Origin of the sequence: Flavobacterium sp. PL11, from assembly GCF_035985025.1 — a bacterium.
Classification (GTDB): domain Bacteria; phylum Bacteroidota; class Bacteroidia; order Flavobacteriales; family Flavobacteriaceae; genus Flavobacterium.
Window position 1 is genome coordinate 346030 of sequence record NZ_JAXCIA010000001.1, and the last position, 53321, is coordinate 399350.

Here is a 53321-nt window from a genome sequence, read left to right on the forward strand (position 1 = left end):
TGGTCCAAGTGTTGCTCCTGTTGCAAACTGCTGAAAATGCAACTGCTCGCCAAGAGCTTCGTCTTTTACAACAAGTGCACCAGCAATAACATCAGAATGTCCTCCAAGATATTTTGTTGCCGAGTGCATTACAATATCAGCTCCTAAATCTAGTGGTTTTTGCAAATATGGAGTTGCAAACGTATTGTCTACCGCAAAAAGGATTTTTTTCGCTTTTGTGATTTTAGCAATTTCCTGAATATCGGCCAATTTCATCAAAGGATTTGTTGGCGTTTCTACCCAAACTAATTTGGTGTTTTCATTGATTAACGATTTAAATTTTTCTAAATCATTCATATCAACAAAATGAAATTTTATGCCTGAATCTTTGTAGATACGTGTGAACATTCTATAAGTTCCACCGTATAAATCATCCATGGCAATAATTTCATCGCCTGCTTTGAAAGAACGCAACACGCAGTCAGTTGCTGCTAAACCTGATGAAAAAGCTAAACCACGAGTTCCATTCTCTATACTTGCTAATGCATTTTCAAGAGCAGTTCGAGTAGGATTTGCAGCTCTACTGTATTCGTAATCTGGATTTAAAGGCTGCCCAGGACTTGTTTGTATAAATGTTGATGTTTGATAAACAGGTGGCATAACAGCACCTGTGCTTGGGTCGTGATGTTGCCCACCGTGAATAACTTTAGTATTGAATTTCATATATTTAAAATTTATTTTTTAACGTCGTAACTACTTTTGAATAGTTTGTGATTTATTTACCCACTCAAATTTTTAATTGCATTCTCACAAACAATACTTTTATAAGTGATATAAACAATTATTATGGCATATAACTGTCGTCGCTTAATTACTTATATGCTTTTAATTTGAAAAAACACAATTACCATTTAATAGAATGCTTTCTCTAGATGATTAAAGATTATATTTATAGCTAATATGACTTATATGTTAAAATAAACGGCATTTATTTTCTTCTAGTTGCTTACTTGATATCTTTTGCAAATTTACTTTTTATTTTCTGTAAGCAAGAAACAACTAAGTACCTTTGTTTTTAATTAACATTTTTTTAATGAAATACGCTGTAATGCTTAGTTTGCTTCTTTTTTCAGTAGCACAATGTTCCAATGAATTGGTTTTTGAAGAACAATACTATCAAAAAAAATCAAATCTAAACTGTACTGATAATTGCCCTTCAATAACGGTCAAAATTCCTATTGCTAATGGAATTCCTATTGTAGCAGATAGTATCAATAAGAAAGTGTTTTTAGTTTTAAAGCAGATCATTTACTTTGGCGAAAAGCCATATACCTCAAAAGATTACACTAGTTTATTATCCTCTTTTATTGATTCTTATGAAAAACTAAAAAAGAATTCCCAAACGATAAATTTGGTTGGGAAGGAGAGATAAAAGGTAGTGTTACGTATCAATCAGCGAATATTATGAATATAAAAATTGATCATTATACATTTACCGGTGGTGCTCATGGTTATCAAGGGCAGCGTTCTTTACTATTTAATACTAACACAGGAAAATCAATTTCTAATAATGAGTTATTTGTAGATCAAGATGTTTTTAAGGCTTTTGCGAAAAAAAATTTAGAGCTCAATATAATATTCCTGCTCATAAAGAGATTAATTCAGGCGGTTTAATGTTTGAGAACGAAAGATTCCAACTGCCACAAAATATTTTCTTCACTGACACTGGTTTACTTCTGTACTACAATATTTACGAAATTGCCTCTTATGCCGATGGCGCAACGGAAATGCTATTTCCTTACACTGAAGTGAATGAATTTTTGAATTTGAAATAATTTATATCAGTTTTCTAAATCCTAACAAATAGTGAAACCGTCGGATTAATTTTATCAAGCGACACAGGGGGAATCTCTATAATGAGAGCAACTAACACAGATTCCCCAAGCTCCAGCTGCGCGAAGTGTTCTTTAAAATAAAAGTTCTTAAAAGTCTAGGCTGCTGTGCGAATGTCTCCGACTTCGCACCCATTCCAATATGCAACAAACGCAAGCAGTTAATTATAATAAAAAAAACGATTATATTTGATAAAAAAGCGAGTTTCTGTAGGAGTGACTGAAGGCTAAAACAACTCCCAGCTCTCCGAAGTGTTCCTTAGAAAATTAAAAGTTCTTAAAAGTCTAGCCTGCTGTGCGAATGTCTCTGACTTCGCACCCATTCCAAATAGCAGTATAGACAAGTACTTATTTGAAATAAAAAAAAACGGATATATTTGATAAAAAAGCGATGTCAGATGGCTTCAAAATAAGAGATCAAACTTTACCACATTTCATAACGGCAACCGTTGTAGATTGGGTTGATGTTTTATAAAAACATGCTACAGAGATTTAGTTGTAGCATACTTAAATTTCTGCATAAGAGAAAAGGCTATGGTTTTATAGGGATATGTCATTATAAGCAATCATATACACATTATTATGCAATCTGGCGATGGAGATTTATCTGGTTTGCTTCGAGATTTTAAAAAATTCACAGCTTCAAAAATTTTAGAAAAAATAAAATCAGATCCACAGAGTAGAAGAGAATGGATATTGGAGCGTGTTAAATTAGCAACCGTCGGTCATTCTAGAAACAAGAATTATCAGTTTTGGCAGTATGGCAATCATCCAGAAGAAATTTACAGCAACAAATTTATGTGGTCAAAGCTGGATTATATTCATCTCAATCCTGTCCGCGCTGGTATTGTTGAGAAAGCAGCTCATTATATTTATTCTATTGCCAGTAATTATGTTTCAGATTCTGGATTATTAAAAATTGAAAAAGCAGATATTCCTATTGTTGATGTGTTGAATTTGAATAATTTTACTAAATACAATGAATATTGAGTTTGATAAAGTTGGAATAGAATATTGGAATAGGTACGAAGTAGGAGACATTCGCACAGCAATAGTAAGAAATACTATTTTGTTATGAAGCACACTTCGCAGAGCGATGACATTCGCACAGCAATCTTGAGAATCACTGTTTTGTTATAAAGAACACTCCGCAGAGCGGGTGTTAAGGCAGGAGCTAAAGCATTTGGTGGTGCTGATTTAGGATATTCATACTCAAAAGATGGAAATACAGGACATGGATGGCATTCACTAAGCGCATCTGTAGATATTGGGTTTGAAGCAAGCCCTTTAACAGCTCTGAATGTAAAGGTAGTCTCTCAATACAATTTTTTACAAGTTCATACTGGAACTGGGAAATGGTGTACTAATGAGTAATTTAACAAATATATTTTCTAATGATTGAGCCAATTATAGGTTTTTCTATTTTTTTAACTTTAGTAGTATTGTTTATTCGTAACACTAACAATTCATTAGAAAAGGAATACGACATAATAATTGAAAGCCTAAATGATAATTTAAAATTATTCATTGAGCAAGCTAAATGCTCCAATACTACTTTAGGAATTAATAATCGTGGCTATTTATTCAAAAATTGTGATTTGTATCTTACGAATGATGCATTGATAATATTTGGTTACACAAAAGACAGCTTCTTTAAACAATTGTCAAAACCAATTATTTTGACTAAAGAAATAACTAAATACAAAAATAAATTTTCATTTGCTATAGTCAAATATTTTGAGAACATAGTTTATAATCCTAACGATAAATATATCTACATTAAATTTGGCGAAGTCGGATTAACAGAAACATTTGTCAAATTTAAAATTGAAATATGCTCTGAATCAGATAAAAATAACATAAAATTAATAACTGATAACTTTTAGTCTGCCCTGCATTCTTATGAATCTCCCAGGCTGCCGCAAGGGTCACGCTTGTGCAGACAAAGTAAAGGTTATAAAAAAACAAGCAAGTGCTTGATTTTTTTTTAATAAGTTAATAAGCCTGCTAATTAAGAATAGGCTTTTTTATTTTTAAAATCACGATTAGTCAAGTCAATAAATTTAAGAATCCTCAGCTGTCGCGAGCAGAAATAACCTGCTTCACATAGTTGTTAACCTTGATAATTTGATTTTCAGTTTTAAACTGACGCCCACTCCACAAAGTTTCCACCTTTGAGAATTTCATTTCGCTACAGGTTGATAAGTATTGAAACCGTCGGATTAATTTTATCATCCGACACTGGGGGGAATCTCTATAATGAGAGCAACTAACAAAGATTCTTCCTTCGTCAGAATGACAATATTGAGCAATAGAATTCCGATTCCGCTCCGCAAAGTTTTTAACTTTGAGGATGTGACTTTCAGTTTTTAAACTACCTTTTACATCGGTCTGAGACTGAATAGCACTTGCTTACAGTCATAGACTTTGCGGAACGGTATTTTTGCACGAAAAAAAGAGTTTTATATCTGTTTTAAGCAGTTTTGTAAAAGTTATAGATTAAAACAAAACGTCCTTCCAGTTCTATCCCCTAGCCGCGATCCTCTTGGTCAAAACCCTATTTTTTCTTGACATAAAAGAGCAACCTGAGGAAGCTCCTTTTATGACTTAGAAAAAAAGGGTTTTGGTCTAGAGATTGAAACAAATGGCGGGAAAAGCCCCTAAATAAACTTACGAATACTCATCATTATCCCGATGTGAAGTCCTTCATGAAAATAATTAAATGCCATCGCTTCATTGGCACTTTTTATTATAAATCCGGTTGATGTAGGATAATCATGAAAATCCTTGAATGTTTCAGCAATAAAATCGGTTTGGGTTTTGTCAATTGTTTCTAAAAGTAGCCTCTGCATATCATCTAACTCATCCTGCTGCACAATATGCTCTGGTTTAGTTCCTTTTTTATATTTTTCTACCATTTCGTTAGAAATCATCATTGGTAAACCGGATAGATTGTAAGTCAACATTTGCTGAACAACTATTATGTGACCAATATTCCAAATGATATTATTGTTAAATCCTTCGGGTATTTTATTTAACTGATTTAATGTATAGGACTGCAGTATTTGTGATGCAATTTTTCTGCTTGTTCTCGTGATGTCAAAAGTTGAACTCATTTTTTTGATTTTGAAATTTTTGATAAAATTAATCATTTTCAGTGTTAAATGAATTTTCTTTGCACAAAGAAATTAGTATTATAATGGATAAAATATATTACCTCGCTTCTTGCGACACTTGCCGAAAAATTATTAAAACACTACCAAAAGATCATAACTTAACGTTTCACGATATAAAACAAGATCCAATAACCGTTGAAGAATTAGAGCAAATGCAGGAACTATCCGGTAGCTATGAAGCACTTTTTAGTAAAAAAGCACAGTTGTATAAATCAATGGATTTAAAAAATAAATCTTTGACTGAAGAGGACTACAAGAAATACATTTTAGAGCATTATACGTTTTTGAGTCGGCCGGTTTTTATCATCCAAAACAAAATTTACATAGGTAATACGCAGCAAAATATGCATCAAGTAATGCTCGCTTTTGCAAATGTCTAAACGGAATCTTGCATTATTTGGAGCCACATTTGTCTCCATCATTTACGGAGTGACCTTTACGATTGCTAAAGATGTCATGCCAACATATATTGACGCCTACGGATTTATATTTTTACGCGTAGGTGGATCAGTAATTTTATTTTGGTTGGTTTGGCTTTTTATGCCGAAAGAAAAAATTGCACTAACTGATTTTCCTAGAATTATAGCTGCAGCTTTTTTTGGTGTTGCATTTAATATGCTCACATTTTTTAAAGGCTTGAGTCTGACTTCCCCTATTTCTGCGGCTGTTATTATGGTTTCGACGCCTATGATAGTGTTGACACTTTCGGCAATAATCATGAAAGAGCAAATGAAAAGCCGCATGGTTTTTGGGATTATTTTGGGTTTAATCGGGACAGGTTTTCTTATTCTTTATGGCAAATCGATTGGGAGCGCAACTGATGCTGGCCTTGGCAATTTTCTCGTTTTGCTAAATGCAGTGTCGTATGGATTTTATCTGATCACGGTCAAGAAGTTAATGGATAAATACAATGCTTTTACATTTGTTAAATGGATTTATTTATTTGGTTTTATTATGGTTGTGCCTTTTGGCTGGAGCCAATTCCAAGCTGTAAATTGGGCGATGGTTCCTGTTGCAATTAGCTGGAAAATAGCTTTTGTGGTGGTATTTTCGACTTTTTTGACCTATTTACTAAATTTACTTTCAATGAGAGAATTGAAACCTACTACTGTTGCTGTTTTTATTTATTTGCAACCAGTGTTTGCAACCATATTTGCAATTAGTTTAGGAAAAGATGATTTGAGTTTAGTAAAAATTGTTTCTGCTATTTTAATCTTTGGTGGCGTTTATTTAGTCACACAGAAAAAGAATGTTGAATAATTTATTGCTGCTTTTCACGAAAAATCGAGTATAAAAACGCTATTACTATAAAAAACATTCCAATTTAAGTTATGACTAACATATTAAGTTTCAAATAAAACCTATACACTATCACTAAAAACTGACCACTGATCACTTTTTACTATCTTTGCCCTCTTTTAGAAAATTATATGATACAATCAATGACAGGTTTTGGGAAAGCGACTTTGCAATTACCCACCAAAAAAATAACAGTAGAAGTAAAATCTTTAAATAGTAAAGGTTTAGATTTAAATGTAAGAATGCCTTCGCTGTACCGCGAAATGGAATTAGGATTACGAAACCAAATTGCCTTGAAACTAGAAAGAGGAAAAATCGATTTTTCTATTTTTATTGAAAGTACCGCAGAACAAACTTCTACAAAAGTAAATGTTCCAATTGTAAGAGCTTACATTAATCAGTTAAAGGAGGTCTATGCAGATGCTGACGAAACGGAACTGATGAAAATGGCGGTGCGAATGCCCGACACAATGAAAGTAGAACGTGATGAAATTGATGAAAACGACTGGGTACAAATTCAAACCGTTATTGAAGAAGCGTTGCAAAATATCTTGACTTTTAGAAAAGATGAGGGCATGTCCTTAGAAAAGGAATTTCAATTGCGAATAGGAAATATTCGCCAGTATATGACTGAGGCTCTAGAACTCGATCCAGAGCGCGTTCAAGCGATAAAAGATCGTTTGCAAACAGCAATTTCAGAGCTGAAAGTGAACGTTGACGAAAACCGATTCGAACAAGAATTAATTTACTATTTAGAAAAATTAGACATCACTGAAGAAAAAGTGCGCCTAACCAATCATTTAGATTATTTCATTGAAACAATAAACGGAACTGAAGCTAACGGTAGAAAATTAGGTTTTATCACGCAAGAAATGGGACGTGAAATTAACACGATGGGTTCTAAATCCAATCATGCACAAATGCAGAAGTTAGTTGTTCAAATGAAAGATGAATTAGAGAAAATAAAAGAACAAGTTTTAAATGTATTATAATATTTACTTGTAGAGACGCGATTTATCGCGTCTCTTTTTATTACGTTCGTTTCACAAGATTAAATCCTAAAAACAATTTTAATAAAAACAATGTCTAAAAGGCTTTAGAAACCTTGCAGAATATCATAAAAATTACAGATCTACAAGGTTTTAGAAACCTTACAATATATAAAATACAACCCTATAAGGTTTTGAAAACCTTGAAGGATATCATAAAAATTCAAAATAAAAGCGTTTAAAAACTTTGCAGAAAGCATAAATAATACAAGAATGAGCACAGGAGGAAAATTAATCGTTTTTTCGGCACCATCAGGATCAGGGAAAACTACTATCGTTAAGCATTTATTAGGACAAGAGGATTTGAATCTTGAATTTTCAATTTCGGCGGCGTCGCGGGAATCCAGAGGTGAAGAAATACACGGAAAGGACTATTATTTTATTTCTACAGAAGAATTTAAAAAGCACATTAAAAATGAAGACTTTCTGGAATGGGAAGAAGTGTACCGCGATAATTTTTATGGAACACTGAAGAGCGAAGTAGAACGCATTTGGGCTCTGGGTAAAAACGTAATTTTTGATATTGATGTAGCAGGAGGATTGCGTATTAAAAGTAAATTCCCTAATGAAACTTTAGCTGTTTTTGTAAAACCTCCAAGCATCGATGAACTAAAGATTAGATTAAAAAAACGTTCCACTGAAAGTGACGATAAAATCAACATGCGTATTGCAAAAGCTTCTGTTGAGCTAGCCACCGCGCCACAATTTGACGTTGTTATTAAAAATTATGATTTAGAAGTTGCTTTGGAAGAAGCGCATCAGTTGGTGAAGGATTTTGTGTCTAATTAGAGAATAGTTTTTAGTCCTTAGTTTTTAGTATTTAGATTTTAGCTTTTTAGTGAGATGTTTCTAGGATCGGTTTTATAAAAAGTATTACTTTTAAATACTATTATATTACTCTAAAAACAAATTAATTATGAGCGGAGTTAAATCGTATAAGGAATTACTAATTTGGCAAAAAGGGATAAAAATTGTCATTTTGTTTATAAATTAACAAGAGGTTTTCCAAAAGAAGAAATATATGCTCTAACTAGTCAAGTAAAAAGAGCTAGCGTAAGTATTCCTTCAAACATAGCAGAAGAATTTGGACGACAAACTGACAAATCGTTTAATTATTTTCTAAATATTATAAGGGGATCACTAAATAAAATTGAAACTCAATTAATTATTGCTAAAGAATTGAAATTTATATCTGATGAAAATCTTTTAAATGAGATTTTTTATTTAATTGAGAAAGAGGGTAAAATGATAAACGCTTTTTCAAAAAATTTAAAGTAGTCCTTGGTTTACTAGTCCTTAGTGCTTAGTCAATAAGTTGAGGCTTCTTTACTACGGACTAAGTGCAAAGAACTCTCGACTAGGGACTAAGAACTAAAAACCATGAAAATAGGTCTGTATTTCGGAACATTTAATCCCATTCACATTGGGCATCTCATTATTGCCAATCACATGGCTGAATATTCTGATTTAGACCAGATCTGGATGGTTGTTACTCCACATAATCCGCTTAAAAAGAAAAGTACTTTGCTCGATGATTACCATCGTTTACAAATGGTACATCTTGCAACCGAGGATTTCCCTAAAATAAAACCTTCTGATATTGAATTTAAATTATTGCAGCCTAATTATACGGTAAATACCTTAGCTCATTTACAGGAGAAATATCCACATTGTGTGTTCTCTTTAATAATGGGTGAGGACAATTTAAAGTCATTTCATAAATGGAAAAACTATGAAGTTATTTTGGTTCATCACGAAATTTATGTTTATCCAAGATTATCCAGTGAAGAGGATCTTTTAAAATTAAAAAATCATCCTAAAATTCATTTTGTTGATGCGCCAATTGTAGAAATATCATCAACTTTTATTAGAGATAATATTAAAAATGGCAAAAACGTCAAACCATTATTATCTTCTAATGTTTGGGAATATATAGATCATAATAATTTTTATAAGAAATAATCACTTCAATATATCTTTCAATTTAAGCTCTATTTTTTCAAAAATAACGGTTAGATTTTCCTTTTTATTAGATAGTAAAAAAACTTCAGTACTTGGCATTAATTTACTGTTCCATAGTAATTGAATTTTATTTTCTACGATCAAATTCTTAGCATTTAGATCCCAAACAACTGCAACTCCCGTGTTTTTAGAAATAATTTCTAACATTTCATATTCTGATGGAATAATATAATTAGGAATCATCGAAGGTCTTTTTTTATTAAAAACATGCAGCCAAAATAACTTTATATGTGGAATTTGAGCATTATGACTGAACCATTTTTGCTCGTTTAACCAATTTTCAGCCGCCACAAAATTTTTGTTTTTAATACTATCCTTTAATAAAGTTGCATCAATAGTATTAGAACCAACGATTATTTGCTTTATTTCTCCGAGCTTTTTCTGAATGGTATCAAACGTATCGTACCTTTTAGTTACAACTGCAAAATCAAGCTTTTTAGAATCGACTAATTCAAAAAGTACATCATTTTCATAGAAACTAAAATCAATAAAATCAAACTCTGTTACTAATGCACTTGCTAAACTACTCATCAAATGTTTTGAAATACCAACAGATATCAATCGATTCGCATCAAATGCTTTAGCTCTAAAACCTTTCTCTACATTTTCTAACCGCTCAAGCGCCTCGATAATTAGATTATTGAGTAACTTAGCATAATCTGTTGGCTCTACCCCTTTAGACTTTCGATTAAATAGTTTATAACCTACATGTGCCTCTAACATCGATATTTGCTGACTAACAGCAGGTTGACTAATAAATAATTCTTTTGCAGCCAAAGAAAAATTTCCGTTTTTATAAACAGATTTAAACGTGCGGTACCATTCAAGATTTGTCATGATATAAAATTTTTTATCACAAACATAACTTAAATTATTTTTACTGATAGCATATTAGCCGTAAATTTGGGTTCAATAAAATAGTTATGAGGAAAATTACACTAATAACAATTATAGTATTAACACTAAGTTGCATTACTGCAACTGCACAGAAACATAATAAAAAAGTTATGAAAAAAGTATTATTTGTTTTAACTAGTCATTCAGAATTAGGAAACACAGGAGAAAAAACAGGATTTTGGGTTGAAGAATTTGCAGCACCTTATTATGAATTAGCGGATAAGGGAGTCCAAATCGATATTGCTACGCCATTAGGAGGTCAGCCACCAATCGATCCAAAAAGTGATGATCCATCTGCAGCAACTGAAGACACTAAGAGATTAGATAATGACACAGCTGTTCTAGACAAATTAAAACACACCCATAAATTAGCTGACGTAAACCAAGCCGATTACGATGCTGTATTTTATCCTGGAGGTCACGGACCACTTTGGGACTTAGCCGAGGATAAAAACTCAATTGCATTGATTGAAGCTTTTTATAGCAATGACAAACCAGTAGCATTTGTATGTCATTCTCCAGCAGCTTTAAAAAATGTGAAAGTAAATGGTGAGTTTTTAGTTAAAGGTAAAAAATTAACCGGATTTTCAAATAGTGAGGAGGAAGCGGTAGGTTTAACTAAAGTTGTTCCTTTCTTATTGGAAGATGCGTTACAAGCAAATGGTGCTACATATTCAAAGATTGGTGATTGGCAACCGTATGCAATTGAAGACGGATTATTGATTACGGGTCAAAATCCAGCTTCTTCTAAACTAGTTGCTGAAAAATTATTGAATCAATTAAATTTAAAAAATTAATACTATGTTGAATTTCGAATTATATAACCCTACCAATTTAATTTTTGGGAAAGGTCAAATGGCAAAATTAGCATCGTTAGTACCAAAAGGAGCAAAAATCCTATTGGCTTATGGTGGTGGAAGCATTTTCAAAAATGGTATTTACGACGAGGTAATTAAAAATTTAAAAGATTTTGAAATTATCGAATTTGGTGGAATTGAGGCAAACCCACATTTTGAAACTTTGATGAAAGCAGTTGCTATTATTAAAGAGCAAAATATTGATTTTATACTTGCTGTAGGTGGTGGATCAGTAATTGATGGAGTCAAATTTATGTCGGCTGCTGCACATTTTGATGGAAATCCAATGGAAATTCTGCAAAAGAAACTGTTGATAAAAGATTTATCGAAAGTAGTGCCTTTTGGAACGATATTGACATTACCAGCCACAGGTAGTGAGATGAATTCTGGCGCAGTTGTTACCATTCAATCTACTCAAGAAAAACTAGCTTTTGGCGGTTCAGCCTTATTTCCAAAGTTTTCAATTTGTGATCCAACAGTGATTGAGTCATTACCAAAAAGACAATTACAAAACGGAGTTATCGATGCCTATACTCATGTCTTAGAACAATATTTAACGTATCCGCATGATGGATATTTGCAAGATAGAATCGCTGAAAGTATTATACAAACTTTGATTCAAATTGGACCTGGAGTTGTGGAAAACCCAAAAGATTATGCATTAGCGTCTAGTTTTATGTGGAGTTGCACGATGGCCTTAAATGGTTTAATCCAAAAAGGTGTACCATCAGATTGGGCAACACACATGATAGGTCATGAATTAACAGCTTTATATGGTATTGATCATGCCAGAACATTAGCTGTTGTTGCTCCAAATCTATATCGCGTGATGTTTGAAACTAAAAAAGGAAAATTAGCGCAATATGGAAAACGTATTTTTAATTTGACAGGAACAGAAGAAGAAATTGCAAACGAAGCGATTAAAAAAACGGTAGATTTTTTCCACACGATGGGAATGGATACTAAATTGTCTGACTATACAAAGGATTATGATAAAACAGCTGATTTTATTGTAGATCGCTTCAAGGAAAGAGGTTGGTTAGGGTTAGGAGAAAAACAAAATATTACTTTGGATAAAGTTAAAGAAATTGTTGAAATGAGCTTCTAGAATATATGTGCCATTATAAATAAAAAGGCGTCTCTTACACAGTAGGAGACGCCTTTTACAATTCAAAAATATACTAACTAACTAATTCAATTCTTACTTAAATGTTAAAATTTCAAACATTATATTATTCTAACGATTAAGTTTTAATAATATTGTGCTACTATTTAATTATTTATCAAAAATCATTAAATAATTATGATTTTTATGTTTAAGCCTTATAAATGTTCAGCTAATCGAATTAATAAAATTTGCTAAGTTGGTATAATTTTAAGTACTTTTGAATAAATCGAATAAAAAAATGGCTGATAAAATAAAATTTGCAGTAATAGGTGGTGGAAGTTGGGCAACCGCAATTGCTAAAATGCTTTGCGTAAACTTAACTGAAATTTCGTGGTATATGCGTAATGAAGCTGCCATTGAGCACATAAGAAATCATAAACACAATCCAAATTATTTAAGTTCAGTCGAATTTGACATTAAAAAATTAAAATTAACAAGTGATATTAATGAAGCAGTAGCTTATGCTGATTATATCATATTTGCTATTCCATCAGCTTTCTTAAATGGAGAATTAGAGAAACTAACAGTTTCACTTGAAAATAAAATTGTTTTTTCGGCTATAAAAGGAATTGTGCCCGAAACAAGTTTGATTGTAGGGGAACATTTTCATGTTAAATATGATATTCCATATTACAATATCGGCGTTATTACTGGCCCATGTCATGCTGAGGAAGTGGCTCTGGAACGATTATCTTATCTTACCATTGCATGTGGTGATCCTGATAAAGCTAAAGTTGTAGCTGATAATCTATCTGGAAATTTTATCAAGGCAAAGATCACTGATGACATTATAGGAACAGAGTACGCAGCTATGCTTAAAAACATATATGCTATTGCTGCAGGAATTGCTCATGGTTTAGGATATGGCGATAATTTTCAATCAGTATTAATGAGTAATGGCATTCGTGAGATGAAAAAATTCATCAAAAAAGTACATAAAATGAAACGAAACATCAATGATTCGGCTTATTTAGGCGACTTATTGGTTACAGGATATTCTATTTTTTCTCGAAATAGAATGTTTGGTAATATGATTGGTAAAGGATATACCGTAAAATCAGCTATGATGGAAATGAGTATGGTTGCCGAAGGTTATTACGCAACTAACAGTGCTTATAAATTAAATCAAGCGTATGGTGCAAGCACGCCGATTATTGATGCCGTTTACAGTATTTTGTATGAAGGGGAAAATGCTAAAACTGTATTTAAAAAATTGACAGATCAATTAGATTAAATGTAAAAGATAGTTTAATGAGCGAAAGATGGAAATATCAGATTAAGACTGGCGGTCTCTGGGGATTAATAATCGCAGTGATCATTCCCACATTGGATTTATTTCAGCTCTCTTTTGAACATGCTTTCTTGTCTAGACAAAACTTAGTTAGAACAGCATACTTTATAATTGTCGGAGTATTTTTAATTGGATACTTACGTTGGAGAAAAAAAGTAAAAAGTGGTATTGGTATTAATTTACCTCACAATAACTCCATCAACAAATAAAATAGGAACTTCCTCCACATTCTTTTCGTCAATAGAATTAGCCTTGAAAACAAACTTTTTATCGTAGAGTTTATTATCCATAAAAAAGGTTAACATAAATTCATTGTCAAGTGTCAAAACACTTTTATCTATCATCTCAATTTTGACCACGGAAACAGCGGGAACAGCAATAAAAGCATGACGCAGTAATGATGTTTTTTTCAATTCGCCATCAATAGTTCCAAAAGCTTTTGAAACTACCATGACACTTTCAATTAAAAAATCACTGTCATTTACTAAATACGCGTACCAGACTTTCTCCATAAAATCGTCGCTCCATTCTTGAACAACAGCAAGGAAAACATTTTCTACTTTGGGGATTACGATGTCTTTTTTCATGCAGGCAAAAGTATTATTAAAACAGTTGAATAATTTGATTCGTTGCGAGTATCAGTTATTTAGAAATTAAATTGTCTCAGATCGAAATGCCCTAGCCCAGATAGAAATGAAAATCCTTTTATGAGGTTTTTACCGAATAAAAGATTGTAATGGATAGCTGGAAATAGCTGCTAAAAAATCTACAATTATTAAATCAAAAATGTATTGTGCAATTGCCTCGCTGTTAGCAATGACTAAATACTGGATCTAAACTGCTCTAAAAATCGAACGTCGTTTTCGTAGAACATCCGGATATCGCCAATTTGATATAGTAACATTGCAATTCTTTCGATTCCCATTCCAAAAGCAAAACCGTTGTATTCATCAGGATTAATACCACAGTTTTTTAAAACATTAGGATCAACCATTCCGCAACCCATGATTTCTAACCAACCTGTTCCCTTAGTAATTCTGTAATCAGTTTCCGTTTTTAAACCCCAATAAATGTCAACTTCGGCACTGGGTTCTGTAAAAGGAAAATAAGAAGGACGGAGACGTATTTTTGATTTTCCAAACATTTCTTTAGTAAAATATAAAAGTGTCTGTTTTAAATCAGCAAAGGAAACGTCCTTATCAATATATAATCCTTCTACTTGGTGAAAAATACAATGAGAGCGGGATGAAACGGCTTCATTACGGAAAACTCTTCCCGGAGAAATGGTTCTAATAGGTGGTTCGTTATTTTCCATATAACGCACTTGCACGGATGAAGTGTGTGTGCGCAACAAAATATCTGGATTTGTTTGTATGAAAAAAGTATCCTGCATATCACGCGCCGGATGATATTCTGGCAAATTTAATGCGGTGAAATTATGCCAGTCGTCCTCAATTTCTGGACCTTCAGAAACATTAAAACCAATGTTTGAAAAGATATCTACAATTTGGTTTTTTACCAATGAAATTGGGTGACGAGAACCAATAATTGTAGGTTCAGCAGAGCGCGTTAAATCACCATAAAACCCTTTACTTTCTTCTTTACTTTCTAAAGATTCTTGTATAGATTTTACTTTTTCTTCAGCAGAAGTTTTAAGCAAATTGATTACTAAACCAAATTCCTTTTTTTGGTCGTTAGGAACATTTTTAAATTCCGCAAAAAGTTCTTTTAAAAGCCCTTTGCTTCCAAGAAATTTAATTCGGAATGTTTCTAATTCTGCTGCGTTTTGGGTTGAAAAAGCTTGTGCTTCGCCAATATATTCTTTTATTTTATATATCATTTTCATTCAGTGCTTGGACTGCAAATTTAGTTTTTTTAGTAATTAGAGAAAAGTAATTGTTGATTTGTTTTTATTAGTATTTAGTCCTTGGTCCGCGGTGCTGAGTCCTTAGAACTTAATTTTTACCGGAGGGAGTAATTCTTTTTAGTAACTACTAGAATTTATCATGAATTGTAATGTTTTAAAAACTATTAAGACTTAGTAATTATCGGTGTTACAACGAATAAGATAAAACAAATTAACAACTAAGTATTAAATGCTATTTACTCTGAACTACGGACTAAAAACTAAGGATCAAAACTCAAAATTATTAACTAAGGACTATTGACTAAGGACTAAAAACTAAACCCTACTCTATAACTTCTCTTTCAAGAAAGTAATTTACAATTGCTTCTTTCATCAATACAGATTGCTCGCCCGCTTTCAATGCCGGTAGTTCTTCTTTTACTTTATAATGTGGCCAACCTTCATCATCAAAAAACTCAAATTCATAGAAACCGTAAGGCTCTAGTAATCGGCAAATTGCAATGTGCATTAGGTTTAATTTTTCATCTTTTTTAAATTCTCTGTGTACTTTACCTAGTTCTTGTACTCCTATTAAATATATAATAGCATCTAGATCTAAATCCTCACCTTGTGAAAATTGATTGGAAAGTATATTAACAAGCTGTTCCCAGCGTTCCTTGAGTTGTGTGTCTCTTGACATATTGATTTCTGATTGAAGATTAACGATTTCTGAATTTAGATTTCAAAAATTATAGCATATTTAGGCAAATATAAGAACTTGAAATTTGGGAATTGATATGGAACAATTCTTTTATATTTGTGCTCGCAATTTAGATACAAATACAATGGGATTTCTTGATATTATTTTATGTGCTTTACTAGTTTTTGCTTTCTATAAAGGTTTGATAAATGGTCTTTTTACAGAGCTAGCTTCTCTTATTTCGCTGATTTTGGGAATTTATTTTGCAATAAAATTTTCTTCTTTTGTAAAAGATATTTTAATGGGAATTGTAAAATGGAATCCGAATACTATTCAAGTCTTTGCCTTTGCTTTAACATTTATTATTGTAGTTATTGCTATAAATATATTGGGTAAATTCCTGACTGGCATTGCTAATTTTGCTTTTTTAGGTTGGATAAACAAAATAGGAGGCGGATTTTTTCGTGTATTAAAAACAATTCTTATTGTGAGTATCGTGTTTTCAATATTTGAAAAAATAAATTATAATAATTTTCTAGCTAAAAAAGAAACGCTTGATAATTCCATTTTCTATAATCCCATTCAGAAAATAGCTGCTTATGTTTTTCCATCGATTAAAAAAGGGTATGAGGAGATGAAGAATAAAGGGTAAGGAATAAATTTTTCAGATAAAGGTTTAGTGTTTATAAATACTAAAGCTTCCAGCCCTTGAAAGGCTGGAAGCTTTGATAAACAGGTATCTTACGATTATTATTTCACTTCTCTAATTGCACTACTTTCAATCCAACCTTCAACTCCATCTGTTAATTGAACTTTTTTCCATTTCCCTATCATTTCCTTTACATAAACTTTTGTTCCTTCATGTAATACTAAAACGGGCTTTCCGCCATCTCGAGGCTCACTTTTAAGGTTAGTCATTTCGTCGAAAATTATTGCGGGTTTTTCGGTATCATAATATTTTTTTTCAAAAATTGCTGATGAACCTGTGATCACCATAATAATTACGGCGCTAAACATACCCACAAAGAAAATTTGTTTCCAAACTGTAATTTGCGCAAAGTAATAGCCAATGAATAATAATAAAAACAATGATGCTAATCCAACAGTAATCCAGCCCCAAATATTATAATTATAAATTCCTGTAAAATCACGAACCAATTTAGCAAAACCAACTTTTGGAATTACTTTAATCTCATCTATAGTTTTTTTATGGGCAAATTTTAAATTGTTTTGACTCGCTTGATCCTTAGGATTAAGCACTAATGCTTTTTCATAATTATAAATTGACGGTGCTACTTTGTTAAGCTTATAATAAGCATTTCCCAAATTAAAGTATAACTCTGCCGAGTGCTGATTGTTTTGTAAAACACTTTCATACGCATCCACTGCTTCAGAGTAATTCCCTTTTGCGTAAAGCGCATTCCCTTTTTCAAAGCCTTTTTGGGCAAAGAAAATTTGAGAAGAAAGTAAAAGTATAAATAGAATAGTTTTCATTTTATGTTTTCATTTTGCGGTTAAGGCAATAATTTTATGAGTTTTATACTGCTCAGCAAGACAAGAATTTTAAAATCTTTTCCTTTAAACGCCTCGACCACTATTTTCTAGATCTGTTTTTCTAATTCAGAAATTATAAATACCGCTTTATCAAAATCTTGTTGTATAGTAACGCTAGATGAAGGCGCGTAACGCGCTATTTCACAATTTTCTGTCAACACAATAAACTCATTTACTATTCCCTGATTGGCATTTCTTGACAATAAAAGCTCTTGAATATTGTCCTTACTCATTTCTGAGGTTTCAATATTTAATTTAGCTTTTAAGAAATTGTGCATTGCTTTTTCAAGTGCAATATAAAACAGTTCTTTATTTTTGATTTGCTTTTTAGCCTCCGAAAGATATTTTTTGGCCAGTTTATTATTCATTTTAATTCTGTTTCCAGTAATATCGCCTGCCACCTTTTCTCTTTGATTTTTGAATAAAATGATCAGAGGCAGCAATAAAAATGGGGCAAATAGCAATACATAAAATAAATTAGAACCAAAAAAATCATCTTTTTCAATCGAAGTAATTTCCGTCTTCAACTTTATAGGTTTAAATTTTTCAATATCCGCAATTTTACTCTTATTTTTGTCAGAGGCTGTGGAATCTACCGGTGTTGCACCTTCAAGCACATTAACGATAATCTCAGGCGAGCTTATTGTTTTATATGTTTTTGTTTCTAAATCAAAATAAGAAAATTGTAATGGTTTTATTGGATAATTCCCCTTGTATTGTGGAACTATCGTATAGCTATCTGATGATTTTCCTACCATCCCAGATAGCGGAGTTGTAATATCCTCACTATGAACTGCGTCATACATTTCTAAAGCATTTGGCACAACTGGTTTAGGTAAACTAAATAGTTTCAAATTCCCTTTTCCAGTTACACTGACAATTAAATCAAGCGTTTCTCCATTTTTTAAATTGTTTTTTGACGGTGTCACTTTAAAGTCAAAATTCCCCACTGCCCCTGAAAAGTTATCTGGTTTTCCAGTTTCTGGAAGTGGTTTAACATTTATAGTTTTGCTACCTGCAGAAACTCGCTTGCTTGTCTCGTTTAATATCATTCTACCAAAAACGTCTCGCTGATTAGTTGGCAATTGTACATCTATTTCTAATGCTAAAGGTTCTAATTTTAGTTTTCCTGATTTTTGAGGATATAAAACTACTTTTTTAAGCACTATGTAGCGATAATTTTGACCCTTGAATAATCCTTCTTCGGCTACTAATTGTTTGATTTCAATGTTTTGACTCCAGAAATCATTGTATTTTGGTTTACCTAAATCTCTAAAATTTGAAATTCCGATATTGGCAAAATACAATTTGTAAACCACTGTTGTAGGTTCATTAACATATATATTATCCTTAGAAACATCAGCAACTAAATAAAGATTTTCATCGGCTGCTATTTGATTGTCATTTGGATCTCTAGGTTGTTCTTGGGCCGCAGTTACATTGATTCTGATAGGAGCAGTTTTATATATTTGACCATTATATTCAATAGTTGCCGCCTTGATTACAAAAGTTCCTTTTTGATTTGGTGTAAGAAAATAAGAGTACGCTTTTTCAAATGAACTTCTACCATTGACCCACGACTGACTAATTTGTTGACTTGGACCAGCGATTATTCTAAAACCTTCAAAATTGGGTTGAACAAAGTTATCTCCATCAACATTCATCATAAAGTCTATGCGCAATCTTTCATTTAATGCTAGTGTCGTTTTACTTACACGGGCTTCAAACTGAACTTGTGCACTAATAGAGCCGCACACTAAAAAGATAATTGCTACTAAATATTTTTTCATTTTCAAAATTTGGAATTGCACTACCAATCCTTTTCTGTTTTAACGGGTTTTCCTTTTACTTTTTGAGCATTTACCTTATCTTGAACTTTCTTTTCTTCTTTATTTACTGCGTCTAATAAGTTTTCTAAACGTTCTTTAGAAAGTCCACCTGGCGTTGGTTTTGGCTCTCCCTTATCATCTTCTTTTGGATCTTTTTTCTGCTTGTCTTGATCGCCTTTATCGTCCTTATTATCTTTTTCCTTATCTTTTTTATCTTTTTCGCCGTCCTTTTTGTCGTCTTTTTTGTCTTTATCTTTCTTATCGTCTTTTTTCTTATCATCCTTTGGAGGATTGTCTTTTAGCATTTTTTTTGCTAAGGCATAATTATAACGTGATTCTTCGTCTGTAGGATCATTTCTCAATGCATTCTTATATGCTTCAACGGCTTGGGTGTAATCCTTTTCATTCATAAATACATTACCAAGATTGTGAAAAGCGCGATGTTTTTCAGCACGCGATTTTGAATTCTTTAAAGCGGTAACGTACGCATACTTAGCCTCAGACGATTGCTTTTGTCTATAAATTGAATTCCCTAAATTATAAGGTGCGGTTGCTTTGTTTGGAAATTTTGAAATTGAAATTCTATAATCAGCTTCTGCTTCCGCAAACTTGTTATCGGCATATTCTTTATTCGCTCGAGGCAATATTCTGTCTTTCTTTTGCGCAAAGCTCACCAACCCCCAAAAGAGAAACAAAATAAACCATATTCTATAAATTATTTTCATTGTATATGTTTACTATTTAAATTACCACAACTTAATGAAATTAAGAGGCTTCGTTAAATAAATCTAATTTTTTAACCCACTTTGTTTTTTTATCTAATAGAAATATATCAAGAAATAAAAGTAAAAAAGCAAATCCTAAAAACCACTGAAATTGAGATTGATAATCGGCCATCTCAGTTGATTCAAATTCTGTTTTTTGAATTTTATCTAATATATTTTTAATATATTCTAATACTTCTTTTGTATTATTTCCACTGATATAACCTCCTTTGGTAGCTTTTGCAATAGCTTCCAGACTGGCTCTATTTAGTTTTGTAATTACTACTTCGTTATTATTATCTCTTTGAAAACTTTCAACAACACCATTCCTCTTTAATGGAATAGTTGCCCCTTTTTCAGTTCCAACACCTATTGTAATAATTTTCATTCCTGCTTTGTTGGCTTCTTCTGCCATACTTTCAGCACCATCGGAATGATCTTCACCATCAGAAATTAAAATGAGTAATTTGCTTGTTTTACTTTTATCATCAAAATAAGTTAGTGATAATTTTATGGCCTCATCAAGCGATGTTCCCTGCGAAGAAACCATTTCAGTATTCATACTTTGCAGGAACATTTTAGCAACACTATAATCAGTTGTGATAGGTAAAACGGGGAAAGCGCTTCCGGCATAAGCCACAATTCCTATTCTGTCGTTTCCTAATTGATTAATAATTTGCGATAACAGCTGCTTACTTTTATCTAAACGGTTAGGCGCTACATCTTCTGCAAGCATACTTTTAGAAACGTCCATTGCAAAAACAATGTCTATTCCTTCACGCTTGACCGTCTCCATTTTAGTTCCTATTTTTGGATTTACCAAAGCAATAACAAGCCCTAGAAAAGCTAAGAGCAATACTACCAATTTCAAAACAGGTTTAAAAATCGAGCTTTCGGGACTCAATTTTTTTACCATTTCTAAATCACCAAACTCCCGTTGTTTTTTTCTCTTCCAATATAAATTAGCAAAAAAAACTAACACCATAAGCGGCAGAATAATGAGCAGATATAAATATTTTTTTTCGTCTAATTCCATAAATTTTTTAAATTCCAAATCCCAAATTTCAAATTCCTTACCGCAGGGATTTAAATAAAACTTCTAAAAACGGTATTTCTTAAACCTAGTTCTGCCAGTAATAAAAAGCCTGCAAGCCATATCAATGGTCTAAATTTCTCATCATAATCATAGAATTTTAACTCTTCGATTTCTGTTGTTTCTAGTTTATTGATAGATGCGTAAATCTCTGCTAATTTGCTATTGCTTGTTGCTCTAAAGTATTTTCCATCGGTTTTCATGGCAATACTTTTCATTAATTGCTCATCAATTTCCACCTTCATCATTTGGAACATTAATTTTCCTTGAGGTGAAATTGCATAAGGAGACATCGCCATTCCATTTGAGCCAAGACCTATAGTGTAAACCCTGATTCCATACTGCTTTGCAATATTAGCTGCTGTTTCGGGCTCTATAAATCCCGCATTATTAACTCCATCAGTCAATAAAATAATAACTTTACTTTTTGCTTTACTGTCTTTTAATCGGTTCACGGCTGTGGCTAATCCCATTCCTATTCCAGTTCCATCTTGTAGAACATTATCGTATTTTATACCTTTAATCGCTTCAAGAATAATGGGTTTGTCACTGGTTACTGGTGTTTTAGTATACGCTTCAGATGCATAAACAACTAAACCTATTCGATCATTTGGTCTTTCTTCAACAAAGTCAGCAGCTACTTGTTTTAGCGCTTCCATTCTATTTGGTTTCAAATCTTTAGCAAGCATACTTCCGGAGACGTCTATTGCCATTACAATATCAATTCCTTTTGTGGTTTTAGTTCTATTGCTCACATCAACAGTTCGTGGTCGCGCCATTGCAACAATTATTGAACATAATGCCAGAATTCGAAACACATTTAAAATCGGTTTTAATTTAGTTAAAAAAGATTCAGTTCCTTTAAAACCGCTTAACGAACTCATTTTTAAAGTTGCCGATTGCTGATTTTTTTTCCAAAATAACCATAAAATTGCAATTGGAATCAATAGCAATAACCAAAAAAATTCTGGGTTTAAAAAAGTTATTTTATCCATTATTGAGTTACTTTTTTTAATTCGACAGAGTTTAAAACTCTTTCTGATACTTCATTACCATATTTATCACCTTCCTCATGTAACAATAAAAGTTGTTGTAATCCGCCTTCTTGACTGAATAATAGCGCTTCATAATATATCTTTGAACTTGATTTTGTTACAGGATTTATTTGAGAAAAAGTTCCATAGGCTTTGACTCCTTTTACACCCTCTTTCGTTTCAAATTCTTCTTGTTTTACGATCATATTTTGAGCACCTTGCACTTCTAAAGACTGCAAAACACCATCCATAGATTTTGTTAAATCAATTTCTGTTTCTTGTTTAAATTTCAATGTAGAAATCATTATATAAAACTGATCTAAGACGCTTCCATAAGCAAATGATTGCATTTCTTTGATTAACGCCATGCCCTCTTTTGGTAACGTTTTAGTTAAGTCTACTCTTTTGAGCACTTTTGGCGTTTCTATAATGATACTTGGATTTCCATATTCACTTTTTATCCATTCACCTTCTAGTAATTCCTTTGTTGGATGACCAAGTACATTATCTTTAACATAATCAAAACCTTTTGTAACGATGAAAAAAGTGGTTACTGCAAATAATAGGAAAACTACTGAAGCTACCGCTGTAACAATTCGTTTTTTTCTTTGTTTTTTTAATTGAATTTGAATCTGCTTTTGCTTCTGTGCTTCATTCAATAGAGTATCTTCCTCGACTTCCACTTCAACAGGAATAGAATTGTCTAAAGTTAAAATGACCTTCTGAATTTTATTTCTGTCTTCGGTAATCTCAAAATCTAAAGGTTTAGACTTTGCAAACTTTACAAGATCGGCTTGTTTTAAAACGCGCTCTAAATTTTCTATTATTTCCTGTGAAAGCGTCATTTTCTTTTTTACCGATGCCGCTTTAAGCGCTTGTATCAATTCAGATGTTGTACTTTCCATTGCTGGAATTTCAATAGCTTCTTCGATATAATTTCTAGCAATGTCAGTCAATTCACTGTAATATGCTTTTACTTCTCCTTTTTGCCATAATTCTTTTTTCTCCAAAGTATCTAGCAAAGTAGTGGCTTTTTCTATAGGAGTTTTTAATATTCCAGCTTGCAGTTTTTTCTGTTGTCGTTTTTTAATAAACCAATATATAAACGCACCAATTCCAATAATAAGAGCAAAAATTAGAAGATATTTCCACCAGTTTCCAATAGAATCTTCAACAGCGGTAATATCCTTAATATCATACATTTTTTGTTTTAATGTATCCACTTGAACATTAGCAACCTCAACCAATAATGAATCTGTAGCAAACGGTTTACTATTAATAAAAATCTTGATACTAGGAACAACATACCGACCCGAATCAAACTGAGTTAGTCCGTATTTTTTAATTAATTCATATTTACTATCTAACTTTACGGTATCAATTGGATAAGACTGAATAACTTCTAGAGCTCCTATGTTTTTTAAATTTGGAAAAATAACTTTAGCCGAAGTATCAACTGTTGTTTTAATCGAAAGTTTAAATTCGGCGCCAATTTTATTTTTAAGCGTGTCAATACTTGTAATCACTTGCTTTTGTTGTCCAAAAACAGCGGTGGAAAACAGTAGAATTAGTAGGTATAAATGTTTTTTCATGTTGTATTATTGCATGCTTTTGATTTATGAATGCAGATTAACGATTTTTGCTTTCAGATTTTTTTTGAATCTTTTAATAATCATATTTTTCTATTTCAAATTTGTTTTAGCTGTTTTAATACTCGAAACGAAAATAGAAATTAACTCATTTGCTTCCGCTTTTGCTATTAACAAATTACTCATATCCGATATTAAATTTGATTTTTCAATAATTTTCAAACGAACAAAAGTTTCTCTTAATTCTTTTAAACATATTCCCATTTTATGGATGAAATCTTTTGTACTCTCAGCACTTTGAGCTTCACCATAATTTAAAGCAGGAGAAGTTCCTGATCTTATAATTTGTCCTGCTAAATAATTTCCAGCTTAATTCTTTTCAAATTTATTTGCCAAAATTATTATTGTAGCTGCAAAATCGATCAATCTATTTTCTAATTCTTGTTTGTTCATACATTGCTTTTTCCTCGCTCTTCATTCTAGTTAAATCTCAAATCATTATTTATTCCAAATCCATCTGAAATCAAAAATCGTTGATCAAAAATCTAAAATCCCTACCTCGATTTAAAATAACTTAGTAATTTAGAAACATAGCTTTCATCAACTCTTGTATTTACCACACCTGAACCTGATTTACTAAATGTGTCTTTGAAATAATTTAACTTTTCGTGATATAACTTTTCATAATTCATTCGCACTAGTTTTGAACCGGTATTTACTAATTGTATTTCCCCAGTTTCAGCATCAAGCATAGAAACCATTCCTATGTCTGGCATTTTTTCTTCTCGAATGTCGTAAACCCTAATTCCCGTTATATCATGTTTCTTAGCCGCAATTTTCAAAGTATGTTCATAATTCTCAGCCATAAAATCTGAAATTACAAATACAATTGCCTTCTTTTTTTGTGTTCCTGATAAAAATTTTAAAGCTTGTGCAATATCAGTCTTACGACTTTTAGGTTGGAATTCAATTAATTCCCTAATGATTCGCAATACGTGAGATCTTCCTTTTTTTGGTGGAATATATAACTCAATTTCATCTGAAAACAAGATCAAACCTATTTTATCATTATTTTGAGTTGCTGAAAATGCCATAGTTGCAGCAATTTCAGTTACAATATCTTTTTTTAATTGGTTCTTCGACCCAAAACTTTCAGATCCGGAAATATCAACCATCAACATCATAGTCAACTCTCGCTCCTCCTCAAAGACTTTGACATGAGCTTCATTATATCTTGCGGTGACATTCCAGTCGATAGCACGAATATCATCACCAAATTGGTATTGACGAACTTCACTAAACGTCATTCCACGTCCTTTAAACGAAGTGTGATATTCGCCTGAAAAGATATGATCGCTCAATCTTCGGGTTTTGATTTCTATTTTTCGTACTTTTTTTAAAAGCTCTTTTGTATCCATTTTTTGGTCTTTAGTCCTTAGTTTTTTTAGTCCTTAGTCATTAGCTTATAGCAAAAACTAAGGACTAGGTACTAAGTACTTTTACGGAACTTCTACTTCGTTTACGATTTTATTAATGATATCGACTGAAGTTATGTTTTCAGCTTCTGCTTCGTAAGTAACACCGATTCTGTGACGTAATACATCATGTACCACAGCACGAACGTCTTCGGGAATTACATATCCACGACGTTTGATAAAAGCATAACATTTTGCGGCTGTAGCCAAGTTGATACTTCCACGTGGCGATGCGCCAAAACTAATTAATGGCTTTAGTTCAGCGAGTTTATATTGCTCTGGAAAACGAGTTGCAAAAATGATATCTAAGATGTATTTTTCGATTTTTTCATCCATGTATACTTCACGTACCGCTTCTTGAGCGCGCAAAATTTGTTCTACAGAAACCACAGGATTAACTCTTTCATAACTTCCTTTCAAATTCTGACGAATTACTAAACGTTCGTCTTCCATTTTTGGATAATCAATCACCGTTTTCAACATAAAACGATCGACTTGTGCTTCTGGAAGTTGATAAGTTCCTTCTTGCTCAATTGGGTTTTGTGTTGCAAGAACTAAAAAAGGTCTATCTAATTTAAAAGTAGTATCGCCAATTGTTACTTGTTTTTCCTGCATTGCCTCCAATAAGGCCGATTGCACTTTAGCAGGTGCACGATTGATCTCATCCGCAAGTACAAAATTGGCAAATATCGGTCCTTTTTTAATCGAAAATTCATTGGATTTTATGTTGTAAATCATGGTTCCCACAACATCTGCTGGAAGTAAATCTGGCGTAAATTGTATTCTACTAAACGAACCCTGGATAGCTTGTGAAAGTGTATTTATCGCTAATGTCTTTGCAAGTCCCGGAACTCCTTCTAATAAAATATGCCCTTGACCTAAAAGTCCGATTAACAAACGTTCTACCATGTGCTTTTGACCAACAATAACCTTATTCATTTCCATTGTGAGAAGATCTATAAAAGCACTTTCTCTCTCTATTTTTTCATTAATTGCTCTAATGTCTAAAGTAGCTGTATTTTGTTCCATTTTATGATTTTTAAAACCTTGTATTTAATGCCGTAGATTTGAAGGTGCAAATTGAATTTTTTTTTACACGTAAGATGTTAATAAATGGTTAAAACTTTCAATAACAATTCAATTTTAAGGATGAATTGTGATACAATTTTTATATTTTTAAGAACTTTAAAAATTATACTTTGAAACAGTAAATCTTAGTATTGAATAAAAAATTAAATCTATGAGCAAAACAAATTTATCACCTGTAATTGCAGGTGTAATGAACTGGGGAATTTGGGATAAAAAACTAAGCACCAAAGAAATGGAAAACATGATTAATGTGTGCTTAGAAAATAAAATTAGCACTTTTGACCATGCTGACATTTACGGAGATTACACTACCGAAGCTTCTTTTGGAACAGCCTTGACTTCTAGTAAAATAGCAAGAGAAAAAACACAATTAATATCCAAATGCGGGATTCAAATGGTCACGGGAAACCGAAATAATTCTATCAAACATTATGAGTATTCAAAAGAGTATATCGTTCAGTCCGTTGAAAACTCATTGCAGCATTTACAAACAGATTATCTAGATGTATTTTTATTGCATAGACCAAGCCCTTTGATGCAAGCAGATGAAATTGCCGAAGCAATTCTAAAACTGAAATCAGAAGGAAAAATCATCGATTTTGGACTCTCTAACTTTACTACGTCACAAACTGAATTAATCCGACAAAAAGTAGAAGTTTCCTACAACCAAATTCAATTTTCGGCAACTCATTTTGAGCCAATGGTGGACGGAAGTTTTGATTATATGCAAGTGAACTCCATTCGTCCTATGTCTTGGAATCCATTAGGTTCGGTTTTTAGAGAGGACAATTCGCAAACACGCCGTTTAAAAAAATTACTGGTGACTTTGATGGCAAAATACCACCTTGGTTCTGATTCGATTTTATTAGCTTGGATTTTACAACACCCTGCGAAAGTTATCCCAATTGCGGGAACTGTGAATGTGGCACGAATCCAATCTCTACAAAAAGCAGTTGAATTACAATTAGACACAGAAGATTGGTTTGCAATTTGGAGTGCAAGTATGGGCGAAGATGTGGCCTAGTTTTTTTATTATAAAAAGGAAAATTTAGTAATTATGTTTAAAAAAACATGAGTTTAATTATTCGGTTTTGCGTGAGGGATTGCAGTGGAGCTCTTTTTTAATTTGTTCTCGTTTTTAGACGAGAATAAATTAAAAAAAGCGGGAACGTAAAGCCCGGCCCAAAGTTGCGAGGAGGAACGACAAGGAAACTTTGGGACACGCCCTAATAAAAACAGTGTCATAGACAACCCCAATAAAAACAAAAAAATGAGTAAAGTAGCATTAATAACTGGAGCAACCAGCGGAATTGGAAAAGCAACAGCGCAAATATTAGCTCAAAATGATTATAAAATCATTTTGTGTGGCCGTCGAGATGATCGCTTATTGGAACTCAAAAACGAACTTTCAGCGTTTACTGAAGTCCATACTTTATCGTTCGATGTTCGGAACAAGAAAGCCGTTTTTGACAGTATAAACTCTTTGCCAGCAGCATTTTCTGAGATTGATGTTTTAGTTAATAATGCGGGAAATGCTCATGGTTTAGATTCTATTCAAAATGGAAATTTAGATGATTGGGACGCCATGATTGACATCAACGTGAAAGGACTTTTATATGTTTCCAAAGCGATAATTCCAAAAATGATTGAAAGAAAATCAGGCCATATCATCAATATTGGTTCTATCGCGGGTAAGGAAGTTTATCCAAACGGAAATGTGTACTGCGCATCTAAACATGCAGTAGACGCACTGAATCAAGCCATGCGAATTGACTTAAATCCTTATGGAATACGCGTAGGAGGAATTCATCCAGGAGCTGTGCAAACAGAGTTTAGTGAAGTGCGTTTTAAAGGAGATTCAGAAAAAGCTGCTAATGTTTATAAAGGTTTTGAACCTTTACATGCAGAAGACATTGCCGACATCATTCACTTTGTAATTTCTAGACCGTATCATGTGAATATTGCTGATTTATTGGTACTTCCTACAGCTCAAGCATCGGCGACTATTATAAATAAATCATAATTAAAGTTAACCGCAGATTCGCAGATTATAAAGGGCAAAAAATCTGCGAATCTGCGGTAATTTTAATTAACGCAATTAAAAAAACCAATTCAATGATCAACAAACGTATTCTTATTAAAAATCTTCTAGCTCATAATGATGAGAGTAGTTTTTTTGATAAGAAACGTCAATTGAATTTACATTCACAAGAGGGAAAAGCCAAGTTTTTAAAACATATTTGTGCGCTATCTAATTCAAATCCTGCTAATAATTCTTATATTATTGTTGGCGTTGAAGATCAAGATAATACTATTGTAGGTGATGATTTTTTTGATGATAGCAGAATTCAGAATTTAGTAAATGCCTATTTGGAAAATCCACCAAAAATTCAATATGAGAATATTCCCTTTCCAAATTTACCAAAAGATAAAGTAATTGGTTTAGTTACAGTTAATCCAAAAAGTAAAACTTCTCATTTCAAAAAAGGAATTTACACTATACCTGTTAACAGCATCTATATTAGACGAGGTAGCAATACAATGCCCGTTATCGGAACAATTGAAAAAAATTATCAAAATACGGAGACAGTTATAGGAATAGAAAATAATTCAAGAAATAGTATTGAGTATACACTTGATGGTGTTATTGATTTTATGAATTTTCGTCATAAAGATATGTCACCGAAATATAAAGTTTTTAAGGAGTTGTTTGTAATTTGTTGGGCGGGAATTCCAAAGCGATCACGAGGTAAAACGTACTTATCGCGGGTAGATATTGAATTAATTAATGAGCAAATAAAGTTGTTCTATTCATCGCAAGATGTTGTTGAAATCACTTATGATGAAGACACTTTTACAATTACTGAATATGTTCCTTTAGGTTTAAACGATAAAACAAGCTATTATCCCTTAGAGCGACAAATAATCCGTTTTGAAGATAACGGCTATTACAAAATTGAGAATGAAATGCTTTTCCAACCACCAGAATTTAACAGAAAAATGCTTTTTCATATTTACAATTCTAATAATACTTTATTGAAAAAACTTCAAAATGGATACTCCCTTTCTGATCGAGAACGAAAAGATTTAGAGAACCTACCCTCTACATTCATGATTTGTTACCTAAATGGTTTTGAAGAAGCCAAACAAAAGTTGATTGATGCTAAAACACTTTTAAAGCCCTTCACTTCTGTTTATTTATCGTTTAAGGAAGCATTTCGGATTTTGAGAAAGATGAAGTATAATGTGCAATAAATCACAAAATAACCCGTAGCAGAATTTTACATTGCCAATGTTAAGCTATTATTTAAGCTTATGAGATAAACTATAAATAGCTTTTACATAAAATAAACTGTATTATTTCCAGATCGTTTTATTTTATAAAGCAGGTTTTTTTTTAAATGATTACTTTAAAATTGCTTTATCCAAATAACAAATAATTAACAAAGCTACAAATCATGCGAACAAATAATAATGTAATAGCTATAATTGCATTCATAAGTTTTGGTATTTAATTTTTGTAAATTTAATGCTAATTTTTCTGATAAACAATCACGTAAATTAGTGATATTTTACAAAATAAAAATTTGAAGTTTCGTTAAATTTCGCCAATTTTATGCGATTTATAAATGAAATTTACTTCAGTTTTATTTCATCAAAGAAACAAATTTTAAAAAGCATATTGATAGACAGTTTTACTTAATTTTGCAAATGTAAAATTTATAATAATTCAACTGAAATTTTACATAAATATAGAACATTTTTGAAATGAGAACACTTGTTATAGGTGACATACACGGTGGTTTACGAGCTTTACACCAAATTATGGAGAGAGCAGATGTGACTACAATAGATACATTAATTTTTCTTGGTGATTACGTTGATGGCTGGAGTCAATCTCCTCAAGTTATTGACTTTATTATAGATTTACAATCTAAGCAAAATTGTATTTGCATGCGCGGTAATCACGATGACTTACTGTTAGAATGGCTCGAAGGAAGTAAAGAAAATTTATTGTGGTATAAACATGGTGGAGAAGCAACCGTGACCGCCTATAAATCTGTTAATAAAGAAGCTAAGAAAAGACATATTGAATTTTTACAGTCACTGCAAAATTTTCATCTTGATGATCAGCAGCGTTTGTTTGTGCATGCTGGCTTCACTAATATGAATGGTGTGGATTTCGAATATTTTCCTGGACTTTTCTATTGGGATAGAACATTATGGGAAACTGCATTATCATTTGATACACGAATTAAAAGTGATAGTCCCTTTTATCCAAAACGTTTTACGCTTTATAATGAAATTTACATTGGTCATACTCCAGTAACGAGGATAGGCGAAACGACTCCGGTGCATAAAGCAAACATTTGGAACGTAGATACTGGCGCTGCTTTCAAAGGACCTTTGACTATAATGGATGTAAACACTAAAGAATTTTGGCAGAGCGAACCGCTGAATCAGTTATATTTTGACGAGAAAGGGAGAAATTAAATTTTATTAAACTAATTTTGCGAAATAATTAAAAATAAAAAGTATGAAAAAGACTATTACACTAGTATTATTGTTAACAATTGGATTACTAAACGCACAAGCATTTAAAGGCGATGGCGATATAAAATTTGATTTAGGAGCAAATATACAAGATGGCGGATCAGGTATTAGAGTTTCATCGGATTTTGGTTTGGGAGAAAACATGTCTTTTGGATTTGTAACTTCGTATTTATTGTCTGTTTCAAAAGATAATCTTGGTAATACACCAGATTTTGGTGATAGAATAGATGTGAAAGGACGATTTAATGCCAATTTAGGAAATGTTTTCCAATTAGATCCAAAAATGGATATTTATCCAGGATTAGATTTAGGATTGAGAAATTTTGGCGCTCATTTAGGATTTCGTTATTTCTTTACAGAAGGTTTTGGTATTTTCACCGAAGCTGGAATTCCAATAGCAAGTTATAAAACGAACCCAATAGGTTTTGACAAATTAAACAACCAGTTCGTTTTTAATATTGGTGCTTCTTTTAATTTATAGAGAACATATCAAAGATAAAAAGCGTCTTGTAATCACGTACAAGACGCTTTTTTATTTATGTAAAAAGGAATTATTTACTAATCAAAATACTCCAATCAGCTCCACTATAAATTTTATATTTCTCTGAGAAATTTCCTTGATTTATTGCAACTGCAAAATTCAAAAGACTATTAAAATAACATACATTTTCTCCAACTGGTACTTGTCCAAAGGTGTTTACCAACTGTAATTTCCCTTCATACTTTTTTTCTTTTCCCTTAAAAAATTGAATCTTAACAAAATCACCTTCTTTTAAACCTAAATTAGCGAAGGTGGTTTTATCAATATTCGTCCAAACATTACCATATTGAATATCTAAAATAGGAATTCCACCTTTTATAATTCCTTTTTCAAAAATTGGTTTTTGGTATTCAATTTTTACAACTTCATTTGGTAATTTCGGTCCAACTTCTTCAAATGTAATTCCTTTAGAAGCTAAACGAGCACCTGTAAAAGCATAGACATCGCGACCATGAAATGTGTAAGATTCCTCGGAATTTTCTCTACGGTTTTTAACCTCATTAATTTCCCTAATTTCCTGAATTCCCAATTGTTCAGCTATTAGCGTAAGCGTGCCATTATCAGGTGTTACAAAATAATGTCCTGATTTTGTCAATAACACTACTGAATGGCGTGAAGTTCCCACCCCAGGATCACAAACTGAAACAAAAACTGTTCCTACAGGATAATATTGTGCTGTTTGCGACAACCTGTATGCTGCCTCCCAAATATTAAATGTTGGAATTTCATGGGTTAAATCAAAAATCTTAAGATCTCGTGAAACACCCACAGCTACACCTTTCATCGCAGAGACTGCTCCGTCTTTCTGACCAAAATCAGATTGAAAAACCAATACATTGTTCTGTGAAAAACAATAAAAAGAGACAAAACATAAAATAAATCCAATTCGTAATTTCATTTTTATAAATTTTAAAGTGCTACAAAGGTATTTCTTTTTTATTTTCAGAATTAAAAAATGGACTATAAAATAATGTATGGTGAGTAAAACGATTACTTACAACATTATAGACACCTCACAACAGTCTGTACTTTAGAACAATAATATTATTTCTAATCCAAAAAAGATTGATTATTAATCAAAGAATAGCACTGATAAAAGATTATAAAATGACTTTTTAGCAAAATATCAAGAATTATAGGATGGTATTTCTTTTAATTTACCTTTGCCGAATTATTAAGTGCTTTTTAATACTACTATACTATCAATAAATTTTAAGCAATTAAAATCAAACAACAACAACAACAACAACAACAACAACAACAACAACAACAACAACAACTACAACAACAACTACAACAACAACAACAACTACAACAACAACAACAACATGAAAAAAATTTTACAAATTAGTCTCTCGACATTATACATTTTTTATAGCTCACTTTTTTATGGACAGAATCAGGAAATAAAAGGAAAAGTAACAACTGATAGTGGAACTCCTTTAGAATTTGCAACAATAAATATCAAAGGAACAAAAACAACTAGCACAACAGATTCTTTAGGGAATTTTGAAATAAGTGCTGCCGCAAATGCGCCTAAATTAATTGTTTCTTTATTTGGATATGAATCAAAAGAAGTTGTCGCTGCAGAAAATTTTATTACAATACAATTAGTATTAAAAGATAATAATCTTGATGAAATAGTGATTGTGGGAAGTAGAAATCCTAAAAAGAGCAAGCTAGAAACAGCAGTTCCTGTAGACGTAGTGAATTTAGCTAAAATTAGAAATAGTATTCCTCAAACGAGTTTAAATGACATCTTAACCTATCTTACTCCATCATTTAATTCTAGCCGTCAATCTTCATCTGACGGAACTGAGCACATTGATCCTGCGTCTTTGAGAGGGTTAGGTCCTGATCAAGTTTTAGTTTTGGTAAATGGGAAAAGAAGGCATACAACCTCATTAGTGAATTATCAAAATACTGTTGGTAATGGTTCTGTTGGAACCGATTTAAGTGCCATTCCTAGTTCATCAATAAAACGAATAGAAGTGTTAAGGGATGGAGCAGCTGCGCAATATGGATCAGATGCAATTGCAGGTGTCATCAATTTAGTGCTGAAAGACAATACAGGATTAGAAGCTAATGCAACGTACGGACAGACTTCTCGTAATGACGGAAAAACAACGAACCTGAATCTTAACTACGGAACTAAAATTGGAAAAAATGGTGGTTTTATAAATCTTACAGGAGAGTTTAGCAACCGTGAGAAAACCAATCGCTCTCAAAATCATAATTTGATCATCTTTGATCAATCAGCTAATGATAACTTTTTTGCTTATGATTTCAGTAATAGTGATGCCCGAGCAATTGATGACGCAGCATTAGCAGCAGCTGGACTTAACCGTGATGATTTCAATTTTCAAATAGGTGATGCAAAAATTAGAAACTTGCAAGGTTTCTTTAATATGTCATTACCGGTAAACAGTAAAATAGAATTTTACGCATCTGGAGGACTAAGTCATCGAAATGGTACAGGTTTTGGATTTAGACGTTTACCAAGTGAAACAGAAAATGTAGTAGCTTCTTTATTTCCTTTTGGATTTCAACCTGAATTAAATTCTAATGTGAATGATCAATCGTTGATTTCCGGCTTTAAATTTAAATTAGCTGATTGGAAGTTAGATTTGAGTAATACTTTTGGTCAAAACATATTTGATTATGATGTTTCTAAAACTAATAATTTTTCATTGGGAGCTAATACCCCTACTAGCTTTAATGCAGGAAGCCACTCATTTTTACAAAACACCGTTAATGCAGATGCTTCTCGACTGTTCCCAACAATTTTTAATGGATTGAATCTTGCCTTTGGAGCTGAATATAGATTAGAAAATTATAAAATAAATGCAGGCGAAATAGGGTCTTACATAGATGGTGGCGCACAATCTTTCCCTGGATTTTCTCCATTAAATGAAGTAAATGAAAACAGAAACAGCGTAGCACTTTACACTGATATTGAAATAGATTTTTCGGAAAAATTCATGATAGGAGTTGCTGGTCGTTACGAGGACTATTCTGACTTCGGGAATACGATAAATGGTAAATTATCTTCACGATATAAAATTTTAGATAACTTTTTTGTTCGTGGTGCTATCAGTACTGGTTTTAGAGCGCCATCTTTACATCAACAATATTTCAATAATATAGCAGCTGACATTGTAGATGGTAAGCCTTTAAATTCAGGTATTTTTAGAAATGATAGTGAAGTAGCAATACAATTAGGAATTCCTAAATTAAAAGAAGAAACTTCAAAGAACTACAGCTTTGGTTTTGTTTATTCTCCTTTAAAGAACTTAAACTTCACAGTTGATGCATACCAAATAAAAATTGACAATCGCATCATTATCACCGGAAATTTAGGAAATGATGCTTTTGGTGAAGCTATTCCTGAACTTCAGGCTTTATTTGCGCCTTATGGTGCGCAAACAGCACGTTTCTTTACCAACGCAATTAATACAGAAACTAATGGAATTGATTTCGTTGCTGATTATGATCTGCGTTTTAGTAATAGTAATTTAAACATTTCGTTGTTATACAATTACAATAAAAACAACGTAGCTGACAAATTAAATAATATTCCTACTACATTTATTGGTCAAGAAGATGTTTATTATGGCCCACAAGAAAGAAGCTTAATTGAAACCAATACACCTAATCATAAAGGAACTTTAGGATTAAATTATGGTGTAAATAAATTCAACTTTGTAGTAAGAGAAACCTATTTTGGTGAAGTTATTCGTGATGCATTCCCTTTTGGAACTACACAAAAACATAAAGGAAAGGTGGTTACTGATTTGACAGCATCATATAAAGCAACTCCAAAAATAACTTTTACAGTGGGAGCCAACAATCTATTTGATGTTTTCCCAGACAAACAAGTTTATGAAAACAGTTATTTTGGTGTATTCAAATATGCTCCAGTGCAAATGGGAACAACTGGTGCGTACTACTTCGCAAGAATGAGTTACCGTTTATAGTATTATATAAAAACAAAAAAAGCCGTATGAAAAAATTTTCAAACGGCTTTTTTTATGCGCTTTATTTACTCTACAAATCAAATTTGATTCCTTGTGCCAATGGCAATTGGGTTCCGTAATTAATTGTGTTTGTTTGTCTCCTCATGTACGCTTTCCAAGCATCAGATCCTGATTCACGACCACCGCCCGTTTCTTTTTCTCCACCAAAAGCACCACCAATTTCTGCTCCAGAAGTTCCAATATTTACATTGGCAATTCCACAATCTGAGCCTGATTGAGAAAGGAATAATTCCATTTCTCTCATGCTATTTGTAAAAATAGAAGAAGAAAGTCCTTGCGGAACTCCGTTTTGCATTGCAATTGCTTCCTCAATAGTGCTGTATTTCATCACATATAAAATAGGAGCAAAAGTCTCTGTTTGCACAATGTCAAAATGATTAGCAGCTTCAATGATACATGGTTTTACATAACAACCGCTTTCATATCCTTCTCCTTCGACTAATCCTCCTTCAACAATAATTTTTCCGCCTTCTTTTTTAGCTGCTTCAATAGCTTCTAAATAATCTTTCACTGCTCCTTTATCAATTAATGGTCCAACGTGATTATTCTCGTCTAATGGATTTCCTATTTGCAATTGACCATAAGCATTTTTTAAAACACTAATCGTTTTATCATACACACTTTCATGAATAATTAAACGTCTTGTTGATGTGCAACGTTGTCCCGCAGTTCCTACTGCTCCAAAAACAGCTCCAACTAACACCATACTAATATCGGCATGCTCTGAAACTATAATCGCATTGTTTCCGCCAAGTTCTAGAATGGTATTTCCAAAACGTTCCGCGACAGTTTTTGATACGTGACGACCAATTCTAGTTGATCCTGTAAATGAAACTAAAGAAATTCTTTTATCATTATTGATTAAATCTCCTGACTCATTTCCTGTAACTAAACAGCTCACTCCTTCTGGAACATTATTTCTTTTAAGAACTGTTTTGATAATATTTTGACAAGCAATGCCGCATAAAGGCACTTTTGAACTTGGTTTCCAAATAGCAACGTCACCACAAACCCATGCAATCATTGCGTTCCAACTCCACACAGCAACTGGAAAGTTAAAAGCCGATATAATTCCTACGGTTCCTATTGGATGATATTGCTCATACATTCTATGTAAAGGTCTTTCAGAATGCATCGTTAATCCATAAAGTTGGCGTGATAATCCCACTGCAAAATCGCAGATGTCGATCATTTCCTGAACTTCGCCATATCCTTCTTGAAGACTTTTCCCCATTTCGTAAGAAACAAGTTTTCCAAGAGGTTCTTTAAATTTTCTCAATTCGTCTCCCATTTGACGAACGATATCACCTCTTTTAGGAGCTGGAATCATACGCCATTCTAGGAAAGCTTCTGATGCTTTTTGCATTGCTTTCTCATAATCTTCTTTTGAGGAAGATTTTACTTTTGCAATTAAAGCACCATCTGCTGGTGAATAACTTTCGATGATTTTTCCGTTGGCAAAATTAGATTCACCCGTTGATGTTCCTTCATTTATGTCTTCAATCCCTAATTGCTTCAGGGCTTCTTTGATTCCGAATTGATCTGCTATTGTTATCATTGTAACTTTTTTATTAAAAATTGTTATATTATTATACAAACATAACTCTTTAACAGGAATAAATAATTAGTAACGATTGTTTTTTAGTAGTTGATTTACAAAGAGATTCTGATCTTTACTTGAATAATTTTAAAGATTTCCACGTTTAATTCAAATTTTGTAAAGCTTATTTTCTGTTATAAATATAAAATCATTGTCCGCAATTATTGTTTTAGATGAATCTTAAATCGAAAGATGAACGACTTTTTTATATAAATTTTGGATCAACTTCCATTACAGTTCCACATTTATCACACGTCCGTAAATCTTCCGAGCTGTAAAAATGCTTAAAATGAGGTAAAAAATCGGTCTCAATATTGTGAAGTTCAAAATATACATCATATAATTTATGATTACAGTTGTCGCAAAACCATAATAATCCATCTGTGTAACCTAGACCTGCACGTTTACGCTCGATGACTAATCCTATTGAACCTTGTGAACGTACTGGTGAATGAGGAGTTTTTGCAGGATGGAGATACATATCTCCTGCGTGTAATTCCATTTCTCTGCGTTCACCCTCATCCTGAACAATCACTTTTATAGAACCTTCAAGTTGATAAAAAAGCTCTTCGGTTTCATTGTAATGATAGTCTTTACGTGCATTTGGACCCGCAACCACCATTACTATATAATCGCCAGATTCTACATATAGATTTTTATTCCCAACTGGTGGTTTAAGAAGATGCCGATTTTCATTGATCCATTTAGTAAGATTGAAAGGTTGTGCTATTGCCATTTTTTTTAATTTTAAAGGTAAATTATGATTACTATTTTTTTTCTTTTATAAGATAGATATAAACGGGGAAATGGTCGCTAAATCCTATTTCAGTATTAGAATGTCTTAACGGATATCCTTTATATTGTCCGCTGGTTTGTATCAAAAAAGACTTATTGTAAATGCCAGCTTTCCAGAATCTAAAGCTAGAATAATCTTGTTTTATCAAGGTTTCTGAAACTAATATTTGATCAAAAATATCCCATGCATCGCGATAAGCGATTGTTCCCATTCCGCTTTTGGCCATTTCTTCAAACGGGTTGTAAATCCCAAATTGCTGTACCTCGCTTTTTTTTGCTTTGGCGCCAAGACCTATTTTTATACTTTTATTATATGCTCCATCATTCATATCGCCCATGGTGATTACTTTTGCATCTGGATTTAGTCGCTGTAATGAATCTATGATTTTCCGATTTAATGCTCCCGCAGCTTCTCTAAACGGACTCGATTTTTTTTCCCCGCCAGATCGAGATGGCCAGTGATTAACAATAATATTAATTTCCTCACCGTCCAAAAAACCAGTTACCAATAGTTGATCTCTGGTATACACGCGGTAGTTTTTAGTATTCACTTGTATTTCATCATCTGTTTTCTCATCTGACGTATTCGAAGCATTTTCGTTTTTTACACTTCCTTTTTTGTAAATATACAACGGAATAGCACTGTAGCTTGTAGGCTGGAACTTCGCTTTTTGGTATAATAATGCCACATCAATTCCTCTTTTATCTGGGGAATCAAAATGAACAATTCCGTAATCTTTCTCAATTAGTTTGGGTTGTTTTACTAAGTCTTCAAGAACACCTCTATTTTCAATTTCGCATCCGCCAATAAAGGTTGGAGAGTCACTATTTTCCGCAGAACCAATTTCAGCTAGAACTCGAGATAAATTTTGAAGTTTCTTTTGATATTTTTCTGTTGTCCATCGTTGTAATCCTTTTGGTGTCCATTCTTCATCAAAAGTATCAGGATCATCTATAGTATCAAATAAGTTTTCGAAATTATAAAAAACGACAGTATGTATAAAATATTTCTTTGGTTGAGCCAATATAATTGATGACGGAAATAATAAAGAAAGTATAAAAAACCAGCGGAGAATTCTCATAAATAAGAGTACTTTAAGGATTAATATACTTTACATTCGATTTTGCTTTTGTAAAAATAGTGATTTGGATTTGGAACTTAAAATTATTTTGTAATTCCCTATCTTTGTTTTTGACCTAAAGTGTATTTCATTACGCAAGTATTCAAAAAATTTAATATTGTATGTCTTTTAAAAACCATTTAAATAAAATCCCTAAAAGCTTTTTTCATATAATTCTAATAATAATCATAATTTTTAATTCACTCAAAATTCAAGCTCAACATCAAATGATTACACCACCATATTTAAAAAAAGGAGACACAGTAGCAATAGTAGCAACAGCTAGAAAAAATCTTGATGACAACTTGAAACCTGCTGTTGATTTATTAAAGAGTTGGGGGCTTAACGTAATTATTGGCAGCACAATTGGTTTAGATAATAATCAATTGGCGGGAACTGATGAACAACGTGCAGCCGACTTCCAGCAGCAAATGGATAATCCAAATGTAAAAATGATTTGGTGCGTAAAAGGTGGTTATGGTACTGTTCGAATAATTGATTTATTAGATTTTACTAAGTTTAAGAAAAATCCAAAATGGTTGGTGGGTTTTAGTGATGTTACAGCTTTACATAACCATTTGAATACGATGGGCTATAAATCCATACACGGAATTATGCCCGTGACGGTTGCTAGAGCGACTCTTCAAGCTGTTGAAACAATGAGAACTGCATTGTTTGGGGAGAAATTAAAATACGAAGTGCAGCCATTTAAAATGAATAGAACTGGAAAAGCTACGGGTGCATTAGTTGGCGGAAATTTATCTATTTTGTACAGTTTGTTTGGTTCACCTTCGGCAATTGATTGTTCAGATAAAATATTATTCATAGAAGATTTAGACGAATATTTATATCATATTGATCGCATGATGATGAATTTAAAACGAAATGGCTGTCTAGAAAGTATCAAAGGAATTTTAGTAGGTTCTATGACCACGATGAAAGACAATGATATTCCTTGGGGAAAAAATGCAATTGAAATTATCGATGACGTTACTAAAAAATATAATATTCCCGTGCTGTATAATTTTCCAGCTGGTCATATTCGAGACAATAGAGCTTTGATTTTAGGGAATAAAGTTACTGTTGATGTCAATGACCAATTATGTACTGTGATTTTCGAATAAAATCCTTCCCGCCAAACCTTCTCCGAAGGAGTGGGAGACAATATAGAAGTGACTTATTAACTGTATAGTTATCAAGAAATCGTTAAAACATATAACTGAACAATTCCCAACTAACACTAAACTCTAAGCACTGATCACTAAACACGGAACACGGACCAAAAAGCACAAAAAAATGGCTGAACACAACGAACTCGGAAAACTTGGCGAAGAAATGGCAGTCGAATTTCTTCAAAAAAACGGTTATAAAATTATAGAAACCAACTGGACTTTCCAAAAAGCCGAGATCGATATCATCGCCAAAAAGGAAAATATTTTAGCGATAATTGAAGTTAAAACTAGATCTTCCTTGGATTTTGGTCTTCCTCAAGACTTTGTCAAAACTAAAAAAATTCAGCTTCTTGTTAAAGCCGTGGATGCATTTGTCAATGAAAGAGATTTAGATGTGGAGGTTCGTTTTGATATTATAGCAATTCACAAGGAAGGAAAATCGTTTGTTATCGAGCATCTTATTGACGCATTTTATCACTTTTAGCTGATTAAAACTAATGTTATATTTGTAACAAATTGTTTTTTTATTTACATTTGCTCTTAACAATACAAACTAACTACTTGTGCATTTTATAACTAACTAAAAAAAATCCTATGAAGACTGTTTCTTCTGTTGTTGAAAATTATATCAAAACAAAACCATTTTTACTGAATGCTTTATCTCTTGGTATTATCAATTTAACTTCGCTATCTCGAAATATAATGACCGAATTAGAAAGTGAATTTAGTAAGGAAGTAAAACAAGGCGCGGTGGTTATGGCTTTAAAAAGACTAACTGAGGAACTAGACTTCAGGTTAAATCATAAGATTAATAAAGTCATTAAAAACATTGGAGAAATCACTGTACGTTCTTCTTTGACTGACTACACATTTGCAGCCTCTGATACCGTTTTAAACAAACAAGCTGATTTAATCACAGATATTAATGCCTTTCCAGATATTTTTTACACCTCATCAAGAGGCGTAAATGAAACCAACATCGTAGTTAGCAATAGTATCAATCATCTTGTAGACAAGCATTTTGTCAATGAAAAATTGATTCAAAAATTAGACAATCTTGCTTCAATAACTGTAAAATTACCAAAAGAAAATATTGTTGTTCCCGGGATTTACTATTTCATTTTTCAGCGTTTAGCTTGGGAAGGAATTATTATCAACGAAGTTATTTCAACTTCAAATGAGTTTACAATTTTAGTGAGTGAGGAACAGGTGGATGTGGCCTTTAAAGTGATAAAGGATTTAAAGAATTAATTTCGTGTAAATAAATTAAAGCTTCCAGCCTTTCAAAGGCTGGAAGCTTTAGAATAAAATTTAAAAGTTAGCAACTTAAAAAATATTCTAATGAATCCAATACCTTTAGAAATCGGTAAATATTACCATATTTTCAATAGAGGAAATAACGGAATCGATTTATTTTTTGAAACTGAAAAATACAATCATTTTTTAAGGTTGTATACAAAATACATTGACCCAGTAGCCGATACTTATGCTTGGTGCTTAATGAAAAATCACTTTCATATTCTAGTTTATAAAAAAAACAGAAGAAATCGATAGGTCAAAATTAGAATACTCTTCAACAGACAAACCAAAAATTATAAGTGCTTCAAAACAATTTTCCAATTTATTTAATGCTTACACTCAAGCAATAAATAAAAGATACAAAAGAACTGGTAGTTTATTTGAGAAAAACTTTAGGAGAAAACCAGTTAATTCCGAAGTTTATTTCCAAAAACTCATTTATTATATTCATAATAATCCAGTTCATCACAAGTTTACAAAAACTATTATAGAATATCCTTGGACTTCTTACGGAACAGTTGTTTCAACTAAAAAAACCAAGTTGCAAAGAAATAAGTTGCTAATAATGTACGGTGATTTGGATAATTTTATTTACTATCACAATATTAATCAAGATTTAGATAAAATTGAAGATTTGATTATAGAGTAGGTTAATAAAATAGAAAACTTACAAAAAGCTTTCAGCCTTTGAAAGGCTGGAAGCTTTGGAATATAAACTTTTCGTCCCAACATCTTCATCAATATCGACCTGAAATGAGTTTACAATTTTAGTCAGAGAAGAATAAGAGGAAGTAACGTTTAAAATTATTAAAGATTTAAAGAATTAATTTCGTGTTAATAAGTTAAAGCTTTCAGCCTTTGAAAGGCTGGAAGCTTTGGAATAACATCAAACGTTACTTCCCAACATCTCCATAAACTCTAAAGCTGTTCTCGTATTTTTCACATTTTCAAAGGTCAATAAAAGCTTTAAACCAGTAGGAGTTTCTTTTTCTTTTATTTTACAAATGGCGCTATTTTTTGTAACAAATTGTAGCATATTAGTAAAACGCTTGGACTGATAATAATCAGATTGTTGATCCGATACAAAATAGCCAATCATTTTTCCTTTCTTCATTACCAGTTTCTCAATTCCTAATCTTGTAGCAATCCATTTAATTCGGATGCTATTCATCAATGCTTTGGCTCTTGGTGGCATTGGGCCAAAACGGTCAATTAATTTGTTTTGGAAAACAATTAATTCCTCTTCATTTTTTATAGCTCCTAATTCGTTATACAAACTCAATCGTTCTGATACATTGTTGATGTATTCATCTGAGAACAATAACTCAAAATCAGTATCGATTTGCAAATCTTTTACATATTCCTTAGTTTCAATGTCATTTTCTTCAGGATATAAATCCTTGAATTCGTTTTCCTTTAATTCATCAATCGCTTCATTTAGGATTTTCTGGTAGGTATCAAAACCTATTTCATTGATAAATCCACTTTGTTCTCCGCCTAACAAATCTCCCGCACCCCGAATTTCAAGATCTTTCATCGCAATATTAAAACCACTTCCCAGTTCGCTGAATTGTTCTAAAGCTTGAATTCGTTTTCTAGCGTCATCAGTCATTGCTGAATATGGCGGACAAATAAAATAACAAAACGCTTTCTTATTGCTACGCCCTACTCGACCTCGCATTTGATGCAAATCAGAAAGTCCAAAATTATTAGCATTATTGATAAAAATGGTATTGGCATTTGGAACATCTAATCCGCTTTCAATAATAGTTGTTGCAACTAATACGTCGAATTCTCCGTTCATAAAAGCTAACATCAACTCTTCCAGTTTTCTACCTTCCATTTGACCGTGACCTATTCCCACTCGTGCATTAGGTACTAAACGCTGAATCATTCCAGCTACTTCTTTAATATTTTCGATTCTATTATTGATAAAAAAAACTTGTCCGTTACGCTGAATTTCGTACGAAATCGCATCGCGAATCAATTCTTCACTAAAGCCAACTACGTTCGTTTCAATTGGATATCTATTAGGCGGAGGAGTTGTAATTACCGATAAATCTCGTGCTGCCATCAATGAAAATTGGAGCGTTCTAGGAATTGGAGTTGCTGTTAAAGTTAACGTATCAACATTAGCAGCAATCGTTTTTAATTTATCTTTTACGTTGACACCAAATTTTTGCTCCTCATCTACAATCAGCAATCCTAAATCTTTAAAAACGACATTTTTATTGACTAATTGATGTGTTCCAATGACGATGTCTAGTTTCCCGTCGGCTAAATCTTTTAAGGTTTCCGCTTTTTGTTTCGCCGTTCTAAAACGGTTTAAGTAACCTATTGTAACTGGCATATCTTTCAACCTTTCGGTGAAAGTTCTAAAATGTTGGTAGGCTAAAATAGTTGTTGGAACAAGAATCGCTACTTGCTTGCTGTTATCAACTGCTTTAAAAGCGGCGCGAATCGCTACTTCGGTTTTACCAAAACCTACATCACCACAAACTAAACGATCCATTGGTCGGTCGCTTTCCATATCGGCTTTTACTTCTTGCGTCGATTTAGTTTGGTCTGGCGTATCTTCATAAATAAACGAACTTTCTAATTCATTTTGTAAATAACTGTCTGGTGCAAACTGAAATCCTTTATCCAACCTTCTTTTGGCATACAGCTGAATTAAGTTGAACGCAACATGCTTAACTCGAGCCTTCGTTTTTTGCTTTAAAATCTTCCAAGCATTCGAACCTAACTTGTAAATTTTAGGTGGTGCTCCGTCTTTACCGTTGTATTTAGAAATTTTATGTAGCGAGTGAATACTCACATAAACAATATCATTATCAGCATAAGCTAGCTTAATCGCTTCTTGTGTTTTTCCTTCGACTTGTATTTTTTGTAATCCACCAAAACGTCCTATTCCATGGTCAATATGCGTTACATAATCTCCTACAGATAAAGTCGTGAGTTCCTTTAAAGTGATGTTTTGTTTTTTAGAATAGCCACTTTTAATATTAAATTTGTGGTAGCGCTCAAAAATTTGATGATCAGTATAACAAGTTATTTGGTTTTCATCATCAATAAATCCTTGGTACAAAGGCAAGACAATAGTGTGATATTGCTTGCGAATATTCTCAGAATTAGCCTCGTCTAACGTTTCAAAAATATCATGAAAACGCTTTGCCTGAGCATCATTCGAACAAAATAAATAATTTTTATATCCGTTAAAATGATTTTCGCTCAAATTATTGAGCAACAAATCAAATTGCTTATTAAAAGAAGGTTGCGGTTGAATATGATATTCAAATTTTTTAGTAGTTCTAAAAATAGGTTTCGAACTCACCTCTACAATAGAAAAATCTAAAGCTCTTTTTATAAATGAAGCCTGATTCAAGAATAATTGCTCTGGTGCAGACCGTTTTATTTCTTGAGATAATTTAGCAAAAGCCTCTTCGGCTTTTTCAAATTGTTTATCTAATTGTGATAGGAAATCTTCAGTATTCTGAATAAAAATAACAGTTTGCTCCGAAATGTAATCTAAGAAACTCTCTCTATTTTCCTGAAAGACTTTATTTTCAACATTTGGAATTATAGTGATCTTCTTCTTAGTTTCAATTGATAATTGTGTGGCCACATCAAAACTACGAATACTCTCTACCTCATCACCAAAAAATTCAAGACGGTACGGATTGTCATTCGAAAAAGAAAATACATCCACTATTCCTCCACGAACTGAGAATTCACCCGGTTCGGTAATGAAATCAACCCTTTTGAATTCGTATTCGAATAAAACTTCATTTATGAAATCAATAGAAATTTTATCTCCAACGGTAACTTTCAATGTGTTTTTATCTAATTCTCTTCGCGTCACTACTTTTTCAAAAAGTGCCTCAGGATACGTGACAATGATCGCAGGTTTTTTTCTAGAATTAATCCTATTTAAAACTTCGGCTCGTAATAAAACATTGGCATTATCGGTTTCTTCAATTTGATAGGGACGGCGAAATGAACCGGGATAAAAAAGCACATCTTGATCGTTAATCATTTGCTCTAAATCATTTAAATAATAAGCCGCCTCTTCTTTATTATTTAAAACAATTAAAAATGGCAACTCTGATTTTTTGAAAATTCCCCGAATTACAAATGAAAGTGCAGACCCAATAAGTCCTGAAAGGTGCATTTTGGCTTGATTGTTCTCTAATAAACGTGCTGCAATTTGCATCGTTTTAGGAGAATTATCGTAGGTGTTATATAAAACTTTTTTACTCAACTCGCGGGGTGTTATAATCATTTATTACATTGGGAATGGCTCTTGAACTATTCATCATATTCCGTAGTTCCGATTCTCCTTCTTCTGTTGGAATTTTACTTTTTTCAACAATTTTATCCATTTGACGTTGCAATGAAACTAATTCTAAATTAATTTCTGCAACCAGAACAACTACTTTTTTATCTGGAATATTATCTAAATTTATGTATAAATCAAGCATTTGTACTTTAGCTATTAAAGCTGAGATTCTACTTTTTACTTGAGGCACATTAAAATCAAAAGGAATATTATCATTTAAAGCCATTGCTTTTTTAGTAAGGACTTTGGATTTCTGTTGAAATGATCCAATGGTTTTTTTAGGTTTTTGAGCTAATTCAGCTATAAATAAACGCCATTCATTCCAAGTAGCAATACTATTTTCAGCTGCTTCTGTAACTGGAGTGTCATAAAAAACCCAACCTTTTTTAATATTGTTAAAAATTACTTGTCTTTTTTGAATCTGTTTTTTATTCTCTGCGATACGCTTTTGGTCATCATTTTGACAAGAGGCCAAAATAAAAACCGATGTAATGAGAACCAAAATTCTATTTATCATTTAGATTTTAATTAAAGTACAAAGTTACAAAGTAAATTCATAATTACGAATTTGAGCCCAAGAAATAGAATTTGTTGATTGCAGAAGTGTATTTATGCTTAAGTGTAAAATTTTTAAGAATTTTGGCAGCATTATTAATAAGTTTTCCATGAAATATTAGCTTTTTGAATCCAAACAATAATCTAAGTGAAAATGTTATATTTGCAATTTAAAACAAAGAAAATGAATACAAAAATATTGATTATTGGCGCTTGTGGACAAATTGGAACTGAGCTTACACACAAATTACGTGAAATATACGGAAACGAAAATGTAATCGCTTCTGATATTAGAAAACTGAATATTGATGTTGTTAATTCAGGTCCTTTTGAAGTGATCAACGCATTAGATTTTAATCAAATCGAGCATCTTGTAGAGGTTCATAAAATTGATGAAATTTATCTAATGGCAGCTTTATTATCGGCTACAGCAGAGAAAAACCCAGCATTTGCATGGGATTTAAATATGAATTCTTTGTTTCATGTTTTAAATTTGGCCAAAGCCAAGAAAATAAAAAAAATATTTTGGCCTTCAAGTATCGCTGTTTTTGGGCCAACAACTCCTAAAGAAAATACGCCACAATATACTGTTATGGAACCTTCAACCGTATATGGAATCAGCAAGCAAGCAGGTGAAAGATGGTGTGAATATTACCACAATATTTTCGGCGTTGATGTTAGAAGCATCCGTTATCCCGGCTTAATTAGCTGGTCATCGCCTCCTGGTGGCGGCACTACTGATTATGCTGTAGATATTTTTCATAAGGCACTTTCTGATAAAACTTATGAATGTTTCTTATCATCAGAAACTAAAATGCCAATGATGTATATGGACGATGCAATTGCGGCAACAATTCAAATTATGCAAGCACCAGCGGAACAAATAAAAATTCGATCTTCCTATAATCTAGCCGCTATGAGCTTTACGCCAACAGAGATTGCTGCGGAAATCCAGAAACATATTCCTGAATTTACAATATCATATAATCCTGACTTCCGTCAAAAAATTGCTGATAGCTGGCCGGCAAGCATTGATGACGCTGAAGCTAGAAAAGACTGGAATTGGGAACATAAATTTGATTTAGAAACCATGACGGTGGATATGCTGGAGCATTTAAGATAATTATCGTTTATAGATAAATAGGTCGCAAAAACATTTTCGCGACCTTTTTTAATTTACACTTGAACTCCAGCCTTACTTAATATTTTTTTAAGTTTACTAAAATCAACATCTGTTTTGACCTCGATTAAGTCCCGAGTCTTTCCATTGCTTAATTCTAAAAAGTATTTTTTACGTCCTAAAAAAATTCTCTGCTTGATTCCCTTTATTTTGTCATTTTGTATTTTTTCTGAGGTTGTTTTTTTGTAAAAGAACTTATAAAGAACAATAATAGAAATGGCTCCTAGAAATATCCAAATTAACTTTGCAAATCCAAAATTCACAGTACTTAAATCATATAAATTTAAAACTGAATTTCCCAGGTTTAAAAACATTAAAAACTTAATCAGAAAAACATAGCTTTTGAGCCCATCTTTAATTTCAATAGTTTTTTCTGATTCGTTGTAGGTAATATGCATAATTGAGCACTTGAAATTTACAAAGTAATTTATTGTTTATAAACATTATTATCCGGTTTTACATCGGCCATCAAGCCACTTGGGTCAATAGTGATCTTCTTAATATCACTTTTAGGTTTTGCAATTGAAAATTCTGTTGTAGGAAATGCCCAAGCCCAATCTGATAAAACGGTTCTTTTTACAGCTGGATTAGGATTTTCTTTTTCAAAGCTCATCATTCGCAACGGAATATAAAAACTTTCCATTGTTCCATCAGTATATTCAACTAATAAATCAATTGGCATTGGCATTCTGCCAACTCTTTCTAAAGTTATTGTAGTTTTATTGGCATTTTCTTTTACCTCTTTAATACCGTAGTCAATAGTATTTGTAGTTTGTGTCCAATCCGTTAAATACCAATCTAAATTTGCTCCAGAAACTCTTTCTGCTGATCTCTTAATATCATTTGGAGTAGGATGCTTGAATTTAAAATCATTATAATATCTTTTTATAGTTTTGAGCAAATTTTCCTTTCCTATTAAATAAATTAATTGTGTTAGAAAAAGTTCTCCTTTGCTATAGGATGTAATACTGTACACTCTATTTTCATCAAAACGATCTGCATGTGTGGCTTGCGGCAATTCTTTTCCTGAATTTACCATCGAAAAATAACCTCTGTAAGCTCCTATAAATGGGTTCTCTACTTTTTTATCCGCTATTTCGTTTGAGCCATAATCATCTAAAAATGAGGTAAAACCTTCATCCATCCATCCGTGTTTTGATTCATTAGTAGCTAATACTTGTTGAAACCACGTGTGTGCAAGCTCGTGTGCAGTAACACCTAATAATCCTTCAAAACTTCCTTGCCCTAAAATTAGCGTACACATCGCATATTCCATTCCGCCATCGCCTCCTTGAATTACGGAATATTGCTTGTATGGATAATCACCAACTGTTTTGTTAAAAATTTTCATTAACTCCACCGTTTTCGGTTGTAAGTTTTTCCAGTTTTGAATAAACTTAGGATTGTTTTTATATAGGAAATGCAAGTCAACGTCGTTGGGTCCTTTTACAATATCATGGATATATTCTTTATCAGCTGCCCAAGTAAAATCATGTACCATGGGCGCATTAAAATGCCAAGTCAAGGTTTTCGTTTTCTTTGGAATTTTTACAACAACACCTGCATCCTGATAGCCATGTCCTATTTCATTTTTATTTTGCAAATAACCTGTTCCTCCTAAAACAAAGTCTTTGTCAATAGTGATCTTTACATCAAAATTTCCCCAAACACCATGAAATTCTCTAGCGATGTAAGGATCAGCATGCCAACCTTCAAAATCAAATTCGGCCATTTTAGGATACCATTGTGCCATTGACAAGGCCACTCCTTCAGCATTATTGCGCCCAGATCGACGAATTTGAACGGGAACCTGACCGTCAAAATCTAATGTTAGAGTTGTTTTCGAATTGGGTAAAATTGGCTTAGCCAAAGTCACTTCTAAAATAGTTCCAACCGTTTTTGTAATAGCGGCAACGCCATCTTGCATAAAATTAGAAATTCGTAAATAACCAATTTCGTTTGGTTTCAAATTTTTAATTCGGCTTTCCTTTATTTCTTGATCTCCCACTTTCACCTTAGTCACCATTCGAGCATCTGGATCTTTAATATTTTGGATTCTAGCATCCATTTCGCTTCCCAGTTGAAAAGCATTATTAAACAGGTGATAATACACTTTTCTTAGCGTGTCCTGAGAATTATTGGTGTAAACCAATTCCTGTTTCCCTTTATACTGGTAATTTTTGGCATCCATGGTTACGTCCATTTTGTAATCCACGTGTTGTTGCCAGTAGGTATTGTTTTGAGCTAATAAACTATTAAAACTTAAAGTAAAAATGGTAAGTGCAACTAATTTTTTCATCTTTATATTAAAATAAAAATGGAAGGACAAATTGCCCTTCCATTATGTGAATTGATCTATTTTTATTTCTTTGACATTTTCTCAGCCATGATTAACGCATTATAAGCATTTACTATCTTTCCTGATTTAGACAAGGTTGTAAATGAACGCATATCAGTAGCTTTTCCACCTACAACAACATCTGCCGTAATAGCCACACCTGATTCCATCAAAATGTTTTTAACTTGCTTTGCAGATAATTTTGGATAATAGGAACGAATCAACGCTGCAACACCAGCAACATTTGGAGCCGCCATAGATGTTCCTGCTAAAAACTGATACGAATTATTTGGAGTTGTAGCATAAATTTGTACTCCAGGAGCAAAAACATCAACATTAATTATTCCAATATTTGAAAAACGAGCTACTACTTTATCACCGTACTCAAAATTTAAAGCACCAATAGTAATCACATTATCGGCGTATTCTATTTTTTTATCATCAGAGTCTGTTGGAAAATTATCGGCATAATCAATATCTTTTGCATCATTTCCTGCGGCATGCACAAATAAAACATCTTTTTTTTCTGCATATTTTATGGCATCATAAACCCATTGTTTGTGTGGAGAAAATGCCTTTCCAAAACTTCCATTAATTACTTTAGCACCATTATCAACTGCGTAGCGAATTCCTAGTGCGATATCTTTATCATACTCATCACCATCTGGTACTGCACGTACAGTAAGAATTTGAACATTATTTGCGATACCATCGGTACCTAAACCGTTGTTTCTGCTTTGAGCTACAATTCCTGCAACGTGAGTTCCATGAAGCGCCTCTGATTTATCAGGACCTATTACGTTATTATTTCCGTACTTAGTATCAGTAATGTCATTTGGATTATCGCCTAGTACTTTACGGTAATCTGTTTTGATATTTTCTCCGCTTGATAATGCTACAAATCCTGTAAGATCTTTTTCAATTGCTTCTTTTAACCCTTCAACAGGCAGTCCATAAGAAAGCATTTGTTGCATGGTCATTTTGCTTTTTTGAATATCAGCTTCTGTTGCAGTAATTGCTTTTACGTCTTCAATAGTGTAAACTGCTTTACCAAGATGTTTTGTTAAAGTTGCATCAGACTCCTTAATGGCAACCAACATTTGCTCTAAACGCGATTTTCCAACATTGGCCTCAGCTACTTTTTTATCATTCAAGACTCTTGCTGCTTGGTATGTAGCCTCATCGGCTAAAGTTTTGTCTTTAATAATTCGTTCATATTCTAAATTTTCTTTAGTAATATCACCAAGAAAATTCCAACCATGAATGTCATCAATAAAACCGTTTTTGTCATCGTCAATACCATTGCCAGCTATTTCCTTAGCGTTTGTCCAAAGTACATTTTTTAAATCTTCATGTTCAATATCTACTCCTGAATCAACAATTCCTACGATAACTGGGACACCAATTTTACCTTTTAGTAATTCAGCATACGCTCGATCAACGCTCATTCCTGGAATAGTATCAGTAACAATATCAAGGTGACTCCAGCGTTTTAGATTATTTTCAGTTATTGCTGCTTTCTTTTTAACATTTAAAGGAGCAGTTATAGCAGTTAATCCTGTGGTATTTATAACTTGTTTTGTAGTGCCACAACCTGCTAAAACTAATAAAGCAAAAGCAGAAATGTAAATGGGTTTAATGGTATTCATTTATTTTATGTTAAGTTGTTGAAATATTGGTCTAAAATAATTTTTTTTGTTACAATAGCAAGTTTTCTTAACACTACGTTAAGACTTCATCGCAAGTAAAAACATCTTTCAATCGCACTCCTTTTTCTGTTTTTTCTACGGTAATGATTTCGTTATGGGCATCGTGTTCTAGAAACAAATAATAATTATTATCTGCTGCAGTATTCATAAATTTCTGTTTTTCGGGCATTGTCAATAAGGGCCTTGTGTCATAACCCATTACATAAGGAATAGGAATGTGTCCGGCTGTAGCCAATAAATCAGCGCAGAAAACAATTGTTTTTTCTTTATATTTAATGTGCGGAATCATTTGCTTTTCAGTGTGACCATCTGCAAAAAAGATTCCAAAACCTAAGTCCGATTCACTTAAAAAATCTCCCTCTGGAGTTTCAATAAAATGCAGTTGACCACTTTCTTGCATAGGTAGCATATTTTCTGACAAGAACGATGCTTTCTCTCTAGGATTGGGATTTGTTGCCCATTCCCAATGATCTTTGTTACTCCAAAATTTTGCGTTTTTAAACGCTGGTTCGTAACCTGTTTTAGCAGCATTCCATTGTACACTTCCGCCACAATGATCAAAATGCAAATGTGTCATAAAAACATCAGTAATATCATCCCGATGAAAACCATATTTTGCTAAAGATTTATCCATGGAATGTGTGCCCCAAAGCGAATAATAACCGTAGAATTTTTCTGATTGTTTGTTTCCCATTCCAGTATCAATCAAGATTAATTGATCACCATCCTCAATAAGTAAGCAACGCGCGGCAATGTCAATTAAATTATTGGCATCGGCTGGGTTGGTTTTATTCCAAATTGTTTTTGGCACTACGCCAAACATAGCGCCGCCATCTAGTTTAAAGTTTCCAGTTTCTATGGGATATAATTTCATGTTTATTTACTTCTCTAATTATGCGAAATTTAACACTTTCACTTGTTAAATCAAAATTAATAATTCCTGCGTAACAACCACTAAAAAAAATATAAACTAATTAATGAAATCTTAAATACGATACGTTTATAATTAAATTTTACAGCTTTGTCGTCTGCAAATTAAGATTTCTATAAATTACATGAATGACATTACTGCAATAGCAATCTCTGAAATTATATTTTTAAATCAATAGCGTCCTAAACGATTAAAAAGGGAAGGAGTTTTTATCCCTCAAAAAATTACCTTTGAGGTTCTCCATAAAACGCCCCTTCCCTATGTCAAAAGCAACATTATTTTCGCAAATTATTGGCAAGCTTGACCGATCAAGATTTTCCAGATTGGTACAATTTCGTCAGAGTGACAAACATCAAAAAGGATATGATAGTTGGACACATCTTGTCTCAATGCTATTTTGCCATTTTGCCAAAAGCAAGTCCGTTAGAGACATTAGCAATGGTCTGCGGTCTGCAACAGGAAATTTAAATCATTTGGGAATTAAACGTGCACCTTCTAAATCCACTATCAGCTACCAGAACAAAAATCGGAACTGGGAGCTCTTTAGAGA

General features: G+C 32.6%; 52 protein-coding genes (1 of these 52 running past the window's edge). 27 read left to right on the plus strand and 25 right to left on the minus strand.

All coding sequences use genetic code 11. The annotated features are described in order from the left end of the window. A protein-coding gene (locus RCH18_RS01330) for a cystathionine gamma-synthase (RefSeq protein WP_326934956.1) crosses the window boundary here: on the minus strand, nt 1-702 show its 5' portion. 444 nt of this gene lie to the left of the window's left edge; the window shows 702 of its 1146 coding nt (coding positions 1-702); its start codon is at nt 700-702; its stop codon lies beyond the left edge, outside the window. 370 nt (nt 703-1072) lie between these two features. On the opposite strand from RCH18_RS01330, the gene RCH18_RS01335 reads away from it, so the two are divergent. The 5 genes from RCH18_RS01335 (at nt 1073) to RCH18_RS01355 (ending at nt 3757) form a co-directional block, all read left to right on the plus strand. Continuing rightward, nucleotides 1073-1411 (plus strand): hypothetical protein, encoded by a 339-nt coding sequence (locus tag RCH18_RS01335; protein ID WP_326934957.1) that lies wholly within the window; start codon nt 1073-1075, stop codon nt 1409-1411. A 32-nt stretch (nt 1412-1443) separates the two neighbouring features. Next, nucleotides 1444-1653 carry a hypothetical protein gene (locus tag RCH18_RS01340; protein ID WP_326934958.1) on the plus strand — a complete coding sequence of 70 codons (210 nt, stop codon included), beginning with the start codon at nt 1444-1446 and terminating at the stop codon, nt 1651-1653. Next, a complete protein-coding gene (locus RCH18_RS01345; RefSeq protein ID WP_326935009.1) occupies nt 1635-1814 on the plus strand; it encodes an RsiV family protein in 180 nt (59 codons plus the stop codon). The genes RCH18_RS01340 and RCH18_RS01345 overlap by 19 nt, the downstream gene beginning before the upstream one ends. Before the next feature lie 639 nt (nt 1815-2453). Beyond that, the gene (locus RCH18_RS01350; RefSeq protein ID WP_326934959.1) at nt 2454-2861 is read left to right on the plus strand and encodes a hypothetical protein; all 408 of its coding nucleotides are present in this window, start codon (nt 2454-2456) and stop codon (nt 2859-2861) included. Between the two features lie 404 nt (nt 2862-3265). Further along, entirely contained in the window at nt 3266-3757 is a 492-nt protein-coding gene (locus tag RCH18_RS01355; RefSeq protein ID WP_326934960.1) for a hypothetical protein, read from the plus strand. A 774-nt stretch (nt 3758-4531) separates the two neighbouring features. On the opposite strand, the gene RCH18_RS01360 is transcribed toward RCH18_RS01355, so the two are convergent. Continuing rightward, nucleotides 4532-4987 carry a DinB family protein gene (locus tag RCH18_RS01360; protein ID WP_326934961.1) on the minus strand — a complete coding sequence of 152 codons (456 nt, stop codon included), beginning with the start codon at nt 4985-4987 and terminating at the stop codon, nt 4532-4534. An 83-nt stretch (nt 4988-5070) separates the two neighbouring features. Between RCH18_RS01360 and RCH18_RS01365 the strand changes: the two genes are divergently transcribed. The 6 genes from RCH18_RS01365 (at nt 5071) to nadD (ending at nt 9357) form a co-directional block, all read left to right on the plus strand. Further along, on the plus strand, nt 5071-5427 hold the full coding sequence (locus tag RCH18_RS01365) for an arsenate reductase family protein (RefSeq protein WP_326934962.1): 357 nt from the start codon (nt 5071-5073) through the stop codon (nt 5425-5427). Beyond that, nucleotides 5420-6307: a DMT family transporter gene (locus RCH18_RS01370; protein ID WP_326934963.1), complete on the plus strand. Its 888-nt coding sequence runs from the start codon at nt 5420-5422 to the stop codon at nt 6305-6307. The genes RCH18_RS01365 and RCH18_RS01370 overlap by 8 nt, the downstream gene beginning before the upstream one ends. A 170-nt stretch (nt 6308-6477) precedes the next feature. Then, nucleotides 6478-7338: a YicC/YloC family endoribonuclease gene (locus tag RCH18_RS01375; protein WP_326934964.1), complete on the plus strand. Its 861-nt coding sequence runs from the start codon at nt 6478-6480 to the stop codon at nt 7336-7338. A 270-nt stretch (nt 7339-7608) separates the two neighbouring features. Then, nucleotides 7609-8184, plus strand: a complete 576-nt coding sequence (gene gmk, locus RCH18_RS01380) for a guanylate kinase (RefSeq protein WP_326934965.1) — start codon at nt 7609-7611, stop codon at nt 8182-8184. Nucleotides 8185-8346: 162 nt separating this feature from the next. Next, nucleotides 8347-8673 (plus strand): four helix bundle protein, encoded by a 327-nt coding sequence (locus tag RCH18_RS01385; RefSeq protein ID WP_326934966.1) that lies wholly within the window; start codon nt 8347-8349, stop codon nt 8671-8673. A gap of 102 nt (nt 8674-8775) precedes the next feature. Beyond that, complete coding sequence (gene nadD, locus RCH18_RS01390) at nt 8776-9357, plus strand: nicotinate (nicotinamide) nucleotide adenylyltransferase (RefSeq protein ID WP_326934967.1); 582 nt, start codon at nt 8776-8778, stop codon at nt 9355-9357. On the opposite strand, the gene RCH18_RS01395 is transcribed toward nadD, so the two are convergent. Beyond that, entirely contained in the window at nt 9358-10254 is an 897-nt protein-coding gene (locus RCH18_RS01395; protein ID WP_326934968.1) for a LysR family transcriptional regulator, read from the minus strand. 86 nt (nt 10255-10340) lie between these two features. Here RCH18_RS01395 and RCH18_RS01400 point away from each other — a divergent pair, with 86 nt between their 5' ends. The 3 genes from RCH18_RS01400 (at nt 10341) to RCH18_RS01410 (ending at nt 13573) form a co-directional block, all read left to right on the plus strand. Further along, complete coding sequence (locus tag RCH18_RS01400) at nt 10341-11111, plus strand: type 1 glutamine amidotransferase domain-containing protein (RefSeq protein WP_326934969.1); 771 nt, start codon at nt 10341-10343, stop codon at nt 11109-11111. 4 nt (nt 11112-11115) lie between these two features. Beyond that, nucleotides 11116-12279, plus strand: coding sequence for an iron-containing alcohol dehydrogenase (locus RCH18_RS01405; RefSeq protein ID WP_326934970.1), 1164 nt, complete (start codon nt 11116-11118; stop codon nt 12277-12279). Nucleotides 12280-12577: 298 nt separating this feature from the next. Beyond that, nucleotides 12578-13573: an NAD(P)H-dependent glycerol-3-phosphate dehydrogenase gene (locus RCH18_RS01410; RefSeq protein ID WP_326934971.1), complete on the plus strand. Its 996-nt coding sequence runs from the start codon at nt 12578-12580 to the stop codon at nt 13571-13573. Between the two features lie 236 nt (nt 13574-13809). On the opposite strand, the gene RCH18_RS01415 is transcribed toward RCH18_RS01410, so the two are convergent. The 3 genes from RCH18_RS01415 to RCH18_RS01425 all read right to left on the minus strand — a co-directional run bounded on the left by RCH18_RS01415 (nt 13810) and on the right by RCH18_RS01425 (nt 16176). Continuing rightward, complete coding sequence (locus RCH18_RS01415) at nt 13810-14217, minus strand: hypothetical protein (RefSeq protein ID WP_326934972.1); 408 nt, start codon at nt 14215-14217, stop codon at nt 13810-13812. A gap of 233 nt (nt 14218-14450) precedes the next feature. Beyond that, nucleotides 14451-15470 carry a phenylalanine--tRNA ligase subunit alpha gene (pheS, locus tag RCH18_RS01420; RefSeq protein ID WP_326934973.1) on the minus strand — a complete coding sequence of 340 codons (1020 nt, stop codon included), beginning with the start codon at nt 15468-15470 and terminating at the stop codon, nt 14451-14453. Nucleotides 15471-15819: 349 nt separating this feature from the next. Beyond that, nucleotides 15820-16176 carry a hypothetical protein gene (locus RCH18_RS01425; protein WP_326934974.1) on the minus strand — a complete coding sequence of 119 codons (357 nt, stop codon included), beginning with the start codon at nt 16174-16176 and terminating at the stop codon, nt 15820-15822. A gap of 97 nt (nt 16177-16273) precedes the next feature. Between RCH18_RS01425 and RCH18_RS01430 the strand changes: the two genes are divergently transcribed. Continuing rightward, on the plus strand, nt 16274-16828 hold the full coding sequence (locus tag RCH18_RS01430) for a CvpA family protein (protein WP_326934975.1): 555 nt from the start codon (nt 16274-16276) through the stop codon (nt 16826-16828). A 98-nt stretch (nt 16829-16926) separates the two neighbouring features. Here RCH18_RS01430 and RCH18_RS01435 read toward each other — a convergent pair whose 3' ends face one another. The 9 genes from RCH18_RS01435 to RCH18_RS01475 form a co-directional block, all read right to left on the minus strand. Further along, the gene (locus tag RCH18_RS01435; protein WP_326934976.1) at nt 16927-17670 is read right to left on the minus strand and encodes a tetratricopeptide repeat protein; all 744 of its coding nucleotides are present in this window, start codon (nt 17668-17670) and stop codon (nt 16927-16929) included. 107 nt (nt 17671-17777) lie between these two features. Next, nucleotides 17778-19520 carry a BatD family protein gene (locus tag RCH18_RS01440; RefSeq protein ID WP_326934977.1) on the minus strand — a complete coding sequence of 581 codons (1743 nt, stop codon included), beginning with the start codon at nt 19518-19520 and terminating at the stop codon, nt 17778-17780. A gap of 20 nt (nt 19521-19540) precedes the next feature. After that, nucleotides 19541-20284 carry a tetratricopeptide repeat protein gene (locus RCH18_RS01445; RefSeq protein WP_326934978.1) on the minus strand — a complete coding sequence of 248 codons (744 nt, stop codon included), beginning with the start codon at nt 20282-20284 and terminating at the stop codon, nt 19541-19543. Nucleotides 20285-20324: 40 nt separating this feature from the next. After that, complete coding sequence (locus tag RCH18_RS01450) at nt 20325-21359, minus strand: VWA domain-containing protein (protein ID WP_326934979.1); 1035 nt, start codon at nt 21357-21359, stop codon at nt 20325-20327. Between the two features lie 50 nt (nt 21360-21409). Next, nucleotides 21410-22411, minus strand: coding sequence for a vWA domain-containing protein (locus tag RCH18_RS01455; RefSeq protein WP_326934980.1), 1002 nt, complete (start codon nt 22409-22411; stop codon nt 21410-21412). After that, nucleotides 22411-24042, minus strand: coding sequence for a hypothetical protein (locus RCH18_RS01460; RefSeq protein WP_326934981.1), 1632 nt, complete (start codon nt 24040-24042; stop codon nt 22411-22413). Before RCH18_RS01460 ends, RCH18_RS01455 begins: the two co-directional genes overlap by 1 nt. Nucleotides 24043-24132: 90 nt before the next feature. Then, the gene (locus tag RCH18_RS01465; protein WP_326935010.1) at nt 24133-24384 is read right to left on the minus strand and encodes a four helix bundle protein; all 252 of its coding nucleotides are present in this window, start codon (nt 24382-24384) and stop codon (nt 24133-24135) included. A 209-nt stretch (nt 24385-24593) separates the two neighbouring features. Then, entirely contained in the window at nt 24594-25457 is an 864-nt protein-coding gene (locus tag RCH18_RS01470; RefSeq protein ID WP_326934982.1) for a DUF58 domain-containing protein, read from the minus strand. A gap of 81 nt (nt 25458-25538) precedes the next feature. After that, the gene (locus RCH18_RS01475) at nt 25539-26543 is read right to left on the minus strand and encodes an AAA family ATPase (protein ID WP_326934983.1); all 1005 of its coding nucleotides are present in this window, start codon (nt 26541-26543) and stop codon (nt 25539-25541) included. Nucleotides 26544-26754: 211 nt separating this feature from the next. Between RCH18_RS01475 and RCH18_RS01480 the strand changes: the two genes are divergently transcribed. From RCH18_RS01480 to RCH18_RS01500, 5 genes are all read left to right on the plus strand, one after another. After that, nucleotides 26755-27627, plus strand: a complete 873-nt coding sequence (locus RCH18_RS01480) for an aldo/keto reductase (protein ID WP_326934984.1) — start codon at nt 26755-26757, stop codon at nt 27625-27627. A 246-nt stretch (nt 27628-27873) separates the two neighbouring features. After that, nucleotides 27874-28626 carry an SDR family NAD(P)-dependent oxidoreductase gene (locus RCH18_RS01485; RefSeq protein WP_326934985.1) on the plus strand — a complete coding sequence of 251 codons (753 nt, stop codon included), beginning with the start codon at nt 27874-27876 and terminating at the stop codon, nt 28624-28626. Between the two features lie 92 nt (nt 28627-28718). After that, nucleotides 28719-29858: an ATP-binding protein gene (locus tag RCH18_RS01490; RefSeq protein WP_326934986.1), complete on the plus strand. Its 1140-nt coding sequence runs from the start codon at nt 28719-28721 to the stop codon at nt 29856-29858. A 513-nt stretch (nt 29859-30371) separates the two neighbouring features. Then, nucleotides 30372-31097, plus strand: a complete 726-nt coding sequence (locus RCH18_RS01495) for a metallophosphoesterase family protein (RefSeq protein ID WP_326934987.1) — start codon at nt 30372-30374, stop codon at nt 31095-31097. Between the two features lie 43 nt (nt 31098-31140). Further along, entirely contained in the window at nt 31141-31638 is a 498-nt protein-coding gene (locus RCH18_RS01500) for a DUF6646 family protein (protein WP_326934988.1), read from the plus strand. Nucleotides 31639-31708: 70 nt separating this feature from the next. Here the strand turns inward: RCH18_RS01500 and RCH18_RS01505 are convergent, their stop codons facing one another. Then, the gene (locus RCH18_RS01505; RefSeq protein ID WP_326934989.1) at nt 31709-32596 is read right to left on the minus strand and encodes an SAM hydrolase/SAM-dependent halogenase family protein; all 888 of its coding nucleotides are present in this window, start codon (nt 32594-32596) and stop codon (nt 31709-31711) included. Between the two features lie 430 nt (nt 32597-33026). On the opposite strand from RCH18_RS01505, the gene RCH18_RS01510 reads away from it, so the two are divergent. After that, nucleotides 33027-35675: a TonB-dependent receptor gene (locus tag RCH18_RS01510; protein ID WP_326934990.1), complete on the plus strand. Its 2649-nt coding sequence runs from the start codon at nt 33027-33029 to the stop codon at nt 35673-35675. A 70-nt stretch (nt 35676-35745) separates the two neighbouring features. Here the strand turns inward: RCH18_RS01510 and amaB are convergent, their stop codons facing one another. The 3 genes from amaB to RCH18_RS01525 form a co-directional block, all read right to left on the minus strand. Continuing rightward, nucleotides 35746-37293, minus strand: a complete 1548-nt coding sequence (gene amaB, locus RCH18_RS01515; RefSeq protein ID WP_326934991.1) for an L-piperidine-6-carboxylate dehydrogenase — start codon at nt 37291-37293, stop codon at nt 35746-35748. Between the two features lie 247 nt (nt 37294-37540). Continuing rightward, entirely contained in the window at nt 37541-38071 is a 531-nt protein-coding gene (locus RCH18_RS01520) for a 3-hydroxyanthranilate 3,4-dioxygenase (RefSeq protein WP_326934992.1), read from the minus strand. 31 nt (nt 38072-38102) lie between these two features. Continuing rightward, nucleotides 38103-39212: an endonuclease/exonuclease/phosphatase family protein gene (locus RCH18_RS01525; RefSeq protein ID WP_326934993.1), complete on the minus strand. Its 1110-nt coding sequence runs from the start codon at nt 39210-39212 to the stop codon at nt 38103-38105. A 266-nt stretch (nt 39213-39478) separates the two neighbouring features. Here RCH18_RS01525 and RCH18_RS01530 point away from each other — a divergent pair, with 266 nt between their 5' ends. The 4 genes from RCH18_RS01530 to RCH18_RS01545 all read left to right on the plus strand — a co-directional run bounded on the left by RCH18_RS01530 (nt 39479) and on the right by RCH18_RS01545 (nt 41977). Next, nucleotides 39479-40375, plus strand: coding sequence for a S66 peptidase family protein (locus tag RCH18_RS01530; protein WP_326934994.1), 897 nt, complete (start codon nt 39479-39481; stop codon nt 40373-40375). A gap of 172 nt (nt 40376-40547) precedes the next feature. Further along, complete coding sequence (locus RCH18_RS01535; protein WP_326934995.1) at nt 40548-40907, plus strand: YraN family protein; 360 nt, start codon at nt 40548-40550, stop codon at nt 40905-40907. A gap of 110 nt (nt 40908-41017) precedes the next feature. Then, a complete protein-coding gene (locus RCH18_RS01540; protein WP_326934996.1) occupies nt 41018-41674 on the plus strand; it encodes an aspartate kinase in 657 nt (218 codons plus the stop codon). A gap of 90 nt (nt 41675-41764) precedes the next feature. Next, entirely contained in the window at nt 41765-41977 is a 213-nt protein-coding gene (locus RCH18_RS01545) for a hypothetical protein (protein WP_326934997.1), read from the plus strand. A gap of 631 nt (nt 41978-42608) precedes the next feature. Here the strand turns inward: RCH18_RS01545 and mfd are convergent. Both mfd and RCH18_RS01555 read right to left on the minus strand, forming a co-directional pair. After that, nucleotides 42609-46001, minus strand: a complete 3393-nt coding sequence (gene mfd / locus RCH18_RS01550; RefSeq protein WP_442788132.1) for a transcription-repair coupling factor — start codon at nt 45999-46001, stop codon at nt 42609-42611. Continuing rightward, entirely contained in the window at nt 45973-46575 is a 603-nt protein-coding gene (locus RCH18_RS01555; protein ID WP_326934998.1) for a hypothetical protein, read from the minus strand. The genes mfd and RCH18_RS01555 overlap by 29 nt, the downstream gene beginning before the upstream one ends. Before the next feature lie 222 nt (nt 46576-46797). Between RCH18_RS01555 and RCH18_RS01560 the strand changes: the two genes are divergently transcribed. Continuing rightward, entirely contained in the window at nt 46798-47736 is a 939-nt protein-coding gene (locus RCH18_RS01560; protein ID WP_326934999.1) for an L-threonine 3-dehydrogenase, read from the plus strand. Between the two features lie 53 nt (nt 47737-47789). Here RCH18_RS01560 and RCH18_RS01565 read toward each other — a convergent pair whose 3' ends face one another. From RCH18_RS01565 to RCH18_RS01580, 4 genes are all read right to left on the minus strand, one after another. Continuing rightward, complete coding sequence (locus RCH18_RS01565) at nt 47790-48191, minus strand: hypothetical protein (RefSeq protein ID WP_326935000.1); 402 nt, start codon at nt 48189-48191, stop codon at nt 47790-47792. Nucleotides 48192-48220: 29 nt separating this feature from the next. Continuing rightward, the gene (locus RCH18_RS01570) at nt 48221-50092 is read right to left on the minus strand and encodes a M1 family metallopeptidase (protein ID WP_326935001.1); all 1872 of its coding nucleotides are present in this window, start codon (nt 50090-50092) and stop codon (nt 48221-48223) included. Between the two features lie 62 nt (nt 50093-50154). Beyond that, entirely contained in the window at nt 50155-51780 is a 1626-nt protein-coding gene (locus RCH18_RS01575; RefSeq protein WP_326935002.1) for a S8 family peptidase, read from the minus strand. Nucleotides 51781-51853: 73 nt separating this feature from the next. Continuing rightward, nucleotides 51854-52714: an MBL fold metallo-hydrolase gene (locus RCH18_RS01580; RefSeq protein WP_326935003.1), complete on the minus strand. Its 861-nt coding sequence runs from the start codon at nt 52712-52714 to the stop codon at nt 51854-51856. A gap of 317 nt (nt 52715-53031) precedes the next feature. Here RCH18_RS01580 and RCH18_RS01585 point away from each other — a divergent pair. Next, on the plus strand, nt 53032-53321 hold a 290-nt coding region (locus RCH18_RS01585; protein WP_326935004.1), incomplete at its 3' end, for a DUF4372 domain-containing protein.

Bases quoted from the DNA above. Each gene is read 5' to 3' on its own strand.
- pheS (WP_326934973.1), bottom strand. From the start codon at position 15,470: ATGATATATAAAATAAAAGAATATATTGGCGAAGCACAAGCTTTTTCA.
- RCH18_RS01535 (WP_326934995.1), top strand. From the start codon at position 40,548: ATGGCTGAACACAACGAACTCGGAAAACTTGGCGAAGAAATGGCAGTC.
- RCH18_RS01540 (WP_326934996.1), top strand. From the start codon at position 41,018: ATGAAGACTGTTTCTTCTGTTGTTGAAAATTATATCAAAACAAAACCA.
- RCH18_RS01470 (WP_326934982.1), bottom strand. From the start codon at position 25,457: ATGGATACAAAAGAGCTTTTAAAAAAAGTACGAAAAATAGAAATCAAA.
- RCH18_RS01490 (WP_326934986.1), top strand. From the start codon at position 28,719: ATGATCAACAAACGTATTCTTATTAAAAATCTTCTAGCTCATAATGAT.
- RCH18_RS01495 (WP_326934987.1), top strand. From the start codon at position 30,372: ATGAGAACACTTGTTATAGGTGACATACACGGTGGTTTACGAGCTTTA.
- RCH18_RS01435 (WP_326934976.1), bottom strand. From the start codon at position 17,670: ATGAAAACTATTCTATTTATACTTTTACTTTCTTCTCAAATTTTCTTT.
- RCH18_RS01400 (WP_326934969.1), top strand. From the start codon at position 10,341: ATGAGGAAAATTACACTAATAACAATTATAGTATTAACACTAAGTTGC.
- RCH18_RS01460 (WP_326934981.1), bottom strand. From the start codon at position 24,042: ATGAAAAAACATTTATACCTACTAATTCTACTGTTTTCCACCGCTGTT.
- RCH18_RS01450 (WP_326934979.1), bottom strand. From the start codon at position 21,359: ATGGAATTAGACGAAAAAAAATATTTATATCTGCTCATTATTCTGCCG.
- RCH18_RS01565 (WP_326935000.1), bottom strand. From the start codon at position 48,191: ATGCATATTACCTACAACGAATCAGAAAAAACTATTGAAATTAAAGAT.
- RCH18_RS01500 (WP_326934988.1), top strand. From the start codon at position 31,141: ATGAAAAAGACTATTACACTAGTATTATTGTTAACAATTGGATTACTA.
- RCH18_RS01440 (WP_326934977.1), bottom strand. From the start codon at position 19,520: ATGAAAAAATATTTAGTAGCAATTATCTTTTTAGTGTGCGGCTCTATT.
- RCH18_RS01370 (WP_326934963.1), top strand. From the start codon at position 5,420: ATGTCTAAACGGAATCTTGCATTATTTGGAGCCACATTTGTCTCCATC.
- RCH18_RS01335 (WP_326934957.1), top strand. From the start codon at position 1,073: ATGAAATACGCTGTAATGCTTAGTTTGCTTCTTTTTTCAGTAGCACAA.
- RCH18_RS01415 (WP_326934972.1), bottom strand. From the start codon at position 14,217: ATGAAAAAAGACATCGTAATCCCCAAAGTAGAAAATGTTTTCCTTGCT.
- RCH18_RS01560 (WP_326934999.1), top strand. From the start codon at position 46,798: ATGAATACAAAAATATTGATTATTGGCGCTTGTGGACAAATTGGAACT.
- RCH18_RS01580 (WP_326935003.1), bottom strand. From the start codon at position 52,714: ATGAAATTATATCCCATAGAAACTGGAAACTTTAAACTAGATGGCGGC.
- RCH18_RS01430 (WP_326934975.1), top strand. From the start codon at position 16,274: ATGGAACAATTCTTTTATATTTGTGCTCGCAATTTAGATACAAATACA.
- RCH18_RS01455 (WP_326934980.1), bottom strand. From the start codon at position 22,411: ATGGATAAAATAACTTTTTTAAACCCAGAATTTTTTTGGTTATTGCTA.
- RCH18_RS01475 (WP_326934983.1), bottom strand. From the start codon at position 26,543: ATGGAACAAAATACAGCTACTTTAGACATTAGAGCAATTAATGAAAAA.
- RCH18_RS01410 (WP_326934971.1), top strand. From the start codon at position 12,578: ATGGCTGATAAAATAAAATTTGCAGTAATAGGTGGTGGAAGTTGGGCA.
- nadD (WP_326934967.1), top strand. From the start codon at position 8,776: ATGAAAATAGGTCTGTATTTCGGAACATTTAATCCCATTCACATTGGG.
- RCH18_RS01555 (WP_326934998.1), bottom strand. From the start codon at position 46,575: ATGATAAATAGAATTTTGGTTCTCATTACATCGGTTTTTATTTTGGCC.
- RCH18_RS01350 (WP_326934959.1), top strand. From the start codon at position 2,454: ATGCAATCTGGCGATGGAGATTTATCTGGTTTGCTTCGAGATTTTAAA.
- RCH18_RS01525 (WP_326934993.1), bottom strand. From the start codon at position 39,212: ATGAGAATTCTCCGCTGGTTTTTTATACTTTCTTTATTATTTCCGTCA.
- RCH18_RS01520 (WP_326934992.1), bottom strand. From the start codon at position 38,071: ATGGCAATAGCACAACCTTTCAATCTTACTAAATGGATCAATGAAAAT.
- RCH18_RS01360 (WP_326934961.1), bottom strand. From the start codon at position 4,987: ATGAGTTCAACTTTTGACATCACGAGAACAAGCAGAAAAATTGCATCA.
- RCH18_RS01545 (WP_326934997.1), top strand. From the start codon at position 41,765: ATGAATCCAATACCTTTAGAAATCGGTAAATATTACCATATTTTCAAT.
- amaB (WP_326934991.1), bottom strand. From the start codon at position 37,293: ATGATAACAATAGCAGATCAATTCGGAATCAAAGAAGCCCTGAAGCAA.
- RCH18_RS01425 (WP_326934974.1), bottom strand. From the start codon at position 16,176: ATGTCAAGAGACACACAACTCAAGGAACGCTGGGAACAGCTTGTTAAT.
- RCH18_RS01505 (WP_326934989.1), bottom strand. From the start codon at position 32,596: ATGAAATTACGAATTGGATTTATTTTATGTTTTGTCTCTTTTTATTGT.
- RCH18_RS01405 (WP_326934970.1), top strand. From the start codon at position 11,116: ATGTTGAATTTCGAATTATATAACCCTACCAATTTAATTTTTGGGAAA.
- RCH18_RS01510 (WP_326934990.1), top strand. From the start codon at position 33,027: ATGAAAAAAATTTTACAAATTAGTCTCTCGACATTATACATTTTTTAT.
- RCH18_RS01340 (WP_326934958.1), top strand. From the start codon at position 1,444: ATGAATATAAAAATTGATCATTATACATTTACCGGTGGTGCTCATGGT.
- RCH18_RS01445 (WP_326934978.1), bottom strand. From the start codon at position 20,284: ATGAAAATAATTTATAGAATATGGTTTATTTTGTTTCTCTTTTGGGGG.
- RCH18_RS01365 (WP_326934962.1), top strand. From the start codon at position 5,071: ATGGATAAAATATATTACCTCGCTTCTTGCGACACTTGCCGAAAAATT.
- RCH18_RS01485 (WP_326934985.1), top strand. From the start codon at position 27,874: ATGAGTAAAGTAGCATTAATAACTGGAGCAACCAGCGGAATTGGAAAA.
- RCH18_RS01375 (WP_326934964.1), top strand. From the start codon at position 6,478: ATGATACAATCAATGACAGGTTTTGGGAAAGCGACTTTGCAATTACCC.
- RCH18_RS01570 (WP_326935001.1), bottom strand. From the start codon at position 50,092: ATGAAAAAATTAGTTGCACTTACCATTTTTACTTTAAGTTTTAATAGT.
- RCH18_RS01395 (WP_326934968.1), bottom strand. From the start codon at position 10,254: ATGACAAATCTTGAATGGTACCGCACGTTTAAATCTGTTTATAAAAAC.
- RCH18_RS01355 (WP_326934960.1), top strand. From the start codon at position 3,266: ATGATTGAGCCAATTATAGGTTTTTCTATTTTTTTAACTTTAGTAGTA.
- RCH18_RS01575 (WP_326935002.1), bottom strand. From the start codon at position 51,780: ATGAATACCATTAAACCCATTTACATTTCTGCTTTTGCTTTATTAGTT.
- RCH18_RS01530 (WP_326934994.1), top strand. From the start codon at position 39,479: ATGATTACACCACCATATTTAAAAAAAGGAGACACAGTAGCAATAGTA.
- mfd (WP_442788132.1), bottom strand. From the start codon at position 46,001: ATGATTATAACACCCCGCGAGTTGAGTAAAAAAGTTTTATATAACACC.
- gmk (WP_326934965.1), top strand. From the start codon at position 7,609: ATGAGCACAGGAGGAAAATTAATCGTTTTTTCGGCACCATCAGGATCA.
- RCH18_RS01480 (WP_326934984.1), top strand. From the start codon at position 26,755: ATGAGCAAAACAAATTTATCACCTGTAATTGCAGGTGTAATGAACTGG.